At 62.7% G+C, this 57,671-nt stretch carries 46 protein-coding genes (1 of these 46 running past the window's edge); 23 read left to right on the top strand and 23 right to left on the bottom strand.

Annotated features, from left to right (window positions below; translation table 11 throughout):
* The 5 genes from HU767_RS20755 to HU767_RS20735 form a co-directional block, all read left to right on the top strand.
* A protein-coding gene (locus HU767_RS20755) for an alpha/beta hydrolase (protein ID WP_186730356.1) crosses the window boundary here: on the top strand, positions 1–242 show its end. The gene continues 2,194 nt to the left of window position 1, outside the view; 242 of the gene's 2,436 nt are visible here — the last part of the coding sequence; its start codon lies off the left edge, out of view; it ends in the stop codon at positions 240–242.
* A gap of 416 nt (positions 243–658) precedes the next feature.
* Positions 659–1,435 (top strand): efflux RND transporter periplasmic adaptor subunit, encoded by a 777-nt coding sequence (locus HU767_RS20750; RefSeq protein WP_186709463.1) that lies wholly within the window; start codon positions 659–661, stop codon positions 1,433–1,435.
* Positions 1,432–2,751 carry an HlyD family efflux transporter periplasmic adaptor subunit gene (locus HU767_RS20745; protein ID WP_186709461.1) on the top strand — a complete coding sequence of 440 codons (1,320 nt, stop codon included), beginning with the start codon at positions 1,432–1,434 and terminating at the stop codon, positions 2,749–2,751. Before HU767_RS20750 ends, HU767_RS20745 begins: the two co-directional genes overlap by 4 nt.
* A gap of 1 nt (position 2,752) precedes the next feature.
* Positions 2,753–4,849 carry a biotin/lipoyl-binding protein gene (locus HU767_RS20740; protein ID WP_186709459.1) on the top strand — a complete coding sequence of 699 codons (2,097 nt, stop codon included), beginning with the start codon at positions 2,753–2,755 and terminating at the stop codon, positions 4,847–4,849.
* A 9-nt stretch (positions 4,850–4,858) separates the two neighbouring features.
* Positions 4,859–5,350, top strand: coding sequence for a GNAT family N-acetyltransferase (locus HU767_RS20735; RefSeq protein WP_053180944.1), 492 nt, complete (start codon positions 4,859–4,861; stop codon positions 5,348–5,350).
* A 258-nt stretch (positions 5,351–5,608) separates the two neighbouring features.
* On the opposite strand, the gene HU767_RS20730 is transcribed toward HU767_RS20735, so the two are convergent.
* Positions 5,609–5,920, bottom strand: a complete 312-nt coding sequence (locus tag HU767_RS20730; protein WP_186730355.1) for a hypothetical protein — start codon at positions 5,918–5,920, stop codon at positions 5,609–5,611.
* A gap of 46 nt (positions 5,921–5,966) precedes the next feature.
* Positions 5,967–6,554, bottom strand: a complete 588-nt coding sequence (locus HU767_RS20725) for a tail fiber protein (protein ID WP_186709453.1) — start codon at positions 6,552–6,554, stop codon at positions 5,967–5,969.
* Positions 6,555–6,858: 304 nt separating this feature from the next.
* Here HU767_RS20725 and HU767_RS20720 point away from each other — a divergent pair, with 304 nt between their 5' ends.
* The 9 genes from HU767_RS20720 to HU767_RS20680 all read left to right on the top strand — a co-directional run bounded on the left by HU767_RS20720 (position 6,859) and on the right by HU767_RS20680 (position 21,559).
* A complete protein-coding gene (locus HU767_RS20720) occupies positions 6,859–7,704 on the top strand; it encodes a sulfotransferase (protein ID WP_053117203.1) in 846 nt (281 codons plus the stop codon).
* 52 nt (positions 7,705–7,756) lie between these two features.
* Positions 7,757–14,995 (top strand): Ig-like domain-containing protein, encoded by a 7,239-nt coding sequence (locus tag HU767_RS20715; protein WP_186730354.1) that lies wholly within the window; start codon positions 7,757–7,759, stop codon positions 14,993–14,995.
* 40 nt (positions 14,996–15,035) lie between these two features.
* Complete coding sequence (locus tag HU767_RS20710) at positions 15,036–16,550, top strand: TolC family protein (protein ID WP_186730353.1); 1,515 nt, start codon at positions 15,036–15,038, stop codon at positions 16,548–16,550.
* A gap of 15 nt (positions 16,551–16,565) precedes the next feature.
* Entirely contained in the window at positions 16,566–17,351 is a 786-nt protein-coding gene (locus tag HU767_RS20705) for an aspartyl/asparaginyl beta-hydroxylase domain-containing protein (RefSeq protein WP_186709508.1), read from the top strand.
* Positions 17,339–18,280: a sulfotransferase family protein gene (locus tag HU767_RS20700; protein WP_186709450.1), complete on the top strand. Its 942-nt coding sequence runs from the start codon at positions 17,339–17,341 to the stop codon at positions 18,278–18,280. The genes HU767_RS20705 and HU767_RS20700 overlap by 13 nt, the downstream gene beginning before the upstream one ends.
* Positions 18,281–18,478: 198 nt before the next feature.
* The gene (locus HU767_RS20695) at positions 18,479–18,724 is read left to right on the top strand and encodes a DUF2789 domain-containing protein (RefSeq protein ID WP_186709449.1); all 246 of its coding nucleotides are present in this window, start codon (positions 18,479–18,481) and stop codon (positions 18,722–18,724) included.
* A 209-nt stretch (positions 18,725–18,933) separates the two neighbouring features.
* On the top strand, positions 18,934–19,515 hold the full coding sequence (locus HU767_RS20690) for an alpha/beta hydrolase (protein ID WP_186709448.1): 582 nt from the start codon (positions 18,934–18,936) through the stop codon (positions 19,513–19,515).
* Between the two features lie 47 nt (positions 19,516–19,562).
* Positions 19,563–20,498: a sigma 54-interacting transcriptional regulator gene (locus HU767_RS20685; protein WP_186709447.1), complete on the top strand. Its 936-nt coding sequence runs from the start codon at positions 19,563–19,565 to the stop codon at positions 20,496–20,498.
* Between the two features lie 278 nt (positions 20,499–20,776).
* Positions 20,777–21,559, top strand: coding sequence for a MetQ/NlpA family ABC transporter substrate-binding protein (locus HU767_RS20680; RefSeq protein ID WP_186709445.1), 783 nt, complete (start codon positions 20,777–20,779; stop codon positions 21,557–21,559).
* Between the two features lie 501 nt (positions 21,560–22,060).
* Here HU767_RS20680 and HU767_RS20675 read toward each other — a convergent pair.
* Positions 22,061–23,221, bottom strand: coding sequence for an AAA family ATPase (locus HU767_RS20675; RefSeq protein WP_186730352.1), 1,161 nt, complete (start codon positions 23,219–23,221; stop codon positions 22,061–22,063).
* 240 nt (positions 23,222–23,461) lie between these two features.
* Between HU767_RS20675 and HU767_RS20670 the strand changes: the two genes are divergently transcribed.
* Genes HU767_RS20670 through HU767_RS20660 form a run of 3 tightly spaced genes read left to right on the top strand, consistent with a single transcriptional unit; the run spans position 23,462 to position 28,670 of the window.
* On the top strand, positions 23,462–24,565 hold the full coding sequence (locus HU767_RS20670; RefSeq protein ID WP_186709441.1) for an efflux RND transporter periplasmic adaptor subunit: 1,104 nt from the start codon (positions 23,462–23,464) through the stop codon (positions 24,563–24,565).
* Positions 24,562–25,626 (top strand): efflux RND transporter periplasmic adaptor subunit, encoded by a 1,065-nt coding sequence (locus HU767_RS20665; RefSeq protein ID WP_186709439.1) that lies wholly within the window; start codon positions 24,562–24,564, stop codon positions 25,624–25,626. The genes HU767_RS20670 and HU767_RS20665 overlap by 4 nt, the downstream gene beginning before the upstream one ends.
* Entirely contained in the window at positions 25,623–28,670 is a 3,048-nt protein-coding gene (locus HU767_RS20660) for an efflux RND transporter permease subunit (protein ID WP_186730351.1), read from the top strand. Before HU767_RS20665 ends, HU767_RS20660 begins: the two co-directional genes overlap by 4 nt.
* Before the next feature lie 357 nt (positions 28,671–29,027).
* On the opposite strand, the gene HU767_RS20655 is transcribed toward HU767_RS20660, so the two are convergent.
* Complete coding sequence (locus HU767_RS20655; RefSeq protein WP_186730350.1) at positions 29,028–31,247, bottom strand: heavy metal translocating P-type ATPase; 2,220 nt, start codon at positions 31,245–31,247, stop codon at positions 29,028–29,030.
* Between the two features lie 86 nt (positions 31,248–31,333).
* Here HU767_RS20655 and cadR point away from each other — a divergent pair, with 86 nt between their 5' ends.
* Positions 31,334–31,780 carry a Cd(II)/Pb(II)-responsive transcriptional regulator gene (gene cadR, locus HU767_RS20650; protein WP_186730349.1) on the top strand — a complete coding sequence of 149 codons (447 nt, stop codon included), beginning with the start codon at positions 31,334–31,336 and terminating at the stop codon, positions 31,778–31,780.
* A 134-nt stretch (positions 31,781–31,914) separates the two neighbouring features.
* Here cadR and HU767_RS20645 read toward each other — a convergent pair whose 3' ends face one another.
* From HU767_RS20645 to HU767_RS20635, 3 genes are all read right to left on the bottom strand, one after another.
* A complete protein-coding gene (locus HU767_RS20645; protein WP_186730348.1) occupies positions 31,915–32,886 on the bottom strand; it encodes a thymidylate synthase in 972 nt (323 codons plus the stop codon).
* 49 nt (positions 32,887–32,935) lie between these two features.
* The gene (gene lgt / locus HU767_RS20640; RefSeq protein ID WP_186730347.1) at positions 32,936–33,745 is read right to left on the bottom strand and encodes a prolipoprotein diacylglyceryl transferase; all 810 of its coding nucleotides are present in this window, start codon (positions 33,743–33,745) and stop codon (positions 32,936–32,938) included.
* 68 nt (positions 33,746–33,813) lie between these two features.
* Positions 33,814–34,596 (bottom strand): sulfite exporter TauE/SafE family protein, encoded by a 783-nt coding sequence (locus HU767_RS20635; protein ID WP_186709430.1) that lies wholly within the window; start codon positions 34,594–34,596, stop codon positions 33,814–33,816.
* Positions 34,597–34,923: 327 nt separating this feature from the next.
* Between HU767_RS20635 and HU767_RS20630 the strand changes: the two genes are divergently transcribed.
* Positions 34,924–35,670 (top strand): NRDE family protein, encoded by a 747-nt coding sequence (locus tag HU767_RS20630; protein WP_186709428.1) that lies wholly within the window; start codon positions 34,924–34,926, stop codon positions 35,668–35,670.
* A gap of 126 nt (positions 35,671–35,796) precedes the next feature.
* On the opposite strand, the gene ptsP is transcribed toward HU767_RS20630, so the two are convergent.
* Positions 35,797–38,076 carry a phosphoenolpyruvate--protein phosphotransferase gene (ptsP, locus tag HU767_RS20625; protein ID WP_186707334.1) on the bottom strand — a complete coding sequence of 760 codons (2,280 nt, stop codon included), beginning with the start codon at positions 38,074–38,076 and terminating at the stop codon, positions 35,797–35,799.
* 22 nt (positions 38,077–38,098) lie between these two features.
* Positions 38,099–38,578 carry an RNA pyrophosphohydrolase gene (locus HU767_RS20620; RefSeq protein WP_003186867.1) on the bottom strand — a complete coding sequence of 160 codons (480 nt, stop codon included), beginning with the start codon at positions 38,576–38,578 and terminating at the stop codon, positions 38,099–38,101.
* A 143-nt stretch (positions 38,579–38,721) separates the two neighbouring features.
* Here HU767_RS20620 and HU767_RS20615 point away from each other — a divergent pair, with 143 nt between their 5' ends.
* Entirely contained in the window at positions 38,722–39,378 is a 657-nt protein-coding gene (locus tag HU767_RS20615) for an HAD family hydrolase (RefSeq protein ID WP_186707333.1), read from the top strand.
* Between the two features lie 103 nt (positions 39,379–39,481).
* Here the strand turns inward: HU767_RS20615 and HU767_RS20610 are convergent, their stop codons facing one another.
* Together HU767_RS20610 and ilvA are read right to left on the bottom strand one after the other, a co-directional pair.
* Positions 39,482–39,907: a DUF2269 family protein gene (locus tag HU767_RS20610; protein ID WP_186707332.1), complete on the bottom strand. Its 426-nt coding sequence runs from the start codon at positions 39,905–39,907 to the stop codon at positions 39,482–39,484.
* A gap of 45 nt (positions 39,908–39,952) precedes the next feature.
* Positions 39,953–41,467 carry a threonine ammonia-lyase, biosynthetic gene (ilvA, locus tag HU767_RS20605; protein ID WP_186707331.1) on the bottom strand — a complete coding sequence of 505 codons (1,515 nt, stop codon included), beginning with the start codon at positions 41,465–41,467 and terminating at the stop codon, positions 39,953–39,955.
* 299 nt (positions 41,468–41,766) lie between these two features.
* On the opposite strand from ilvA, the gene rpiA reads away from it, so the two are divergent.
* Positions 41,767–42,441, top strand: coding sequence for a ribose-5-phosphate isomerase RpiA (gene rpiA / locus HU767_RS20600; RefSeq protein ID WP_186730346.1), 675 nt, complete (start codon positions 41,767–41,769; stop codon positions 42,439–42,441).
* A 141-nt stretch (positions 42,442–42,582) separates the two neighbouring features.
* Here rpiA and HU767_RS20595 read toward each other — a convergent pair whose 3' ends face one another.
* The 4 genes from HU767_RS20595 to HU767_RS20580 form a co-directional block, all read right to left on the bottom strand.
* Positions 42,583–43,497, bottom strand: a complete 915-nt coding sequence (locus HU767_RS20595; RefSeq protein ID WP_186730345.1) for an SdiA-regulated domain-containing protein — start codon at positions 43,495–43,497, stop codon at positions 42,583–42,585.
* 119 nt (positions 43,498–43,616) lie between these two features.
* Positions 43,617–44,549, bottom strand: a complete 933-nt coding sequence (locus tag HU767_RS20590; protein ID WP_186730344.1) for an SdiA-regulated domain-containing protein — start codon at positions 44,547–44,549, stop codon at positions 43,617–43,619.
* Positions 44,550–44,795: 246 nt separating this feature from the next.
* Positions 44,796–45,461, bottom strand: coding sequence for a fumarylacetoacetate hydrolase family protein (locus HU767_RS20585; RefSeq protein WP_186730343.1), 666 nt, complete (start codon positions 45,459–45,461; stop codon positions 44,796–44,798).
* A gap of 37 nt (positions 45,462–45,498) precedes the next feature.
* Positions 45,499–46,899, bottom strand: coding sequence for an FAD-binding oxidoreductase (locus HU767_RS20580; RefSeq protein ID WP_186707326.1), 1,401 nt, complete (start codon positions 46,897–46,899; stop codon positions 45,499–45,501).
* Positions 46,900–47,103: 204 nt separating this feature from the next.
* Here HU767_RS20580 and serA point away from each other — a divergent pair, with 204 nt between their 5' ends.
* On the top strand, positions 47,104–48,333 hold the full coding sequence (gene serA, locus HU767_RS20575; RefSeq protein ID WP_053117264.1) for a phosphoglycerate dehydrogenase: 1,230 nt from the start codon (positions 47,104–47,106) through the stop codon (positions 48,331–48,333).
* Positions 48,334–48,530: 197 nt separating this feature from the next.
* On the opposite strand, the gene HU767_RS20570 is transcribed toward serA, so the two are convergent.
* On the bottom strand, positions 48,531–48,956 hold the full coding sequence (locus HU767_RS20570) for a DUF4399 domain-containing protein (protein ID WP_186730342.1): 426 nt from the start codon (positions 48,954–48,956) through the stop codon (positions 48,531–48,533).
* Between the two features lie 132 nt (positions 48,957–49,088).
* Here HU767_RS20570 and HU767_RS20565 point away from each other — a divergent pair, with 132 nt between their 5' ends.
* Positions 49,089–49,655 (top strand): transporter substrate-binding domain-containing protein, encoded by a 567-nt coding sequence (locus HU767_RS20565; RefSeq protein ID WP_186730341.1) that lies wholly within the window; start codon positions 49,089–49,091, stop codon positions 49,653–49,655.
* A 166-nt stretch (positions 49,656–49,821) separates the two neighbouring features.
* Here HU767_RS20565 and HU767_RS20560 read toward each other — a convergent pair whose 3' ends face one another.
* The 7 genes from HU767_RS20560 to HU767_RS20530 all read right to left on the bottom strand — a co-directional run bounded on the left by HU767_RS20560 (position 49,822) and on the right by HU767_RS20530 (position 57,216).
* Positions 49,822–50,448: a class I SAM-dependent methyltransferase gene (locus HU767_RS20560; protein WP_186707323.1), complete on the bottom strand. Its 627-nt coding sequence runs from the start codon at positions 50,446–50,448 to the stop codon at positions 49,822–49,824.
* 220 nt (positions 50,449–50,668) lie between these two features.
* Positions 50,669–51,313: a methionine ABC transporter permease gene (locus HU767_RS20555; protein ID WP_186707322.1), complete on the bottom strand. Its 645-nt coding sequence runs from the start codon at positions 51,311–51,313 to the stop codon at positions 50,669–50,671.
* Positions 51,303–52,427: an ATP-binding cassette domain-containing protein gene (locus tag HU767_RS20550; RefSeq protein WP_186730340.1), complete on the bottom strand. Its 1,125-nt coding sequence runs from the start codon at positions 52,425–52,427 to the stop codon at positions 51,303–51,305. The genes HU767_RS20555 and HU767_RS20550 overlap by 11 nt, the downstream gene beginning before the upstream one ends.
* 1 nt (position 52,428) lies before the next feature.
* Positions 52,429–53,238, bottom strand: coding sequence for a MetQ/NlpA family ABC transporter substrate-binding protein (locus HU767_RS20545; RefSeq protein WP_186707320.1), 810 nt, complete (start codon positions 53,236–53,238; stop codon positions 52,429–52,431).
* A gap of 161 nt (positions 53,239–53,399) precedes the next feature.
* Complete coding sequence (locus HU767_RS20540; RefSeq protein ID WP_186730339.1) at positions 53,400–54,758, bottom strand: LLM class flavin-dependent oxidoreductase; 1,359 nt, start codon at positions 54,756–54,758, stop codon at positions 53,400–53,402.
* On the bottom strand, positions 54,758–55,951 hold the full coding sequence (locus HU767_RS20535; RefSeq protein ID WP_186707318.1) for an SfnB family sulfur acquisition oxidoreductase: 1,194 nt from the start codon (positions 55,949–55,951) through the stop codon (positions 54,758–54,760). The genes HU767_RS20540 and HU767_RS20535 overlap by 1 nt, the downstream gene beginning before the upstream one ends.
* Before the next feature lie 23 nt (positions 55,952–55,974).
* A complete protein-coding gene (locus tag HU767_RS20530; protein ID WP_186730338.1) occupies positions 55,975–57,216 on the bottom strand; it encodes an SfnB family sulfur acquisition oxidoreductase in 1,242 nt (413 codons plus the stop codon).
* Positions 57,217–57,671 lie beyond the last annotated feature (455 nt).

Raw genomic sequence — 57,671 nt, 5'->3', positions numbered from 1 at the left:
CGGGGCAGGCCCAAGGTATTTTGGGCGAGGACATCCTGTTGGAGGACACCCTGGACCCTGGTCGCCACGCCCACTATCAAAGCGCCCGTGCGGTGATCGCGCGCATGGGTGGCCGCCTGTCCCACGGCTCGACGCTGCTGCGTGAATTGCGCAAACCTTCGGCGGTATTGCCTCAGGTTGATGTGGGGTGGTTGGGGCGCGAGGTGGTGTATTGCGATGGGGTGTTGAGGTTGGTGGAGTAGGCAGCGCGATGATCCGTCGATCACAGAACCTGTGGCGAGGGAGCTTGCTCCCGCTGGGTTGCGCAGCAACCCCAAGCAATTTGAATGCGATCTGCCTGATACACCGAGGCGTTAGGGTTTGGGACTGCTGCGCAGTCCAGCGGGAGCAAGCTCCCTCGCCACAAGGAGTGCGTTCAACTCTGGAGCTGTTCTCAATCCCCAGAAACGAAAAAACCGGCCGAAGCCGGTGTTTTCACCTCAACGGCCAGAGAACTTAATCTCTGCGTACAGGGTTGAGCAGTGAGCGAATCCTAAGTTGAAGAAATCGCGAGATCAACACCACCGTTGCCACAGAGATTTCCCCCTCTTCACCGCTACTCCCTTGACGCCCCCCACCGCTGTCGTAGACTCCGCCCATCCGTCAGGGAGTAACGGTCATGCGACGTTTGAGCAGTTGGGTTGTGGGATTGACCTTCATAACGTGCGGGGTCCAGGCGCAAACGCCGGCTTCCGACGATCCGTTGCTGGAGAGCAACGTCTCGGCCAGTGTGTCGGGAAACGAGGCGCGTGGCGTGCTTCGGGCGCGGGACCAGGCAGTGTTGGCCAGCGAGTTGGCCGGGCGGATTGTCGAGTTGCCGTTCAGCGAGGGCGAGTCGTTCAAGAAGGGTGACACCCTGGCGCGTTTCGATTGTTCGGCCTATCAGGCCCAGCTCAATGCGGCCCAGGCGGCCAGTCGTGGTGCCGGTGAAGAGCTGGCCCATAACCGGCAGTTGGCGGCGTTGAAATCCGTTGGGCGTTTCGAGGTGTCGCGGGCCGAGGCGCGCCTCAGCGAGGCCCAGGCGCAATCCCAGGTCTACCAGGTGCAGGTCAAGCGTTGCAGCGTGATCGCGCCGTTCGATGGACAGGTGGTGGCGCGCAAGGTCCAGCGTTATGAAAGCGTCGCGGCCGGCGCGCCATTGCTGGATGTGGTCGATAACCGCACCCTGGAGATTCACCTGCTGGTGCCTTCACGCTGGATGGACCGGCTCAAGCCCGGCCAGCCCTTTACCTTCGTCCCCGATGAAACCGGCAAGCCGTTGCAAGCGACGGTCAAGCGCCTGGGCGCGCGCATCGACGAGGGCAGCCAGACGCTGCTGCTGGTGGCGAACGTGCCGGATGCCAGCGGCCTGCTGTCCGGCATGAGCGGCACGGCGCGTTTCTCGGAGTCGAAGTGAACGCGCCAGTGACGGGCAGTACCGAGCAGGTGTTCGCCCGCTTCCTCGATCTGGAGCGCCAGACGAGGGCCGCGCGTACACCGGAGCAACTGAGTTACAGCCTGGTCAACGACGGCCAGGCGCTGTTCGGCTTTCGCCACGCCGCGTTGTTGATCGCCGGCAAGGTCCAGGCCGTGACCGGGGTCAGTACCGTGGAACCGAACGCGCCGTTCGTGGCGTTTGTCGAGCAGGCGGTGGCGCAGTTGTTCAAGCTGGGCCTGTTGAACCAGGCCCGGGTGATTGCCGCCGATGGGGTGAGCGAATCCATCCGGGCAGACTGGCGCAGCCTGTCGGCCGGGCAAGTGTTCTGGCTGCCGTTGATCGATCATCAGGGCCAGGTGTTCGGCGGTTTGTGGTTGGCCCGCGACCTGCCATGGACGCCGCCGGAGCAAGTGCTGTTGTCGCAACTGGGCGACACCTACAGCCATGCGTGGTTGGCGTTGCAACCGCGCAAGCCATGGCGCCTGCGCTGGACACGCAAGCGCCAGGTGGCGCTGGTGGCGCTGTTGCTGCTGGGCTTGCTGATCCCGGTGCGCCAGTCCGTGTTGGCCCCGGCCGAAGTGGTGCCGCTGGGCGGGCAAGTGGTGGCGGCGCCGTTGGATGGGGTGATCGCCGAGTTCCTGGTCAAGCCCAACCAGAGCGTCAAGAACGGCGACCTGTTGTTGCGTTTCGAAAGTACCAGTCTCAAGGCCCAGGCCGATGTGGCCGAGCGGGCGTTGGGCGTGGCCGAGGCCGAACTCAAGGCCAATTCCCAGCGCTCGTTTGCCGACGCTGAATCCAGTTCCAAGATTGACCTGCTGGCTGCCCGCGTCGAGCAGAAGCGCGCCGAGCGCAACTACGCACTTGAACTGCTCAAGCGCAGCGAAGTGCGCGCCGAGCGCGACGGCATTGCGGTGTTCGCCGACGCCGAGCGCTGGCTCGGCAAGCCCGTGCAAACCGGCGAACGCCTGATGGAAATCGCCGATCCAAACCAGGCCGAGTTACGCATTGAATTGGCGGTGGGTGACGCGATTGCCTTGGAGCCCGGTGCGCAAGTGGCGTTGTTTCTCGACAGCGACCCGTTGCAGCGGCACCTGGCCCGGCTCGAACGTTCGGCCTATGAAGCGCAGCCTACCGCCGCCGGCCAACTGGCGTATCGATTGGATGCGCGTTTCGATGCCACGGCGCCGCGCATTGGCCTGCGAGGCACGGCGAAGGTCTTCGGCGACCGTGCCCCGCTGGCGTTGTACCTGCTGCGGCGGCCGCTGGCCGGCCTGCGCCAGAGCGTAGGCCTGTAGCATGGACCTGCCGAGCCTGCGGCCGGACCTGCAATTGTCCACGGCGGCCCCCGATCCGGATGGCTCGCCGCAATGGACGCTGGCCGATCCGGTGCGCGGACGCTATTTCAAGCTGGGCGCGGCGGCGATGCGCATGTTGCGGCACTGGTCCCTGGGCGATCCGGAACAGGTACTGCAGGCCGCGAACCGCGAGCCGGGCCTGCCGCTCAATGGCGAATCGCTGGAGCAGTTGCTGGGCTTCTTGCGTGGTCATGACCTGATCAGCGCGATGGACCCGCAACAGCGTGACAGTTATCTGTTCAAGACCGCCGCGCAACGCCAGAGCGTGTGGCAGATCCTGCTGCATCAATACCTGTTTTTTCGCATTCCGCTGTGGCGCCCGGACGCCTTTCTCAATCGGGCCTGGCCCTGGTTGGCGCGGTTCGGCCCCGGGATCCTGCGTTATGGCCTGCCGCTGACCCTGGGTCTCGGCATCTTCCTGGTGTCGCGGGACTGGCAGCGATTCGTCGCGACGTTTCCACACCTGTTCAGCCTGGGCGGTGCGCTGGCGTTCGGGGCGGCGTTGCTCTTCGCCAAGCTGTGCCACGAGTTCGGCCATGCCTTCATGGCCAAGCGCGCCGGTTGCCGGGTGCAGAGCATGGGCGTGGCGTTCATGGTGCTGTTGCCGATGTTCTATACCGACGTCAGCGACGCCTGGCGGATCAGGGATCGCCGCGCACGGTTGCTGATCGGTGCCGGTGGGGTCCTGGCCGAATTGCTGCTGGCGTGCATCGCGCTGCTGGCCTGGTCGCTGTTGCCCGATGGGCCGGCACGTACCGCGGCGTTCATGTTGGCCAGCGCCACCTGGATCACCACGTTGATCATCAACCTGAACCCCTTCATGCGCTTCGACGGGTATTTCCTGCTCAGTGATTTCTGGGCGGTGGATAACCTTCAGGGGCGTGCGTTTGCCCTGTGTCGCTGGCGCCTGCGCGAAGCCTTGTTCGGGTATGGCGCGGCGGCGCCGGAACCCTGGTCGCCGAAGATGCGTCGGCGTTTGTTGGTGTGGGGTTATGGCTCGTGGCTGTGGCGGGCATTGTTGTTTTTCGGGATTGCCTTGGCGGTCTATCACCTGTTCTTCAAGGTGCTGGGCATTTTTCTGATGATGGTGGAATTGGTGTGGTTCATTTTCATGCCCATCGTGAATGAGTGGCGGCAATGGTGGAGTCGTCGTGAGCAAGCCCACGGCGGGCGGATGCTCCTGAGTGGCCTGGTGTTGCTGGCGCTGCTGCTGGTGTTGCTGCTCCCCTGGCGCAGCGCGGTGGAAGTGCCGGCCATGCTCGAGGCCGGGCGCGCCAGCGCCTTGCATGCGCCGGTGGCGGCGCGGGTCAAGCGGGTGAATGTGCACGACGGCCAGACCGTGGCCCAGGGCGATGTGCTGATTGAGTTGGAGTCGCCGGACATGGCGTCGCGCCTGGCCATCGTGCGCCGGGAAATCGAGATTCAGCAGTTGCAGATGCGCCGTCAGGCCGGGCGCAGCGAAACCGCCGCCGATGCCGGCATCGTCGAACAGCAACTGGCCGAAGCGGTGGCCGAGTACCGCGGCCTGGTGGCCCAGCGCGAACGGCTGTTGTTGCGTGCGCCCCATGCCGGCCAGGTGCGCGATGTGTTGCCGCAACTGTCGATAGGGCGCTGGTTGTCACCCACACAGGCGCTGGCGCGGGTGGTGCAGACCGATTCGCGGTTGCGCGGCTACCTCACCGAAGCCGAGCTTTGGCGGGTCGGGCCGGGTGCCACGGGCCGGTTCATCGCTGACGATCCGATGCACACATCGATGGCCGTGCGGTTGAATGAAATCGACACCAACGGCGTGGCCTGGGTCGAACAGCAAGCGTTGACGTCCGACCATCACGGGCCGATTGCGGTGCGCCGCGACTCGCAACAACGGGCCGAGCCGGTGCAGGCGCAATACGGCGTGCGCCTGAGTACGGTGGACGCCACGTCCGCTCCGGTGCAGCCGCTGCGTGGCGTGGCGGTGTTGCAGGGCGAGGGCGAGTCGGTGTTGGGAGCGGCCTGGCGTCGGTTGGCGGCGTTGGGTGTCAGGGAAAGCGGGTTCTAAGGAGCAAGCATGGATTCAGTGGCGGCAGAGGGATTGGTGGTGCGTCCATCGCGGGTCAGCGATGGACCGTTTTTGCAGGGCCTGTACCAGGCGGCGCGACCGGACCTGCAATGGATCGACGGCGAACATGAACAGGTACAGCAGGTGATTGCCCAGCAGTTCCAAGTGCAGGAGCAAGGGTTGGGCGAAAATTTCCCCAACGCCATGCATTACGTCGTGGAAAAACTCGGCACTGCGATTGGCGCCTTGAGCACGGATTTCGGCCCCAATGAAATTCGCGTGCTGTACCTGGCCTTCATCCCCCAGGCCCGCGGCCAGGGCTATGGCCGGGCGGTGTTGCAAGGGGTGCAGAAAGCCGCGCAACAGATCCGCTGCCCGGTGGCGACCGTGGTCTGGGCGAGCAACCCTCATGCACGCCGGCACTACTTGGCGCTGGGCTTCGAAGTGCAAGAGCGCAACCCGGCGGCGGAGCGGTTGGTCTGGTATCCGAAAGGCAACTGAATGACGCCGTACCCCTGTGGGAGCGAGCTTGCTCGCGAAGGCGATCTTCCATCCATCCGGAACCCGTGGCGAGGGAGCTTGCTCCCGCTGGCCTGCGAAGCAGGCCCTCTGTCTTTCTCCAGTCGGACAGTTTTGTCAGGTTTTGCGACTGCTTCGCAGCCGAGCGGGAGCAAGCTCCCTCGCCACAGGTTCCGGGTCGTCTGGGCTGACGCCATCGCGAGCAAGCTCGCTCGCTACCACAGTTTGAAATGAGTCCAGTCAGTTAAACGCGATGTAGAAATACCCCAGCGTCGGATCCCGTCCCATGGGCGGTATCCGTGATACGAACACCCCCTCGATCTTGCCCAGTTCCGGCACTTCCAGAGCGCAGAGTCCGTCGACGAATTCAGTGCCTTCCAGGCTGTTGAATTCCACGCTGAACGGCATCCGCGCGGTGTTCGGCATCTTCGCCCGTGGGCTTTCTTCAAGGGTTTCGAAGTGCACCGGCAGGCAGCTGCCGTCGGGCAGGGTCAGGCTGCCGGTCCGGCCCAGCAGCGGTTGGAAATGGCGGCTATGAACCTGTTGCAGCATGTCGACACTCCAAAAGGCCGGAGGACCGCAGCCCTCCGGCGGTTCGTCAGTTACGGGACGGGAAGTAGCCTTGAAGGGCGATGCTGAAGTTGATCGCCAGGAACGGGTTCATGACCGCCATTGGCGTGTTGCCGCCCGTGGGGGCGACCGTGCCGTTGACCGTGGTGGTGACGCCTTGTAGCGGCACTGGCGAAGCGCCTATCTGGTCGGAATAGATCGCCGCCGAGCCCGGCCCGGTGCCCGAGGTGCCGATGAACGAGTTGGTGGCCGTGGGGGTATTCACCGGATTGCTGGCCGGGTTGGCCAACTGCAAAGTGGTCGAGGCGGTGATGCCGGTGAGGGCGTGGGTGTGGTTGGGCAAGTTGTTGATCGTTGCCGTGACGTTTTCGGTGCCGGAGATTTCACCGATGACCCGCGGGGTCAGGCCCAGGCCATTGCCTTGGCCCATGGGCAGGCGACCTTGCAGGTTGGGCAGCATGAAGGTGGTCTGGCCGTTGCCTCCGTACGTCACGCCGAGCAGGGCGAACAAGGTCTGGTATTGGGAAAGGGCAAGCGTCTGCCCGTTGCACAGCGCCCAATCCCTGGGTGCAAAGTTAAAGGCGAACGACTGGATAGTGCCGATGAATACTTCCATAGATTCCTCATCCTTCAGGTGATTGGTTCTTGCAGTGCCCGGACGTGAAGGACAAGAGTGCGATCAGCCCGACTCCTTGATTCCCTGGCCTGGTCACGCACGGCTGAGCGTAGACCGGGATGTTTGATTTTGCCGGGCGAAGCGGGCGGAAAAATGTCGCGACACGGCTTAATCGATTCAGGTTCCCGAGCGTCGCTACCGTCCATCTTCTTTTATGGCTTGGGATGAATCTGATATCAAAGTACTACTAGGCGAAGATTGTTTCCTCGGCTACGCTTCGGCTACAAAGGGACTACAAACAAAGGTGAATGGATTGCCGCAGTTTCACTTCATTTCCGGTTTACCGCGCTCAGGCTCGACCCTGCTTTCTGCCATTTTGTTGCAGAACCCGCGCTTTCATGCCGGCATGACCAGTCCCGTCGGCACGCTGTTCAGCAGCGTCCTGCAGCAATGCAGCGCCGGCAGTGAGTTCGGCTCGGTGATCGACACCGACCTGCGCCGCCGCCTCTTGCGCGGCCTCTTCGATTCCTACTACGCCGACAAAGCCGACAAGCCGGTCATCTTCGATACGAACCGCCAGTGGTGCGCACGCTTGCCTGCCCTGCAGGATCTGTTTCCCCAAGCCAAGACCATCGCCTGTGTGCGCAACGTCGCTTGGGTGCTCGACAGCCTGGAGCGGCTCTACCGTGCCAACCCGTTCGAGAACACCAAGCTGTTCAACGACGATGACGAGCGCAACACCGTCTACAGCCGCTGTGAAACCCTGGCCCAGCGCAACCGCCTGGTGGGGTTCGCCTGGACGGCGCTCAAAGAGGCTTACTACGGTGAGAACGCCGAGTCGCTGCTGATCGTCGACTACGACTTGTTGAGCCAGGCCCCGGAGCGGGTGATGCGCCTGGTCTACGAGTTCATCGGCGAGCCCTGGTTCGAACACGATTTCAATCACTTGACCTACGACGCGCCGGCCTTCGACCAGGCCCTGGGCGTTGCCGGCCTGCACAAGGTCAAGCCCAAGGTCGCACCGCAAGCCCGGCGGACCTTGCTGCCGCCGGATCTGTTTGAAAAGTATGCCGAGTTGTCGTTCTGGCGCGATGGGTCCGCAAGCGCCGCCAATGTCATTCGTATGAAAACCGACGCCGCCGTCAGCTGACTGCGGTTTTTTTCATTTGCGTGTTCAAGAAGTTCGAGTCCAGGTGATCGTCATGTGGTGGAGCAAAGGCAAATCGCGGGTAACCGAGGGCGCACAGGCCCTGGCATCGCCAATGATCATGTCCCTGGAGCCGCGAATGCTGTTCGACGGCGCGGTGGCGGCAACCGTGGCCGACGCCGCGCAACCGGACGCGCAGCCGACCGCTGATGCCGCGAAGGCGCCGACGGCCGACCAGCCTTCCGACAACCATGCGCCTCAAGGTCAGACTGACGCCACCGAGGCTGCCGTCCCAGGCAAGTCGGTGGTGTTCGTCGATTCCCGGGTCAAGGATGCCGCCAGCCTGCTCGAAGGCGTGGCGCCCGGTACCCAGGTGGTGCAACTGGATGCCACCAAGGACGGCTTGCAGCAGATTGCCGATTACCTGGACACCCACCAGGGTGTCAGCTCGGTGCAGATCATCGCCCACGGTAACGCCGGTGATTTGTGGCTGGGCGATAGCTACCTGTCGGCGGACAACGTCCAGGCCCGCAGCGAAGTGCTCGCGCAGATCGGCCAGGACATGAACGCTGGCGGCGATATCCTGATCTATGGCTGCTACACCGCCGAAGGCGAGCGTGGTTTGAGCCTAGTGGATTCACTGGCGCAGTTGACCGGCCGCGACGTGGCGGCGTCCAACGACCGCACGGGCCTGGGCGGCGACTGGGACCTGGAAATCGCCACCGGTAGCATCGAAAGCGCCAACGTGCTCTCGGCCAATGCCATGAGCGAGTATCAATGGGGCCTGGCCACCTGGACCGCTACAAACAACCTCAATAGCGGCGTGGGCTCTCTGCGCGCCGCCTTGTTGTCTGCACAGAGCGGCGACATCGTCACTTTCAATACCAGCATGACCGTCGCCCTGACCCAGGTGCTGGTGGTCGACGAGAACATCACCATCGATGGCGACCTCAATAACGACAACGTCGCCGACGTGACTCTCGACGGTCAGAACCGCACCCAGATACTGCAAGTGACGTCCGGCACCACGGCCACCCTCGATGGCCTGGTGATCACCCGGGGCATGGTGGCAGGCAACGGGGGTAACGGCGGCGACGATGCGCTGGTGTCCCAGGGCGGCGGCATCTACAACGCCGGCACCTTGACCCTGCGCAACGTTACGGTGACTGCGAACGCCGCGTCGGGCGGCGGTGGCGGCGGCGGTGTGACGCCGCAGTACGCCGGTGGCGGCGGCGGTGGCGGTGGCGCGGTCGGTAGCGGTATCGGCGGCAAGGGCGGCGACACGCTCAACTCCACAGGCTCCAATGGCTCGGCCGGGCAGGGCGGCGCCGGTGGCGGCTTCTTCAACATTGGTGGGCGTGGCGGTTCCACCACGGGTGGCGCCGGCGGTGCGGCTTACCCGGGATACAGCACCGGTTCGGCCGGCGGCACGGCCTCCAGCGGTGGCTTGTCCATCGGCGGTGGCGGCGGCGGTGACGGGTATGACAACTTCGGCGGCGACGGCGGTGGCGCGGTCGGTGGTATCTATAACGACACCGGCGCGACCCTGCGGATCATCGGCAACTCGACCATTTCCAACAACGTCGGCGCCGGCGGTGGCGGCGGTGGCGGCGGGGCGGGCGGTAGCTATCTCCAGGCAGGTGGTGCGGGCGGTGTCGGTGTCGGTGCCATCTGGAACAAAGGCTCGATCCTGATCACTGCCGCCAACTTCGCCGCCCTGGCCGGCAACGTCGGCGGCAGCGGCGTGGGTGGGACGAGTGCGGGCACCGCAGGTGTTTCGCCAGCGTCGGTGGCCAACGTCTACGGCGATGGCGGCACCATCAATACCAACTATGTGCCGGACGAGACGCCGCCCACCGCGACCGTCGTGGTGGCCAATACCAACCTGAACTCCGGCGGCACGTCGACGGTGACCATCACCTTCTCCGAAGCCGTGACCGGCCTCACCGCGGCGGACCTGACGGTGCAGAACGGCACCGTTGGCACCTTGACCAGTGGCGACGGCGGCATCACCTGGACCGGTACGTTGACCGCGGCCAGCAACATCGCCGACACCACCAACATCATCACCCTGAACAATACCGGCGTGGCCGACCTGGCCGGCAACGCCGGGGTGGGCACCACCGATTCGAACAATTACATCGTCAACGACACCGTGGCGCCGACGGCGTCCATCGTGGTGAGCGACACGGCCCTCAGGATTGGCGAGACCTCGACGGTTACCATCACGTTCTCCGAGGCCGTCTCCGGCTTCACCACGGCCGACCTGACCGTCGCCAACGGCTCGATCAGCGGCCTGAGCACCAGCGACGGCGGTATCACCTGGACGGCCACGCTGACGCCGGACGCGCCAGTCACCGATACGTCCAATCTCATTGTCCTGAACAACACGGGCGTGGCGGACCTCAATGGCAACGCCGGCGTGGGGACGACCAACTCCAACAACTACGCCATCGACACGCAACGCCCGACGGCCACCATCGTGGTAGCCGACACCGCGCTGCGTGCTGGGGAAACCTCCGTGGTGACCATCACCTTCAGCGAGGCCGTGAGTGGTTTTACCACCGCCGACCTGACGGTCGCCAATGGCACGGTCACCGGCCTGAGCAGCAGTGACGGCGGCATCACCTGGACCGGGACGCTGACCCCGAGCGCCAGCATCACTGACACCAGCAACCTGATCACCCTGGATAACACCGGCATTGCCGACCTGTCTGGAAACGCCGGCAGCGGTACCACCGACTCGAACAACTATGCCGTCGACACCCAGCGTCCGACCGCTTCCATCGTGGTGGCCGATAACGCGCTGAACATCGGCGAAACGTCCCTGGTCACGATCACCTTCAGCGAGGCCGTCACCGGTTTCACCCTGGCGGACCTGACCGTTGCCAACGGCTCCTTGAGCGGGCTGAGCAGCAGCGACGGCGGCATCACCTGGACCGCGACGCTCACCCCGAGCGCCAGCGTCACCGACGCCACCAACCTGATCATCCTGGCCAATACCGGCGTGGCCGATGCGGCAGGGAACAATGGCAGCGGCACAACCAGCTCCAACAACTACGCGGTCGACACGCAGCGGCCCACTGCTAGCATCGTTGTAGCCGACACCTCCCTGAGCGTCGGCGAAACCTCGCTGGTGACCATTACTTTCAACGAAGCGGTGACCGGCTTTACCGCCGCCGACCTGACGGTCGCCAACGGTACGGTCACCGGCCTGAGCAGCGGCGACGGCGGCATTACCTGGACCGGGACGCTCACGCCAAGCGCCAGCACCAGCGACACGAGCAACCTCATCACCCTGGATAACACCGGTGTGAGCGACGCGGCGGGCAATGCCGGCAGCGGCACCACCGACTCCAACAACTACGCCGTCGACACCGCGCGTCCGACCGCCACCGTCGTGGTCGCCGACACGGCCATCGCCGTGGGCGAAACCTCGGTGGTGACCATTACGTTCAGCGAGGCGGTGACCGGCTTCACCCTGGCGGACATGACCGTCGCCAACGGCAGCCTGAGCGGCCTGAGCACCAGCGACAACATTACCTACACCGCGACCTTCACGCCGAGTGCGGGCGTCAGCGATACCACCAATCTGATCACGCTCAATAACACGGGAGTCGTGGACGGCGCGGGCAATACCGGCAGCGGCACCACCGACTCCAACAACTACGCCGTCGATACCCAGCGTCCGACCGCTACCATCGTGGTGGCCGACACGGCGCTGAGCGTCGGCGAAACGTCGCTGGTGACCATTACCTTCAGCGAGGCGGTGAGCGGTTTCGACAATTCGGACCTGAGCGTAGCCAACGGCACGCTGAGTGCGGTCAGCAGCAGCGATGGCGGCATCACCTGGACCGCGACGTTCACGCCCAGCCTCGGGGTCACCGACGTCTCCAACCTCATTGTCCTGAACAACACCGGGATCAACGATGGGGCGGGCAACACCGGCACCGGCACGACCAGTTCCAACAACTACGCCATCGACACCAACGTGCCGACGGCGACCGTGGTGGTGGCCGATTCGTCCCTGAGCATCGGTGAAACCACCGTGGTCACCGTGACCTTCAACTCGGCGGTCAGCGGGTTCGACAATGCGGACCTGACCGTCAGCAACGGCACCCTGAGCACCATGAGCAGCACCGACGGCGGCGTCACCTGGACGGCCACGTTCACGCCGAGCGCGAGCATTTCCGATACCAGCAACGTCATTACCCTGGACAACACTGGCTTGATCAACGGCGCGGGCAATGCCGGTGTGGGGACTACCGACTCGAACAACTACGCGGTCGACACGGTGCGTCCAACCGCGACCATCGTCGTGGCCGACACGGCCGTTGCCGCTGGCGAGACTTCGCTGGTGACCATCACCTTCAGCGAGGCCGTGACGGCGTTCACCAGTGCCGACCTGACGGTCGCCAACGGCGTGATCTCAGGGTTGAGCAGCAGCGACGGCGGCATCACCTGGACCGCGACCTTCACGCCGACCGCTGGCGTCACGGACACCAGTAACGTCATTTCGCTCAACAGTGGCGGCATCGTCGACCTGGCCGGCAACGTCAACGTCGGCGGCACCGACTCCAACAACTACGCACTGGACACTGAACGTCCCACCGCAACGATCGTGCTGGCCGATTCCAACCTCAGTGTCGGTGAGACCTCGTTGGTGACCATCACCTTCTCCGAGGCGGTCAGCGGTTTCGACAATTCGGACCTGAGCGTTGCCAACGGCACACTCAGCGCTGTCAGCAGCAGCGATGGCGGCCTGACCTGGACCGCGACTTTCACGCCGACCCTCGGCGTGCGGGACGCGACCAACCTGATCGTCCTGAACAACACCGGGATAAGTGACGCGGCGGGCAACACCGGCACCGGCACGACCAACTCGGCCAACTACGCCATCGACACCCAGGTGCCGACGGCAACCATCGTAGTAGCCGATACGTCCCTGAGCATCGGTGAAACCAGCCAGGTAACCATCACCTTCAACGAAGCAGTGAGCGGTTTCGACAACAGCGACCTGACCATCAGCAACGGCACGCTGAGCAACGTGTCGTCCTCCGACGGCGGCGTTACCTGGACTGCCACGTTCACGCCGAGCGCGAGCATTGCCGACACCAGCAACCTGATCACCCTGGACAATACAGGTGTCGTCAACGTCTCGGGCAACGCCGGCGTTGGCACCACCGATTCGAACAACTACGCCATCGACACCGTGCGCCCGACGGCGACCATTGTCGTCGCCGACACCGCCATTGCCGCCGGCGAGACGTCGTTGGTGACCATCACCTTCAACGAGGCCGTGACGGGCTTCACCGATGCCGACCTGAGCGTCGCCAACGGTACGCTAAGCGGGTTGAGCAGCAGCGACGGCGGCATCACCTGGACCGCGACCTTCACGCCTGCCGCCGGCATCGCTGACACCAGCAATCTCATCACCCTCGCCAACAGCGGCGTCGCCGACCTGGCGGGCAACGCCGGCAGCGGCACCACCGATTCGAACAACTACAGCGTCGACAGCCAGCGTCCGACTGCCACCATTGTGCTGAGCGATTCGGTGTTGAAACCGGGCGAAACTGCCCAGGTGACCATCACCTTCAGCGAGGCGGTGACGGGTTTCAGCAACGCTGACCTGAGCGTGGCCAACGGCACCCTGAGCGCCGTCAGCAGCAGCGACGGCGGCCTGACCTGGACCGCGACGTTCACGCCGACCCTGGGCGTGACCGACGCCACCAACCTGATCACCCTGGACAATACCGGTGTGAGCGATGCGGCCGGCAACGCCGGGACAGGCACGACTGATTCGGCCAACTACGCGGTCGAGACACGCGTCCCGACGGCCACCATCGTGGTGGCCGACAGTGCGCTGCGGATAGGGGAAACCTCGCAGGTCACCATCACCTTCTCGGAAGCGGTCAGCGGTTTCGACAACAGCGACCTGACCATCAGCAACGGCACGCTGAGCAACGTCTCCTCTTCCGACGGCGGCGTCACCTGGACGGCCACCTTCACCCCGACCACCAGCATCACCGACACCAGCAACCTGATCAGCCTGGACACCAGCGGCGTGGTCAACGCCTCGGGCAACAGCGGTGTCGACGTGGTGAATTCCAACAACTACGCGATCGACACGGTTCGTCCAGGCGCGACCATCACCGTCGGCGATACCACCTTGGGCATTGGCCAGAGCACCACCGTGACCATCAGCTTCAGCGAGGCGGTGTCCGGTTTCGACCTGTCGGACCTCAGCGTCGCCAATGGCGTGCTGTCCAACCTCGCCAGCAGTGACGGCGGCCTGACCTGGACGGCGACACTGACGCCGACTGCGGGCGTCAACGATGCCACCAACCTGATTCTGCTCGACGCCAGCACTGTGCAGGACCTGGCCGGCAACGCCGGGGTGGGCATCGCGATTTCCAGCAACTATGCACTCGACGCCACCCGGCCGACGGCGACCATCGTCGTCGCCGATCCGGACCTGACGGTGGGCGAGACGACCCAAGTGACCTTCACCTTCAGCGAAGCGGTGACGGATTTTGACTTGTCGGACCTCAGCGTCACCAACGGTGAACTGACCAACCTGACCACCAGCGACGGCGGCAAGACCTGGACGGCGACATTCACGCCAACGGTGAACCTCACCGACCCGAGCAACTTCATCGCCCTGGACACCAGCAACGTCAGCGACCTGACGGGTAACGCCGGGGCCAGCGTGGCGGTGTCCAACAACTATGCGATCGACACCGTGGTGCCCAACGACGTGAAGCCGCCACCGGAGTTCCTGACGTCCGACCCGGTCACGGTGATCCCGCCGTCCGAGGTGCCGCTGCAACCGATCGTCTTTACCCCGCCGACCGGCAACCTGGGTTCGCCGCTGGGCTTCCCGCCGCTGTTCGAGCAACGGGACGTGGGTGGGGGCCTGCGGCCGATCGGGGATATTTTCATCAACCATGGCGCCCTGGCGCCGAGCTATATCGCCCAGGTGTTCAGCACTGACGCCGCCGGCGACGGTAGCGGCCAGGGGTTCCTGGGCTTTGGTGGGGGCGATGGCGGGGTGTTCGGCAGCAGTACGCTTTCGACCCTGTTCAACCAGGACTCTGGCTCCGAGGGCGAATCGATGGAGGCCTTCGGTAGCCAGTCGATGCAGGGCGGCGATGTGTCCCAAGGGGTGCGCGGGGTGTTCGGGGCGCCCACCCTGGGTCAGCAACTGCAACAGCTCAAGGACACTGAACAACATCAGGTCGACAGCCTGGCAACCGCGTTACGACAGGTCGGCATCAGCCAAGTGCAGGCCTGAATTCTAAAAAATATTGGGGCAGCCAGGGGCAATCCAGGGAATGAATAGAAGTCAGAAGTTATTCGGTATGAGTGTGCTGGCGTTGGTGGTGAGTGGCTGTGCGGTCACCAGCGATCCGATCGAGCGTAGCGTCAGCGAACAGCGCGCTCGAACCGACCTGCAGAACATGTACAAGGACCAGGAGCCGCTGAGCGGCCCACTGACCCTGCACCAGGCCATGGCCCGTGCGGTGAAGTACAACCTCGAAGGTCGCTTGAAGATCATGGAGGAAGCCCTGGCCAAGCGTCAGCTGGACCTGGCCAGTTTCGACATGCTGCCGCGCATGGCCCTGGACGCCGGGTACGTGGGCCGTAACAACGTCAGTGCCTCCAGCAGCCAGAGCGTGGAAACCGGTACCCAGTCCCTCGAACCGTCGACCTCCCAGGACCGTGACCGTGAGGTGGCCGACCTGACCATGGTTTGGAACGTGCTCGATTTCGGCGTGAGCTACATCAGCGCCAAGCAAGCCGGGGACCAGCGGCTGATCGTGCAGGAGCGCCGGCGCAAGGTGATCAACACCATCGTCCAGGACGTGCGTTCGGCCTACTGGCGCGCCATGGCCGCCGAGCGCCTGCTCAAGCAGATCGACAGCCTGATGGCCCGGGTCGAGGCGGCACGTGACAACAGCCAGAGCATGAGCGAACAGCGCATCGGCGACCCGGTGCAAGCCCTGGGTTACCAGCGTTCGCTGATCCAGGCCACCCGCCAACTGGAAGAGCAACGCCGGGCGCTGTCCCTGGCCAAGACCGAACTGGCGACGCTGATCAACTTGCCCCTGGGCACCGAGCTGACCCTGGCGACCCAGGATGAATACACCATCCCGGAACTCAAGGTCGACCTGGCCCGTCTCGAACAGGAAGCCCTGGCCAGTCGTCCGGAATTGCGCGAGCAGGATTACCAGACCCGCATCACCGCTGCCGAAACCCGCAAGGCCATGTTACGCCTGCTGCCGGGGCTGGAGTTTTCCGCCGGCGGGCACTACGACAGCAACTCGTTTTTGGTGGAGCAGGGCTGGGCCGACTATGGCGTGAAAGTCACCTGGAACCTGTTCAACGTGATCTCCGCCCCGGCGGCCATCGACGTGGCCAAGGCCGGTGAAGAAGTGGCGTCGGCGCGCCGCCAGGCGATGTCGATTGCCGTGCTGGCGCAGCTGTACGTGGCCAATGCCAACTATCGTGAAGCCCTGCGCCAGTTCAAGACCAGCCAGCAACTGTCGGACATCGATGGGCAGATTGTCGGTCAATTGCGTAGCCGTCACCAGGCTGCCGGCATTGGCGAGTTGGACCTGATCCAGGGTGAACTGAACACCTTGCAGGCCGACCTGCGTCGGGACTTGGCTTATGCCGACCTGCGCAACGCCTACGGGCAGATCTTTGCCAGCGCCGGCCTCGATCCACTGCCGAACGAAGTGCAATCGACCGAGGTCCAGTCGATTGCCACGGCGCTGGCCAACCGCGAAGCGGCCTGGGCCCAGGGTGATATCACGCTGCCGAAGCCTGCCACGGTGACTCAATAACCGGGCGCAGCCATGATGATGCGCCCGGCGTTTTCCCGGCTGCCGGTGGCGGTGAACCTGCCGTTGCTGTTGCACGCACTGGCGGCCATTGACGACGCACGTTGGCAGGGGCACTTCAACAGCGCCTATCACAGCGGCGACTGGAGCGGCGTGGCGCTGATATCGGCGGCCGATGCCGTTACCGAACTGTCGCCCGGGCACGGTCAGCCCGTGCATCGCGCGCCTTGGACAGCGGACAGTCGCTGGCAAGAGGCATTGCATGACTGGCCCCTGGAGATCGTCTCGGCCCGGCTGCTGCGGTTGGGCCCCGGTGGGCGCATCCACGAGCATCGCGACTATGATCTGGGCGGGCCGGATGCTGATCTGCGCCTGCACGTGCCGCTGCTCAGCCCACCTGACGTGGATTTTTTCCTGGATGGACACATTATTCCGATGACGGCCGGCGAGTGCTGGTTTCTCGACCTGGCGCGGCCCCATCGCGTTGTGAATCGAAGTGCTCATTCGCGGGTTCACCTGGTGCTCGATTGTCGCCCCGGGCCGTGGCTGGCCCAGCAGATTGCCGATGGGCTACCCACCACACCCGCCGCGGGCGTCGGGCCAAGCGACTTTGTCCGTTTTCAGCAGCGCGTGGGAACGGATCCTCATCTCGCGCGAACCTTGCAGAACTTGCATGAGCTGGACGCTTTTTTTGACTCTGCCCTGGCACTGGGGGCCGAACAAGGGCTTCACTTCACCCGGGAGGAATTGCGGGCTGCGATGCGCACCGGTCGCCAGCAGTGGAGAAACCAGTGGAAGACCTGAATCTGCACGGCTGGTTGCCGATCAGCGTATGGCAAGAGGCCGGGCAGTGGCGGGTCGATTGGTGCTGGTTCGGCGACATGCGACTGTCACAGCCGTTCTTTGGAGATGCGGTGGAAGACGCCCTGCGCCTGCCCTTCAACCAGGCGTTCCGCCGCCAGACACCTTTGGAGGTGCTCGGTCAGTGGCAACGACAAAGCCCGGGCCTGGCGCCCAATGCGTTCATTTTCCATGCCTCCCGTTGCGGCTCGACATTGATCAGCCAGATGCTTGCCCAATTGGACCATCACATCGTCATTTCGGAACCACCGCCCCTGGATACGCTGCTGCGCAGTGATTTGCCGTTGCCCGAGCGGTGCGTGGCGCTCAAGGGCTTGATGTCGGCCTATGGGCAGCGCCGCCGAGGCGTGGAGCAACGGCTGGTGGTCAAGCTCGACGCCTGGAACATCGGTGAACTGCCGTTGTTGCGTGAGTGCTTTCCCGACACGCCCTGGTTGTTCGTGTACCGCGACCCCTTGGAAATCTCGGTCTCCCACCTGCGCCGTCCCGGCATGCACATGGTGCCGGGGATGATCGGGGCGACGGTCCTGGATGATGGATTGCCGTTCGCCGGCCAGGAAGATTTCATCCCGCGCCGGGTGGGACGGTTATTGGCGACCGGCTTGGACCACTGCCAGGCATTGGCTGGGATGGCGGTCAACTACACCGAACTGCCTGAGGCGATGACGGGCAGGCTGGCGGCGTTTTTCGGCCTCGATGAAGGGCAGTACAAACAAGTGTTCGCAGCGGTCGGGCAACATGCCAAGCAGCCGGCGCAGGTGTTTGTTGGCGACAGCGAGGACAAGCGCCGGGAGGCTTCGGCGCTGTTGCGTGAGCGGGTCCTGCGCTGGGCGCAGGAGCCTTACGAGGCGTTGAAGTCACTCTCTCCGTAGCGGATTCAAACCCGCTTTTGTGGCGAGGGAGCTTGCTCCCGCTCGGTTGCGCAGCAACCGCAAAGTCGTGGGGCCGCTTCGCCCGAAGCGTCGGACCGGCCCAGCGGGAGCAAGCCCCCTCGCCACGGTGTGCTCGGCTCCCAGGGACTAGACTGCAGGAATAGCGCCCAGCCATCCATTCATGCCCAGGAGTCCCGCATGGAAACCCCGATCCATACACTTCCCGCCCTGTTCAAACAACTCGGCCTGCCTGACGACGCCGTCAGCATCGATCAATTCATTGCCAGTCATTCGCCGCTCAAACCCGACCTGCGGCTTGCCGATGCGTTTTTCTGGAGCGAGAGCCAGCGGCAACTCCTGCGCGACGAAATCCTCGAGGATGCGGACTGGGCCGTGGTGGTGGATCAACTCGACGTGCTGTTGCGCAAGGGCCGCAGTGAGTGATGCACGAACCTGTGGGAGCGGGCTTGCTCGCGAATGCGTCGTGTCAGGCAACATCAGCGTCAACTGACCCACCGCTTTCGCGAGCAAGCCCGCTCCCACAGAGATACACGATTATTCTTTATTGTTATTAACAAATAGCTTCTTATTCCTTAAGTAATATACCTCTCCTCCCTATACTCGTCCGGGAACAGACACGCAGGAGAGCACCCATGCGCAACGAATCGATTCGCTACCTGATTGTGCCGGGCTGGCAAGGATCGCCGGAAAATCATTGGCAAACCCACTGGCAGAACAGCCTGCCCAACAGCGCCCGGGTCGAGCAGGCCGACTGGGTCACGCCCCGGCGTGAGGACTGGGTCGCGGCGCTGGCCGAGGCCGTGGCCGCCGACAGCACGCCGGTGATCCTGATTGCCCATAGCCTGGGCTGCATCACGGTGGCCCATTGGGCCGCCACCGCACCGGTGCACTTCCTGCGGCAGGTGCGGGGGGCGTTGCTGGTGGCGCCGGCGGATGTCGAGCGGCCGGCCTGCGTCCCGGCGCTGCGCAACTTCGCGCCGATTCCCAATGATCTGCTGCCGTTCCCAAGCCAAGTGGTCAGCTCCGACAACGACGCCGCCGTGAGCGCCCCGCGCGCCTTGGAGCTGGCCCGCAACTGGGGTGCCGAGGCCGGGATCCTGTCAGGGGCGGGGCATATCAATGTGAAGTCTGGCCACCAGCGTTGGGAGCAGGGTTTCGCTTACCTCTACCGTCTGCAAAACCGCATGGAGCATCACGCCCTGCGTCGCGCCTGAATTTTTAGCGCCCCCCGTCTCCCGGCGGCCTGGGGCGGGAGCCTGCCATGAGTTTGCATGAAACCTTCGGTCAGCCCTTGCTGACCTTTCCCGATGCGGAAAAAAGCCCCCTGAGCATTCGCGCCAAGGCGCTGGTGTTCGTCGATCCCCGTTCACGGCAGTTGCGCCAGGAATTGGAGCAATTGGCGCCCCGGGCGATTTCAGTGCTGATACGCGGCGAAACCGGTAGCGGCAAGGAACTGCTGGCCCGGCATATCCATCGCGAAAGCGATCGCGGCGGATTGTTTGTATCGGTCAATTGCGGCGCCATCAGCCCGACCTACGCCGACGCTGAACTGTTCGGCTATGCCGCCGGTAGCTACAGTGGTTCGGCCAGCAGCCGGGCCGGCTGGTTTGGTTCGGCCAACGGCGGCACTCTTTACCTGGATGAAATCGGCGACTTGCCGCTGCCGATCCAGATCAAGCTGCTGGCGGCCCTGGAGAACCATGAAGTCACCCGTGTCGGCGCTCATCAGCCCAGTCCGGTGGATGTCCGCCTGGTCGCGGCCACCAGCATCGACTTGGCGCAAGCGGTGGCGGCCGGGAAATTCCACGAACGGCTCTACCACTATCTGGGCGAAGGCCGGCTCGAACTGCCGGCCCTGCGCGAACGGGTGGGCGATATCCTGTCCCTGGCCGAATACTTCCTGGGCATCTACAGCCAGCGACTCGGCCTGGCCGTGCCGCTGATCAGTGAAGCCGCGCAACATGCCCTCGAACAGCACAGTTGGCCGGGCAATACCCGCGAACTGGAAAACGTCATTCATTTTGCGTTGCTGGTGAGCACGGGGGAGGAGATTTTGCCGGAGCATTTGAATCTGCCGTCCCAACCATCGGCCCTGGAGCTGATCGATCAGCAAGTGGCGCAGGTCATTGCCCAGGGGTCGGACGCCGAGCGTACAGCCCTCAAGGCGCTGCTCAATCAATTGAGCCAAACGCTCTAGACCGGATACCCACCTGTGGCGAGGGAGCTTGCTCCCGCTCGGTTGCGCAGCGATCGCAAAAATCTAGGGTCCGCTACGCGGCCCAGCGGGAGCAAGCTCCCTCGCCACAAAAGCGTCGTCTTGTATATGAATAAAATGAATATGAACTTGAATAAAAGATATTGTTAAGGAATAAAAAATATCGGTATTGTCCGCATCACGCCAGCGATAGCACTTCACTGGCACATCCACATTTAGCCGTCGTCCATGACGACCGTGATTTTCGATAAGGACACTGCATGAAAAAGGTTCTGTTGTTCACCGCATTGGCGGCAGCCCTGGCCTCGGGCCTGGCCCAGGCCGCGGAGAAGCTGGTCGTGGCCGCCACGCCAGTACCCCACGCGGAAATCCTCGAGCTGATCAAGCCGGCCCTGGCTAAAGAAGGCGTGGATTTGCAGATCAAGGTTTTCACCGACTACGTCCAACCCAACGTACAAGTCGACCAGAAACGCCTGGACGCCAACTACTTCCAGACCTTGCCCTACCTCAAGAGCTTCAACGAAGGCAAAGGCACCCACCTGGTGACGGTCATCGGCGTGCACGTCGAACCGTTTGGCGGCTACTCGAAAAAGGTCAAGAGCCTGGCTGAGCTGAAGGACGGCGCAACCATCGCCATCCCTAACGAAGGCAGCAACAGCGGCCGTGCGCTGATCCTGCTGCAGAAGGCTGGCCTGATCACACTCAAGGATCCGAAAAACGCCCTGGCGACGCCGAAGGACATTGCCGAGAACCCTAAGAACTTCAAGTTCAAGGAACTGGAATCGGCCATGCTGCCGCGTGTGTTGGATCAGGTCGACCTGGACATGATCAACACCAATTACGCCTTGGAAGCAGGTCTTAACCCGGCCAAGGACGCCTTGGTGATCGAAGGTGCGGATTCGCCTTACGTGAACTTCCTGGTGGCCCGTCCGGACAACAAGGACAGCCCGGCCATCCAGAAACTGGCCAAGGCCCTGACCAGCCCTGAAGTGAAGGCGTTCATCGAGAAGAAATACAGCGGCGCGGTACTGCCGGCGTTCTGATTCGCGCGGTTAACCCTGTTACGGTTTCAAACGTCGACGGCTGATACAGCGTCGGCGTTTTTTATGCTCGAAAGATTGCTTGGGTCAGGGACCGGATTACCTGTGGCGAGGGAGCTTGCTCCCGCTCGGCTGCGCAGCAGTCGCAAAACCCGCTAATGCGATCTACGTGAAGGACTGCTGGGGGCCTGCTACGCATGCCAGCGGGAGCAAGCTCCCTCGCCACAAGATCAAACGCGCAAATCAGGCCACCCTGGTCTTCAACGCCCGGCGCAACGCCACCAATAATTTCACTATTTCCTGCGGTTCCAGTCGTTGCGGCACTTTCACGTCAGCCATTTTTTTCTTCCTTGTAATGGTGAGGGGATGTCGAAAAGATCCTCCCTGCGGCGCAAGGAAAATAGTCGTCTTTGTCCTAACCGGCAAATCCGGGAACAGTTCTGTGCTCGCTGAAGGCCTACGGTGGGAGCGAGCTTGCTCGCGATTCAGTTGATCAGGCGCCATTCAATCCGGCCAATGCCACGCCGGCTCATCCAACGCCCGCTGCCCGACAATCCCAGTCTGTCCAAGGTCTTTTTCCAACACGATGCAATTGCACTGTTCATCCTGTTCCAACGCGGCAATCAGGCGCGAGGCATGGGACACCACCCAGACCTGGCAATTGGCCGAGGCACGGATGATCAACCGCGCCAGGGCCGGCAACAGGTCGGGGTGCAGGCTGGTTTCCGGTTCGTTGAGCACCATCAGCGAGGGCGGTCTGGGGGTGAGCAGGGCGGCCACCAGCAACAGATAGCGCAAGGTCCCGTCCGACAGTTCGGCGGCGGACAGCGGTCGCAGCAGGCCGTGCTGCTGGAACGCGATGGCGAAACGTCCGCCTTGCAGCTTATCGATGTGCAGTCGGGCGCCGGGGAACGCGTCACCGATGGCCGCATGCAAGGCCTCGACGTCACCGATTTCAAGAATTGTCTGCAGCGCGGCGGCCAGATCCCGCCCATCGTGATGCAGCACCGGCGTGCGGGTGCCCAGTTGTGGTTGGCGCACCGGGGCGTCGGCGTCGCTGCGAAAGTGATCGTAGAAGCGCCAGCGACGAATGAACTCGCGCATCTGCAGGACCTCCGGCGAAGCGCGCAGGCTGCCGACCTGGTCGAACAGGCTGTCGAAGGTGGGCGTGTGCTGGGCCAGTACATCCCATGAACGGCCTTCGCGGGCACGGATCATCGGCCCGTTGCGGTCCACCAGCAGGCTGGCCGGTCGAAACACCGGGCCGGCCCAGATGCATTCACGCTTGATTTCCGGGTCCAGGGAAAACGCTGAGCGACTGGGTGCAGGCAGGCCGAGGGCGATGGAGTAGCTGAAGTCTTCAGCGGCGAAGCCCAGGCGCAGGCGCTTGGTGCCCTGGCGCACAACCGCCTGGACCGGCACCTCACCGTTACGCATGCGGCGGCTGATTTCCTCCGGCCCGGCCCAGAAGGTCGAGTCCAGTCCGCCTTCCCGGGCCAGGGCGTTGACCACCCCGCCCTGGGCCGTTTCCGACAGCAGCCGAAGGGCGCGATACAGATTGGATTTGCCACTGCCGTTGGGCCCGGTGATCAGGTTCAGCCGGCCCAGGGGGATGACCAGTTTATTGATCGATCGATAGTTGGCCACCGCCAATGTCTTGAGCATGGGCAGACTCCTGCTGCGTGGGTTCGTAGGAGCTGTCGAGCGCAGCGAGGCTGCGATCTTTCCAAACCCCGTTGAGTCCCAAGTGAAAGATCAAAAGATCGCAGCCTCGCTTCGCTCGGTAGCTCCTACAAGAGGCGATCAGTTTGCCTGATTTGCCGTACCCGTTGTATTCGTGGAACCCTGTTCTAAGCTCACAGTCGTATCGTCACTGGTACGTCCGTACAACGCAAAGGAGTCTGCATGGCTGGTCCCGGAATCAAATTGATTGTTGGCTTGGGCGTGTGTGCGTTGTTGGCGGGGTGTGGTGACAAGAAGCCCGAAGAAAAGGCCCTGCCACGGGTTTTCGTGCAGCAGGCCGTGCCCAGCGAATACGCGGCCTCGGTGACCCTGACCGGCGATGTCCAGGCGCGGGTGCAGGCCGACCTGTCGTTTCGCGTGGGTGGCAAGATCATCGAGCGCAAGGTGGATGTCGGCGACCGGGTCTCGGCCCGGCAAGTGCTGGCCCGGCTCGATCCCCGGGACCTGCAGACCAACGTCGACTCCGCCCAAGCCCAGGTGGCCGCCGAGCAGGCGCGGGTCAAGCAGAGTGCGGCGGCATTCGTGCGCCAACAGAAGCTCCTGCCCAAGGGCTATACCAGCCAGAGCGAATACGACGCGGCCCAGGCCCAACTGCGCAGCAGCCAGAGTGCGCTGACCGCTGCCCAGGCCCAACTGGCCAACGCTCGCGAACAACTGAGCTACACCGCGCTGATTGCCGAAGCGCCGGGCATCATCACCGCGCGCCAGGCGGAAGTCGGCCAAGTGGTGCAGGCCACGGAGCCGATCTTCAGCCTGGCCCGGGACGGCGAACGCGACGCGGTGTTCAACATCTACGAGTCACTGTTGAGCGAACCGCCGTCTGACCCTGCGATCACCATCAGCCTGTTGGATAACCCCACCATCAAGACCACCGGCACGGTGCGCGAGATCACCCCGGCGGTGTCCGCCCAGACCGGCACCGTGCAGGTCAAGGTGACCCTCGATGAATTGCCCGAAGGCATGCGCTTGGGGTCGGTGGTCAGCGCCACGGCCAAGTCCGCCGGCAAGACCGCCTTCGAGTTGCCTTGGTCGGCCCTGACCAAGAACCTCAGTGAGCCGGCCGTGTGGCTGGTGGACGGCGACGGCAAGGCGCAGTTGCAGACGGTGACGGTCGGCCGCTACCTGACCGGCAAGGTCATCATCAGTGCGGGCCTCAAGGGAGGAGAGAAAATCGTCACCGCCGGTGGGCAGTTGCTGCACCCCGGCGTACGCGTCGAGATCGCTGAAAACACTTATGAAAAATCCACGCCGGGAGCCCAGCCATGAAGCGTGTGTGGATGGTCGCGGCCGGCCTCTTGCTGGCGGCCTGCTCCAAGGAAGAAGCACCGCCCGAACCGGTACGCCCGGTGTTGTCCGTTGAAGTCCGGGCCCTCGACCAGCAGGCCCTCGGGCGTTTCGCCGGGAATATCCAGGCGCGTTACGAGAGCAACGTCGGTTTCCGCGTGCCCGGACGCATTGCCAGCCGCAACGTCGATGTTGGCGCCGAAGTGAAGAAGGGCGACCTGCTCGCCACGCTCGACCCCACCGACCAGCAGAACCAGCTCCGCGCCGCCCAGGGTGATCTGGCGCGGATCGAGGCGCAGTACATAAATGCCCAGGCCAATGCCCGTCGCCAGCAGCAATTGTTCGACCGTGGTGTCGGCGCCCAGGCGCAACTGGACGTCGCCCAGACTGACCTGAAAACCACCGGGGCGTCCCTCGAACAGGCCCGGGCTTCGGTGGAGCAGGCCCGCGACCAACTCAACTACAGCCAATTGCACACGGACCACGACGCCGTCGTCACCGCCTGGAACGCCGAAGCCGGGCAGGTGGTCACCGCCGGCCAGCAAGTGGTGACCCTGGCCCGCCCAGATATCAAGGAAGCAGTGATCGACCTGCCGGCCGGGCTGGTCGAACGCTTGCCCACGGACGTGGTATTCGAGGTCGCCGCGCAATTGGACCCGAGCATCCACACCACCGCCATCGTCCGCGAGATCGAGCCCCAGGCCCAGAGCGCGACCCGCACCCGCCGCGCGCGCCTGACGCTGACCGACACACCGCCAGGTTTTCGCCTGGGCACGGCCATCAGCGTGACCCTGAGCTCGACCATCGAACCGCGCATCGAACTGCCGCTCAGCGCGCTGCAAGAAATCGACGGCAAGGCGCGCATCTGGCTGATCGACCCGCAAACGCAGACCGTCTCACCCCGTGAGGTACGGATTCTCGAGCGTTCGGCCAACTCGGTGCTGGTGGCCAACGGCATAAAGGCCGGCGACCGCGTGGTCAGCGCCGGCGTGCACAGTCTCCAGCCAGGACAGAAAGTGAAACTCGACGAGGACGCACGATGAAAGGGCCTTTCAACTTATCCGAATGGGCCCTGCGGCATCAGTCGTTCGTCTGGTACCTGATGTTCGTGGCGCTGTTGATGGGCGTGTTTTCGTACATGAACCTGGGTCGCGAGGAAGACCCGTCGTTCACCATCAAGACCATGATCATCCAGACCCGCTGGCCTGGCGCGACCCAGGAAGAAACCCTCAGGCAGGTCACCGACCGCATCGAGAAGAAACTCGAAGAGCTCGACTCCCTCGACTACGTCAAGAGCTACACCCGCCCGGGAGAGTCGACGGTGTTCGTGTACCTGCGCGATACCACCGGGGCCAAGGAAATCCCCGAGATCTGGTACCAGGTGCGCAAGAAGATCAACGACATTCGCGGCGACTTCCCCGAAGGCTTGCAAGGGCCTGGGTTCAATGATGAGTTCGGCGATGTCTACGGTTCGGTGTACGCCTTCACCGGCGACGGCCTGTCGATGCGCCAGTTGCGCGACTACGTGGAACAGGTGCGTGCCGAGATCCGCGAGGTACCGGGCCTGGGCAAGGTCGAGATGGTGGGCGAGCAGGACGAAGTGCTGTACCTGAACTTCTCCACGCGCAAACTCGCCGCCCTGGGCATCGACCAGCGCCAGGTGGTGCAGAGCCTGCAATCGCAGAATGCCGTGACCCCGGCCGGGGTGATCGATGCGGGACCGGAGCGGATTTCCGTACGTACGTCCGGGCAGTTCCAATCGGAAAAAGACCTGGCCAACGTCAACCTGCGACTCAATGACCGCTTCTATCGACTGGCCGACATCGCCGACATCCGTCGCGGCTATGTCGACCCCGCCACACCGATGTTCCGTTTCAACGGTACGCCGGCCATCGGCCTTGCCATCGCGATGAAGAAGGGTGGCAACATCCAGGACTTCGGCAAGGCGCTGCATGCGCGCATGAACGAGCTGACCGCCGACCTGCCGGTGGGCGTTGGCGTGCACACCGTGTCGGACCAGGCCGAAGTGGTGGAGGAGGCGGTCGGCGGCTTCACCAGTGCCCTGTTCGAGGCGGTGATCATCGTCCTGCTCGTCAGCTTCGTCAGCCTCGGCGTACGGGCCGGGCTGGTGGTGGCCTGTTCGATTCCGCTGGTGCTGGCGATGGTCTTCTTGTTCATGGAATACAGCGGCATCACCATGCAGCGGATTTCCCTCGGCGCGTTGATCATCGCCCTTGGCCTGCTGGTGGACGACGCGATGATCACCGTGGAAATGATGGTCACGCGCCTGGAAAAAGGCGACAGCAAGGATCAGGCCGCGACGTTCGCCTACACCTCGACGGCGTTTCCCATGCTCACCGGGACCCTGGTGACCGTGGCCGGTTTCGTGCCCATCGGCTTGAACGCCAGCTCCGCCGGTGAATACACCTTCACCCTGTTCGCGGTCATCGCCGTGGCGATGCTGGTGTCATGGATCGTCGCGGTGCTGTTTGCCCCGGTGATCGGCGTGCATATCCTCAGCGCTGACGTGAAACCCCACAGCGCCGAGCCGGGGCGGATCGGCCGGGCATTCAACGGCGGCCTGTTGTGGGCGATGCGCAATCGCTGGTGGGCCATCGGCATCACCGTGCTGCTGTTCGTGCTGGCGGTGTTTTGCATGCGTTTTGTGCAGAACCAGTTCTTCCCGTCCTCGGACCGGCCAGAAATCCTGGTGGACCTCAACCTGCCGCAAAACGCTTCGATGGACGAAACCCGCAAAGCCGTCGACCGCCTGGAGGCGACCCTCAAGGGCGACCCGGACATTGAGCGCTGGAGCACCTACATCGGCGAAGGCGCGATTCGTTTCTACCTGCCGCTGGACCAGCAGTTGCAGAACCCGTACTACGCGCAATTGGTGATCGTCAGCAAAGGCCTGGAGTCGCGCACGGCGCTGACCGAACGCCTGCAAAAGCGTCTGCGTGAGGATTTCGTCGGGATTGGCAGCTACGTCCAGGCCTTGGAAATGGGCCCGCCGGTGGGCCGGCCGATCCAATATCGGGTCAGCGGCAAGGACATCGACCTGGTGCGCAAGCATGCGATCGAACTGGCCACCGAACTGGACAAGAACTCGCACATTGGCGAAATCATCTACGACTGGAACGAGCCGGGCAAAGTGCTGCGCATCGACATCGCCCAGGACAAGGCGCGGCAATTGGGCTTGTCGTCCGATGATGTGGCGAGGCTGATGAACAGCATTGTCAGCGGCTCGCCGGTGACCCAGGTCAACGATGATATTTACTTGATCAACGTGGTCGGCCGTGCCGAGGATGCCGAGCGCGGTTCGCCGGAAACCCTGCAGAACCTGCAGATCGTCACCCCGAGTGGCACGTCGATTCCGTTGCTGGCGTTTGCCACGGTGCGCTATGAACTGGAGCAACCGCTGGTGTGGCGTCGTGACCGCAAGCCGACCATCACCATCAAGGCCGCGGTGCGCGACGAGATCCAGCCCACCGACCTGGTCAAGCAGTTGCAACCGGACATCGACAAGTTCGCCGCCGGCCTGCCGGTGGGCTACAAGGTCGCCACGGGCGGTACGGTGGAAGAAAGCAGCAAGGCCCAGGGGCCGATCGCCAGCGTCGTGCCGCTGATGCTGTTTTTGATGGCGACTTTCCTGATGATCCAGTTGCACAGCGTGCAGAAACTGTTCCTCGTGGCGAGCGTCGCGCCCCTCGGATTGATCGGCGTGGTGCTGGCGCTGGTGCCGACGGGCACGCCCATGGGCTTCGTGGCGATCCTCGGGATTCTCGCGCTGATCGGCATCATTATCCGTAACTCGGTGATCCTGGTGACTCAGATCGATGAGTACGAGCGTGACGGCTACGAACCCTGGGACGCGGTGGTGGAGGCCACCGAACACCGCCGCCGGCCGATCCTGCTCACGGCCGCCGCGGCGAGCCTGGGGATGATCCCGATTGCCCGGGAAGTGTTCTGGGGGCCGATGGCCTACGCGATGATCGGCGGGATTATCATCGCCACGTTGCTGACGCTGCTGTTCCTGCCGGCGTTGTATGTGGCCTGGTACAAGATCCGCGAGCCGAAGCGTGATTGACGCGGCCGCCTTCGCTGCCCTTGTGGCGAGGGAGCTTGCTCCCGCTCGGCTGCGCAGCAGTCGTGAACCGGTGGACTCGGTCTGCCTGAAGTTACTCATTGTCTGGGTTTGGGGCTGCTTCGCAGCCCAGCGGGAGCAAGCTCCCTCGCCACAGGGATACGTCGCAAACTTGAACTCTGGGTTGCTGGAACAGGCTTTGCACCTGCTCCAGCACCCGCGTTGGCTGACATACCGCTATCGCGAGCAAGCTCGCTCCCACAGTGGTTCTCCGTTGCTCACAAAATATGTGTTCACTGAAGATCCCTGTGGGAGCGAGCCTGCTCGCGATGAGGCCAGCCCAGTCACCCTGGCCTTTACTTACTTGCGCAACAACCGCAACCCATTGAACACCACCAGCAAACTCACCCCCATGTCGGCAAACACCGCCATCCACATGGTGGCGAACCCGGCGAAGGTGACCCCGAGAAAGATCGCCTTGATCACCAACGCCAGGATAATGTTCTGTTTCAGGATGCTGGACGTCTGCCGCGACAGGCGAATGAAGGCCGGGATCTTGCGCAGGTCATCGTCCATCAAGGCGACGTCGGCGGTCTCGATGGCCGTGTCGGTGCCGGCCGCCGCCATGGCGAAACCGATTTCCGACCGGGCCAGGGCCGGGGCGTCGTTGATGCCGTCGCCGACCATGCCGACGCGGTGACCCTGGGCATACAGCGCTTCGATGGCTTGCAGCTTGTCTTCCGGCAACAGGTCGCCCCGCGCCTGGTCCATGCCCACTTGCGCGGCAATCGCTTCGGCGGTGTGGGCGTTGTCGCCGGTGAGCATCAGGGTCTTGATGCCCAGTTCATGCAGTTGCCGGATGGCCTCGCGGCTGGAATCCTTCACGGTGTCAGCCACGGCAAACAACGCCAAGGGGCCTGTAGCGTCGAGCAGCAGCACCACCGACTTGCCTTGTTTTTCCAGGGCGAAGAGTTTTTCTTCCAATTCGGGAGAGCACAGGCCGAGGTCTTCCACCAGGCGGTGGTTGCCCAAGTGATAGGTCCGGCCGTCGATGTCGCCGCGCACGCCGCGCCCGGCCAGCGCCGCGAAGTTATCCACAGCCTGCTGCACCACTTGCTTATCCACAGCCGCGTTGGCAATCGCCCGGGACACCGGGTGGTCGGAACGGGCGGCGAGGCTGGCGGCCAGGGCCGGGGCTGTGCTTTCCAGAGTAGGGTCCAAGGCTACATAGTCGGTTTGCACCGGTTTGCCGTGGGTGATCGTGCCGGTCTTGTCCAACGCCAGATAGTCGAGCTTGTAGCCGCCCTCCAAGTAAACGCCGCCCTTGACCAGGATGCCTTTGCGCGCGGCGGCGGCCAGGCCGCTGACGATGGTCACGGGGGTGGAAATCACCAGTGCGCAAGGGCAGGCGACTACCAGCAGCACCAGGGCCCGGTAGATCCAGTCGAACCACAAGGCGCCCATGAACAGCGGTGGAATGACTGCTACCGCCAGGGCCAGGGCAAACACCGCTGGGGTATAGATCGTCGAAAAGCGGTCGACGAAGCGCTGGGTCGGCGCCCGGGAGCCCTGTGCCTGTTCCACGGCGTGGATGATTCGCGCCAGGGTCGATTGATCGGCCGCCGCCGTCACCCGATATTCCAGTTCGCCAGCCTGGTTGATGGTGCCGGCGAACACCTTGTCACCGGCGATTTTTTCCACCGGCAGGCTTTCACCGGTAATCGGTGCCTGGTCGACGGTCGAGCGGCCGGTGATCACCTCACCGTCCAGGCCGACGCGCTCGCCGGGCCGCACCCGCACCCGCGCGCCGAGGGCAATGGCCTTGACCTCCTGGACATGCCAGGTGCCATCGGCCTGCTGCACGGTGGCCTGTTCCGGGGCCATCTGCATCAGGCCGCTGATGGCGTTGCGCGCCCGATCCAGGGATTTGGCTTCGATCAGTTCGGCCACGGTGAACAGGAACATCACCATCGCCGCTTCCGGCCATTGGCCAATCAGCACGGCGCCGGTCACGGCGATGCTCATCAGCGCGTTGATGTTCAGGTTGCGGTTCTTCAGGGCGATCCAGCCCTTCTTGTAGGTACCCAGGCCACCGCTGAGGATCGACACCAACGCCACCAGCGCGACCACCCAGTTTGGCGCGGCATTGGTGAAATGGATCACCTCGGCGCCCAGGGCCGTCACGCCGGACAGCGCCAACGGCCACCAAGGCTTGGCCGGGGCGGGCAGGTCGTGGCTTTGCGGTTTCTCGCCCGCAATCAGCGGGTCGGCCTGCATGCCTAGGGATTCGATGGCCTTGATGATCGGCGCGTCGCTGGGCAGATCGTGGGTCACGCCCAGGACGCGGTTGATCAGGTTGAACTCCAGTCGCTGCACGCCTTCGAGCTTGCCGAGCTTGTTCTGGATCAGCGTCTGTTCGGTGGGGCAGTCCATGGCTTCGATGCGGAAACTGCTCAGCCGCGCGCCGTCCGTCGGCGTTTTGCCGAGATTGACCACCGCCGGCGCCGCTTTCGAGGCGCAGCAGGAATGCCCGTGGTCATGGCCGTGGTCTGGTTTGTGGGTGTGAAGGGAATCGCTCATCGGGTGACGTCCGTGAAAAGTGCCTGTTGCGCAGTAAAGACCCTGTAGCCACTATAGGGTCAAGCACCTATTTGGGAGATCGCACCATGAAGATCGGAGAACTGGCGAAAATCACCGACTGCCAGGTCGAAACCATCCGCTACTACGAACGCGAAGGCCTGCTGCCGGAACCGGCCCGCAGCGACGGCAACTACCGCGTCTACACCCAGGCTCACGCCGAACGACTGACGTTCATCCGCAACTGCCGCACCCTGGACATGACCCTGGAAGAAATCCGCAGCCTCCTGGCCCTGCGCGACAGCCCCCAGGATCAATGTGAAAGCGTCAATGCGCTGATCGACGAACACATCCACCACGTCAAGGCCCGCATCGATGGCCTGCTGGCCTTGCAGGCGCAACTGATCGACCTGCGCCATCGCTGTGGCGAAGGGCCGGATCTGGATCAATGCGGGATCCTGCAGCGGTTGGAGGTGAGCGGGGCGGTGGCGCCGGAGGTGGAGCATTCACATGTGGGCAGGAGTCATGGGCATTGAGCCGATCTTGGAGCACATGCAGATCCAATGTGGGAGCGGGCTTGCTCGCGAATGCGGTGTGTCAGGCAAAGTAATGGTGTCTGACACACCGCATTCGCGAGCAAGCCCGCTCCCACAGGGCCGATGGGGTCCTTTCAGACCGCCATCGGCGCGGTCATCGGCGCGTGGTGCTGGTAGCCTTCGAGGGAGAAGTCGCTCGGTTCCACCAACTCCAGCCACTCAGGCTGGTACACGCCGGTCTTGGCAAACTCTGGCACGCGCTCGGAAATCACCAGCTTGGGCATCGGGAACGGCTCGCGGGTGAGCTGTTCGTTGAGCATGTCCAAGTGGTTTTCGTAGACGTGGGCGTCGCCGATGAAATAGGTGAACCAGCGCGGCGTGTAGCCGGTCAGGCGGCCGATCAGGCTCAGCAGCGCGGCGCCTTCGGTGAGGTTGAACGGCGTGCCCAGGCCCAGGTCGTTGGAGCGGATGTAGAGGGTCAGGGAAATCTCCCTGGTCTCGACATTCGGGTGGAACTGATAGAGCAGATGGCACGGCGGCAGGGCCATTTCATCGAGCTGGGCGCAGTTCCAGCCGTGGAACAGGATGCGCCGGCTGCCCGGGTCCTTGATGATGGTGTCGACGCACTGGCGAACCTGGTCGATGGCCTTGTACAGCACCACGTAAGCCTGGCCGTTTTCTTCGCCCTCGGCGATCTGCCGGTAACCCTGGGCCAGCGTCTGCTCGATGGCCGCCGGGTTGTTTACCGGGATCTGCTTATAGGCCGGCCACTTGCGCCACTGCACGCCGTAGATCTCACCCAGGTCGTCTTCGCCCTGGCGGAACGGGTTGGCCAGCCACTGGGCGTTTTCGTTGGCGTTCTGGTCCCAGACCTTGCAGCCCAGGGCGCGAAACTCAGCGGCATTGTTCACACCACGGAGAAAACCGCACATCTCGCCGATGGCCGATTTGAAGGCCATCTTGCGGGTGGTGATAGCGGGAAAGCCTTCCTTCAAGTCATAGCGCAGCATGGCGCCGGGGAAGCTGATGGTGTTCACACCGGTGCGGTTGGCTTGCTTGGTGCCGTTCTTGATGACGTGGGCCACCAGATCGAGATATTGCTTCATGGGTTACCTGTGTCCTTGAACCCGGGGCCTGCGCCCCGGGGTTCGAATTTTAAACCTTGGCCGCCGCAGCCGGCGCGCGATGATAAGCCAGCCAGATCAGCGCCAGGCCACCGATGATCATCGGCAGGCACAGCACCTGGCCCATGGTCAGCCAGTTCCACGCCAGGTAGCCGAGCTGGGCATCCGGCACGCGGACGAATTCGACAATGAAACGGAAGATGCCATAGAACAGCGCGAACATGCCCGACACCGCCATGGTGGGGCGCGGCTTGCGCGAGAACAGCCAGAGGATCAGGAACAGTGCCACACCCTCGAGGGCGAACTGGTACAGCTGCGACGGGTGGCGCGGCAACTGCGCCGGGTCGCTGAACGGCGGGAAGATCATCGCCCAGGGCACGTCGGTCGACTTGCCCCACAACTCGGCGTTGATGAAGTTGCCGATGCGCCCGGCACCCAGGCCGATCGGCACCATCGGCGCGACGAAGTCCATCAGCTCGAAAAACGACTTGTTGTTGCGCTTGCCGAACCACAGCGCCGCCAGCATCACACCGATGAACCCACCGTGGAACGACATGCCGCCCTTCCACACTTCGAAGATCAGCGTCGGGTTGGCCAGGTAGGCACTCAGGTCGTAGAACAGCACGTAGCCCAGGCGTCCGCCGACGATCACGCCCATGGACAGCCAGAACACCAGGTCGGAGAGCTTTTCCTTGTTCCAGGTCGGGTCGAAGCGGTTGAGCCGGCGCGACGCCAGCCACCAGGCGCCGCCGATGCCGATCAGGTACATCAGGCCGTACCAGTGGATTTTCAGCGGGCCGATGGCCAGGGCTACCGGATCGATCTGCGGGTAAGGCAGCATTGATATTCCTCGTAAACGTCAAAAATACCCGGGCGACGCTGCCACCACGGGATTAAGCCAGGATTGCGTCAGAGCAGAAAACTCACCCCCACGCAGAATAGCAAGGCGGCGAACAAGCGCTTGAGCAAGCGTGGCGACAGGCGATGGGCCAGCCGCGCACCAAAGCGGGCAAAGACCATACTGGTCAAGGCGATGCCCAGCAGCGCCGGCAAATACACAAAACCGAGACTATGGGCCGGCAGCAACGGATCGTGCCAGCCCAGAATCATGAAACTTAATGCACTGACCAGGGCGATCGGCAAGCCGCAGGCCGATGACGTCGCCACCGCTTGTTGCATCGGCACGCTGCGCCAGGTCAGGAACGGTACGGTCAGCGAACCACCACCGATGCCGAAAATCGCCGAGGCCCAGCCGATCACCGTGCCAGCCACGGTCAGCCCGGCCTTGCCCGGTACGGTGCGGCTGGCCTTGGGCTTGAAGTCCAGGGCCAGTTGCACGGCAACGATCAAGGCGAACACGCCAATGATCTTTTGCAGATGCGGGCCGGAAATCGCTTCGGCGGTGATCGCGCCGAAACCGGCACCGATCAGGATGCCGACGGTCATCCAGGCGAATACCGGCCAGCGCACCGCGCCTTTGCGCTGATGTTCGCGCACGGCATTGACCGAGGTAAAGATAATCGACGCCAGGGAGGTGCCGACGGCCAGGTGCGTCAACACCTGCGGGTCGAAGCCCTGCAGGGTGAAACTGAATACCAGCACCGGGACGATGATGATCCCGCCCCCTACGCCAAACAACCCGGCCAGCACGCCGGCGCAGGCGCCGAGTAGCAGATAGAGCACAAATTCCACCAGACTCTCCCCGCCCATCCCCGAAATAAGAGCGGCATGGTAACGGATCGAGGGGCTTGGGCTCTACTGAAGGCGATGGATGCCGGGGCGATGTGTGAGTAGAGTGGCTGGAAACACTCGGGTGTCTGCATCACGACACCGGATGGCGAACCGCTGTTGTGGCGAGGGAGCTTGCTCCCGCTGGAGTGCGAAGCACTCCCGAAAAAGCAGGGTGATAGGTCTGACAAGCCTGGCCCTTGGATTTGGGCTACTTCGTAGCCCAGCGGGAGCAAGCTCCCTCGCCACAAAAAGCGCTGCTCGGTTTTATTCCTATAACAGGACAACCTGATGTGCCTGATCGTATTTGCCTGGCGCCCTGGCCACGCCCAGCCGCTGGTCGTGGCGGCCAACCGCGACGAGTTCTACGCCCGGCCGACCTTGCCCCTGGCCCAATGGCCTGACGCGCCCCATGTCCATGCAGGGCGCGACCTCGAAGCCGGCGGTACTTGGCTCGGCATCGGCGCCGAGGGCCGTTTTGCCGCGCTGACCAACATCCGCGACCCAGGCCAATTGCCGGCCTTCAAGTCCCGCGGTGAACTGGTGGCGCGGTTCCTCACCGGGAATCTGTCGATTGCCGACTACCTGAGCGAAGTCGTGCCCCGTGCTGGCGAGTACGGTGGCTTCAACCTGCTGCTCGGCAATGGCGCCGAGCTCTGGCACTACAACGCCCGTGATACCCGGCCACAGCAGTTGGCCAAGGGCGTGTATGGCCTGTCGAACGCTGGGCTGAACACGCCATGGCCCAAGTTGCTCAAGGCCCGGTTGGCGCTGGAGGAGGTGCTGGACGATCCGCAACCCCAGGCCTTGTTGGCGTTGCTGAACGATCCACAACCCGCGCCGGTGGCCGAACTGCCCGACACCGGCGTCGGGCTGGCGACCGAGGCATTGTTGTCGAGTGTGTTCATCGCCAGCCCGGCTTATGGGACACGGGCGAGTACGGCGCTGATTGTCCATGCCGATGGGACGCGGCAGATGGTCGAGCGCAGTTTCGGGCCCCATGGGGGGCATTTGGGGGAGGTGGCGCTACACACTTGAATGAGAGTCACTTGTGGCGAGGGAGCTTGCTCCCGCTGGTGGGCGAAGCCCGCCCAAAAAAGCCTTGGGGCTACTTCGTAGCCCAGCGGGAGCAAGCTCCCTCGCCACAAATGCTCGCTGAACTGTCTAGAGGGTCTTGTTCGAAGCCGGATTGATCATCCGCGCCAACCCAAGGTTCTTCAGCGCCAGTTGCAAGGAGCTGTGGATCACTTGCGGGTTGTCGATGGTCATCACTTCCGCGAGCAATTCCTGGGCCTTGCTGAGGTTGATCTGGCGCAGCATCCACTTCACTTTCGGCAGGTTGGTGGCGTTCATCGACAAACTGTCGAACCCCATCGCCATCAGCAGCACCGCGGCGGCCGGGTCGCCGGCCATTTCGCCGCAGATACTGACCGGCTTGCCTTCGGCATGGGCGTCACGCACCACGTTCTGCAAGGCTTGCAGCACCGCCGGGTGCAGGTAGTCGTACAGGTCGGCGACCCGTGGGTTGTTACGGTCCACGGCCAGCAGGTATTGGGTCAGGTCGTTGGAACCCACCGACAGGAAGTCCACCTGCCGCGCCAGTTCCTTGGTCTGGTACACCGCGGCCGGAATCTCGATCATCACGCCGACCGGCGGCATCGGCACGTCGGTGCCTTCGTCGCGGACTTCGCCCCAGGCCCGGTGGATCAGGTGCAGGGCTTCTTCCAGTTCATGGGTGCCGGAGATCATCGGCAACAGGATGCGCAGGTTGTTCAGGCCTTCGCTGGCCTTGAGCATGGCGCGGGCCTGGACCAGGAAGATTTCCGGGTGGTCGAGTGTCACGCGGATGCCGCGCCAGCCGAGGAACGGGTTGTCTTCCTTGATCGGGAAGTAGGACAGGGACTTGTCGCCGCCGATGTCCAGGCTGCGCATGGTCACCGGTTGTGGGTGAAACGCGGCCAGTTGTTCGCGGTAGATCGCCAGCTGTTCTTTTTCGCTGGGGAAGCGCTGGTTGATCATGAACGGCACTTCGGTGCGGTACAGCCCCACACCTTCGGCGCCACGCTTCTGCGCTCGGGCGACGTCGGCCAGCAGGCCGGTGTTGACCCACAATGGCATGCGGTGGCCATCGAGGGTAATGCACGGCAGGTCCCGCAGCGCATCCAGGCCCAGGGACAGTTGCTTTTCTTCCTCCACCACATCGGCGAACTGCTTGCGCAGCACGTCGCTGGGGTTGGTGTAGACCTCGCCGTGGTAGCCGTCGACGATCATCTGGATGCCGTCGACCTTGGAGTACGGCAGGTCCACCAGGCCCATCACCGTCGGAATGCCCATCGCCCGGGCCAGGATCGCCACGTGGGAGTTGCCCGAACCCAGTACCGAGACCAGGCCCGCCAGCTTGCCTTCGGGCACTTCGCCGAGCATGGCCGGGGTCAGCTCTTCACTGACCAGGATGGTGTTGTCGGGGTAGACCAGGGTCTGCTGGCGCTCCTGCTGCAAGTACGCCAGCAAGCGACGGCCAAGGTCCTTGACGTCCGAGGCGCGTTCGCGCAGGTAGGCGTCGTCCATCAGTTCGAAACGGTTGACGTGGTCGGTCACCACCTGGCGCAGCGCACCCTGGGCCCACTGGCCGGTCTTGATGACGGTGGTCACTTCGCTGCCCAGGGAGGCATCGTCGAGCATCATCAGGTAGACGTCGAACAGTGCGCGTTCTTCGGGGCGCAACTGCGTCGCCAGCTTGGCCGACAGGGCCCGCATGTCGGCCCGCACGCCTTCGATGGCGGTCTTGAACAAGCCCAGCTCGGCATTGATGTCGGCGACGGTCTTGTCCGGCACCACGTCGAGGTCGGCGGGCGGCAACATGACCACCGCCGTGCCCACTGCCGCGCCCGGTGAGCCGGGCACACCGACGAACTTCGCTTCCTGGATACCCTTGCCCTGGCGACCCAGGCCGCTGATCGAGCCGGTGGCCTCGGCATGGGCGATAACCCCGGCCAGTTGCGCGCTCATGGTTACAAGGAAGGCTTCTTCACCTTCGTCGAACTGTCGGCGCTCTTTTTGCTGGATGACCAACACGCCGACGACGCGGCGGTGGTGGATGATCGGTGCGCCAAGGAACGAGGCGTAGCGTTCTTCACCCGTTTCGGCAAAGTAGCGGTAGCGCGGGTGATCCGCGGCGTTTTCGAGGTTCAGGGGTTCTTCGCGCGTGCCGACCAGACCGACCAGGCCTTCATTGGGCGCCATGCTCACCTTGCCGATGGAGCGCTTGTTCAAGCCCTCGGTGGCCATCAGCACGAAACGATTGGTCTCGGGGTCCAGCAGGTAGACCGAGCAGACCTGGCTGCCCATGGCCTCTTTGACGCGCAATACAATAATCCCCAACGCCGCCTTGAGATCCTTGGCGGAGTTAACTTCCTGGACGATCTTGCGCAGCGTATTGAGCATGGCTCGGGGTCGAACTCCGTCGTCAGTCGCGCGTCAGCAGGCGCGGGGCAAGCTCTTTGAGGGCGCGTCGGTACACCTCGCGCTTGAATGTCACCACCTGGCCCAACGGATACCAATAGCTGACCCAGCGCCAGCCATCGAACTCCGGTTTACCGGTCAAATCCATCCGCACCCGCTGCTCGTTGGAGATCAGGCGCAGGAGAAACCATTTCTGCTTCTGGCCGATGCACAGCGGTTGGCTGTGCGTCCTGACCAGGCGTTGCGGCAAACGATAGCGCAACCAGCCTCGGGTGCAGGCGAGTATTTCGACATCTTCGCGCTCAAGCCCCACTTCTTCATTCAACTCGCGGTACAAGGCCTCTTCCGGCGTCTCCTGGGGGTTGATCCCACCCTGGGGAAACTGCCAGGCGTCTTGATTGATACGGCGTGCCCATAGCACCTGCCCAGCATCATTCGTAAGAATGATCCCCACATTGGGACGGAAACCATCGGGATCGATCACGGCAACAACCTCGCAAACGCATGTCGCCGCATTGTTCCACAAAGGTTGTGAAAGCAGCAACGAGCGTCCCTAGCTTATGTGCACTCTTGTGAAAAGTCCGTATTCTGGACGCCTTTCTTTAGATTTTTCAGCGAGTAACTGCGATGCGGCTGGCTTTATTCGACTTGGACAACACATTGCTGGGTGGCGACAGCGACCACGCGTGGGGCGATTACCTGTGCGAGCGCGGTTTTCTGGACGCTGTCACCTATAAGGCACGCAACGACGCGTTCTACCAGGATTACCTGGCCGGCAAGCTCGACAATGCCGAGTACCTGAACTTTTGCCTGGAAATCCTTGGCCGTACCGAAATGCACATCCTGGCCCAATGGCACTTGGACTACATGCGCGACTGCATCGAGCCGATCGTGTTGCCCCAGGCCATCGAACTGCTGAAAAAGCACCGTGACGCCGGCGACAAGCTGGTAATCATCACCGCCACCAACCGCTTCGTTACCGCGCCAATTGCCGAGCGCCTGGGGGTCGAAACCCTGATTGCCACCGAGTGCGAGATGGTCGACGGGCGCTACAGCGGACGCAGCACCGACATCCCGTGTTTCCGCGAGGGCAAGGTGACCCGGTTGAACCGTTGGCTGGAAGAAACCGGGTACTCGCTCGACGATAGCTACTTTTATAGCGATTCGATGAACGATTTGCCGTTGCTGGAAGCGGTGACGCATCCGGTGGCGGTGGATCCGGATCCGAATCTTCGGGCTGAGGCCCAGAAGCGGGGTTGGCCGGTAATCAGTCTGCGTGGCTGAAACAGCTTTCGCGAGCAGGCTCGCTCCCACATGGACTGTGTTGTTCATACAATCCATGTGGGAGCGAGCCTGCTCGCGAAAGGGGCGATGCGGTCTCTAAGCCTTAAACCGGCTTGGCCCCCATCAACCCCGCGATGGCGACAAAGCAGACAACGCTGAACAGCGCCAGGGCAAAGGTAAACTTCCCGCTACCGCCTGGCGCTTTGCGCAATGTGTTCAGCCGCACCAGCAGCCAGAACCCCGCCAGCGCCGCCAAGGTGTAGAGCACGCTGGAAGCCAGCAGCCAGGTCTGTCCCAGTGGCCAGCCGATTTGATGAACCATCCACCAGCCGGTGAATGGCAGGCTAGCCAGCGCCAGGATCATGACCAGCCAGATGAACAACCGCGGACGTTGCAGTGTGCGCGCAGCCGCCGTGGCGTCGCCGTTGCGGCGCGTGCGCCAGACCCAGATGGCCAGCCCCAGTGCACCCGCCAGCAGTAATACAGTGGCGATGCCGTGGGCGATCTTCAGCGCGGTCAATGTTTCCATGGGGTCGATTTCCTTAAGTCTTGCTCTCAGCCTAGCCCGCCTTTATCAACCCAGGAACAACTGATAGGCCGGGTTATCGCTTTCATCCCAGTACGGGTAGCCGATTTCTTCCAGGGCGGCCGGGACCAGGTGGCGTTCATCGTGGGGCACTTGGAGCCCCGCGACCACACGGCCATCCGCCGCGCCATGGTTGCGGTAGTGGAACATCGAGATATTCCAGCGCCCACCCAGCTTGTTCAAGAAGTTGAACAGCGCCCCCGGACGTTCCGGGAATTCGAAGCGCAGCACCACTTCGTCGATGACATGGGCCGCATGCCCGCCGACCATGTGGCGAATGTGCAACTTGGCCAGTTCATTGTCGGTCAGGTCCAGCACCGGGAAGCCTTGTTCGGTCAGGCTGGCGATCAGCGCGCTGCGCGGGTCGTTTTCCGGGTGGGTCTGCACGCCGACGAAGATGTGCGCTTCGCTGCCGGTGTTGTAGCGATAGTTGAATTCGGTGATCTGGCGCTTGCCCACTGCTTCGCAGAACGCCTTGAAGCTGCCCGGCTTCTCGGGGATGGTCACGGCAATGATCGCTTCGCGGCCCTCGCCCAGCTCGGCGCGCTCGGCGACATGGCGCAAGCGGTCGAAGTTGACGTTGGCGCCGGAGTCGATCGCCACCAGGGTCTGGCCGCTGATGTGCCGTGACTCGACGTATTTCTTGATCCCAGCCACGCCCAATGCGCCGGCAGGTTCGGTGATCGAGCGGGTATCGTCGTAGATATCCTTGATGGCGGCGCAGATCTCGTCGGTGCTGACGGTGATCACTTCGTCCACGTGATGTTTGCAGATATCAAAGGTGTGCTGGCCGATCTGTGCCACGGCAACGCCGTCGGCGAACAGTCCCACGGTCGGCAGCACTACGCGCTCGCCTGCGGCCATGGCCGCTTGGAGGCAGTTGGAGTCGTCCGGCTCGACGCCGATGATCTTGATGTCCGGGCGCAGGTATTTCACGTAGGCCGCGATCCCGGCGATCAGCCCGCCACCGCCCACCGGGACGAAGATCGCATCGAGGCGCCCAGGATGCTGGCGCAGGATTTCCATCGCCACGGTGCCCTGCCCGGCAATGGTGTGGGGATCGTCATACGGGTGGATGTAGACGTAGCCCTTTTCGTCGACCAGTTTCAGCGAATAGGCCAGGGCTTCGGGGAACGAGTCACCGTGCAAGACCACTTTGCCGCCACGGGAACGCACGCCTTCGACCTTGATTTCCGGCGTGGTCTTGGGCATCACGATGGTGGCCTTGACCCCCAGCACCTTCGCCGCCAGGGCCAGGCCCTGGGCGTGGTTGCCCGCCGAAGCCGTGACCACGCCGCGTGCGCGTTCTTCGTCGCTGAGCTGGGTCAGCTTGTTGTAGGCCCCGCGAATCTTGAACGAGAACACTGGCTGCAAGTCTTCACGCTTGAGCAGGATGCTGTTGCCCAGCCGCTCGGAGAGCTGGCGAGCGGCCTGCAGCGGGGTTTCTACGGCAACGTCGTAAACGCGCGAGGTGAGGATCTTTTTGACGTACTGTTCAAGCATCGGAAAGCATCACTGAGCGGGTTGGGCAGGGCCAAGGAGTCTAACCCGGCTTTTGGCTGGGCGACCACACGATTAAGGCACTTTGAGCGCAGAAACCCCGTGGCGAGGGAGCTTGCTCCCGCTGGGTCGCGCAGCGGCCCCCTTCGATATGCGGTAGACATCAATCACGACTGCTTCGCAGCCGAGCGGGAGCAAGCTCCCTCGCCACACTGGCTCGGTGCCAATCAGGCAATGACCAGGGCCCTTTCGGCGCCTATAATGCCGGCCTTTCGTTCTCTCTCGGCACCTTCGGAGCCCGCATGACCCAGGATCAACTCAAACAGGCCGTGGCCCAGGCCGCCGTCGACCTCATCCTCCCGAAACTGGATGACAAGAGCGTCGTCGGGGTCGGCACCGGCTCCACGGCCAATTGCTTCATCGACGCGCTGGCGCAACACAAGGGTGCGTTCGATGGCGCCGTCGCCAGCTCCGAAGCGACCGCTGCGCGCCTCAAGGGCCACGGGATCCCGGTGTACGAACTCAACACCGTCAGCGACTTGGAGTTCTACATCGACGGCGCCGATGAAAGCGACGCGCACCTGAACCTGATCAAGGGCGGCGGCGCGGCCCTGACCCGCGAGAAGATCGTCGCGGCGGTGGCCAAGACCTTCATCTGCATTGCCGACGCCAGCAAACTGGTGCCGGTACTCGGCGCGTTCCCGTTGCCGGTGGAAGTTATCCCCATGGCCCGTAGCCATGTGGCCCGCCAACTGGTGAAACTGGGCGGCGACCCGGTGTATCGCGAAGGCGTGCTGACCGATAACGGCAACATCATCCTGGATGTGCACAACCTGCAGATCACTAACCCGGTGGAACTGGAAAGCCAGATCAACGCCATCGTCGGCGTGGTCACCAACGGTTTGTTCGCTGCTCGCCCGGCGGATGTGCTGTTGCTGGGGACTGCTGATGGGGTGAAGACCCTGCGGGCTGAGTAGGCCCAGGGGCTATTGATTTAAGCTCGAGTCCTGTGGGAGCGGGCTTGCTCGCGAATGCGGTGTGTCAGTTGGCATATATGTGTCTGATATACCGCATTCGCGAGCAAGCCCGCTCCCACATGGTTCTGCGTCAGGCCAAGATCAAGGCTGCGGCTTCTTGAACACATAAAACAGATTCGGCTCGCTCACCAGGTACAGGTTGCCATCGTCGTCCATGGCCAGGCCTTCGGCCTGGGGTACGGTTTGTTGCAGCCCCTGGCGGCCCTTGCTCAATGAGAGCGTGCTCAACGGTCGGCCGTCGATATCCAACTCGATAATCAACCGCGACTCATCGGACAGCGCCAGCAAATGGCCGCTGCGTTCATCGTATTGCAGGCTTGAAAGGTCGCGTACGAACAGCCCGGCATCGCGCTTGGGGTTGTTGATCACATGCACCGCGTAGGACTTTTCCAGATTGTGGTGGGGAAACCCGTGCACTTCGTAAATCAGCATCGGGTCGCGTTCCTTCGCCACGAACAGGCGTTTGCCCACCGAATCGTAGGCCAGTCCTTCGAACCCCTTGTTGCTCCTCATGTGCACGCCGAGGGATATCTGCTCGGCTTCGGCGGCGTCGAGGAATTGGGTGTTGTCTTCCAAGTGAATCTTGATCAGCCGTTGCTGGCGCTCGTCAGTGATGACGTAGGTGTCTTCGCTGATGAACTCCACCGCCTCCGGGTCGCCAAAGCCGATCAGGGCGATGCGCCGCAGAATCTTGCCATCCAGCGACAGCTCGATCAGCTCGGCGTTTTTATTGGTGACAGTGAACAGGCTCTTGCGGACCGGATCGAACGTCAGCGCGGAAACGTCATCATCCAGGCCTTCGATCACCCGCGCCTCGACGGTGACCCGGTATTGATCCAGGGCAATGGCCTGTTCGCTGGTATTTTTCCAGAGCGTATTCAGGTTGAACCAGGCACGTTCGAACAGGCGCAGGTGCTGGCCGACGGCGATCAGGCTGATCAGCACCAGCGTCAGCAGTATCAGGATCAAGGGTTTGGGGTGGGCGAGTCGACGCATGTTGGGGTGGGCTCGGATAAGAACAGGTGGGTGGAAATACCACGGCTGCCTGAACTGAAACTTAATGGCTGCGTGCCACACCCTACAGCGAAGCAGGACTTATCCTACAGAGTTAGTTGTCAGCGCTGTTTTTCGAAACGATAGAACAGGTTCGGCTCGCTGACCATGTACAGGTTACCGGCCTCATCGATCGTGACACCTTCGGCACGAGGGATCGTGTCTTTCAGGCCGTTGAAGCCGCCTAGCAAGGTCATGAAGCTGACCTGCTCGCCTTCTTCGTCCAACTCCAGCAATAGATGGGAGTCGGCTGACAGCACCAGCATGTGACCGGTGCGGGGGTCTACGGCCAATGCTGAAAGGTTGCGAAGGTCCAATTCGTTGCTGACATGGATCTGCTTATCGCCCTTGAGCAACTGGCTACCGTCACTTTTCCAGGTGAACAGCGCAGGTGGGCGCTCTTCGCCGAGGACCAGTCGCTGATTTTTCGGGTCCCAGACGATGGCTTCGAATCCCTTGTTCTGATTCTTCGACGTGCCCAGGTCATAGCGAGGAAAGTCATTGATGTTCAGCGCGCGGGTGTCGGCATCGACCTGAACGATCGATAGCAGGTGCTTTCGTTCATCGGTAATGGCCAGCAGACCGTTTTCCATAAACGCCACGCCTTCCGGATTGCCCCAGCCCACCAATGGCATCTTGCGCAATACATCGCCTTGCAGGGTCAGCTCCACCAGGAATGGGTTCTTGCCCATGACTGCGAACAGGGTCTTGGTCTGCGGGTTATAGGTCACATCGGACGCTTCGTCCTTCTCCATGCCCGGTAGCGGCTTGGCGTCGATCACGGCGCGATAGTCTGGCAACCAGATGCTTTCCTGGCGCTGGACCGGGCTCTGGAAGTGTTCCGACAGCCAAAGCAGGCCGCGGTCGTCCCAATGCATCGCAAACGCCAAGCCATAGGCTGCAGCCACCGTCAGCAGCGACCAGGCATACCAGGGCAGGGCGAAGCGAGAGCGGCGGGCAGGCTTGGCGGCAGGCAGTGTTTGGGTTTTGGCCATCAGGGAATGTGTTCCAGAAAGTTCGGCTAAGGGAGTGGCTGGCTCAGATGCCGCATTCCTCGGAATTATCCGGATGGCATGTGAAAAAAACGGTAAAACTTCGGTCTTCAGGAAAGCCTGGATCTCTAATGTGGGAGCGGGCTTGCTCGCGAATGCGGAGTGTCAGTCGACATATATGTTTCTGATACACCGCATTCGCGAGCAAGCCCGCTCCCACATTTGATCTGTAGTGGTCACAAAACCGAGTTAGCGAACGCTACTCTGGAAGCTGCTCGCCCCTGGCAGTTCCAGGATCAGTTCATCGCCCGCATTCAGCGGCCCGACGCCCGCCGGGGTGCCGGTGAGGATCACGTCGCCGGCCTGCAGCGAGAAACAACCGGCCATGTATTGGATCATCGGCACGATGGGGTTGAGCATCAGGCTGCTGTTGCCGTCCTGGCGCACTTCACCGTTGATGGTCAGGCGCACGGGAATGTCGGTCAGGTCGGCAAACGTATCCTTCGAGACAAATGGCGCGATCACTGCCGCGCCGTCGAAGGACTTGGCGACTTCCCACGGCAGGCCCTTGGCCTTGAGCTCGGCCTGTTTGTCCCGCAGGGTCAGGTCCAGGGCCGGGGCGAAGCCGGAGATCGCGTCCAGCACCTCTTCAACGCTGGGCTTGGTGGACAGCGGCTTGCCGATCAACACGGCGATTTCCGCCTCGTAGTGCACCGAGCCACGGTCGGCGGGAATGCTGAAACTGCCTTCCAGCGGCACCACGCAGCTGCCCGGCTTGATGAACAACAAGGGTTCGGTGGGCACCGGGTTATCCAGTTCCTTGGCATGTTCGGCGTAGTTGCGGCCAATGCACACCACTTTCCCTAACGGGAAATGAATACGTGTACCGTCGACATACTGGTGCTGATAGCTCATTTACCGACTCCTGCTCTAGGGTTCATCAGGTGTTTTTTTAGGCGTTAACCGCGAAAATCTTGCCTGGGTTCATGATGCCGTTCGGGTCGAATACGGCTTTCACGGCTTTCATGTATTCGATCTCCACTGGCGAACGACTATAAGTCAGGTAGTCGCGCTTGGTCATGCCCACGCCGTGTTCGGCGGAAATCGAGCCGTTGTACTTCTCGACGGTTTCAAAGACCCATTTGTTCACGGTCGCGCATTTGGCGAAGAATTCATCCTTGCTCAGGTTTTCTGGCTTGAGGATGTTCAAGTGAAGGTTGCCGTCGCCGATGTGACCGAACCAGACGATTTCGAAGTCCGGGTAATGTTCGCCAACGATCCCGTCGATTTCCTGCAAGAAGGCTGGGACTTTGGAGACGGTCACCGAAATGTCGTTTTTGTACGGCGTCCAGTGGGAGATGGTTTCGGAGATGTACTCGCGCAATTTCCACAGGTTTTGCAGTTGGGTTTCGCTCTGGCTCATCACACCGTCCAGCACCCAGCCCTGTTCCACGCAATGCTCGAAGGTTTCCAAGGCCTGGTTGGCGACCTCTTCGGTGGTGGCTTCGAATTCCAGCAGCGCGTAGAACGGGCACTCGGTTTCGAATGGCGCCGGTACGTCGCCACGACCGAGGACCTTGGCCAGGGCCTTGTCGGAGAAAAATTCGAAAGCGGTCAGGTCCAGCTTGCCCTGGAAGGCGTGCAGCACCGGCATGATGGAGTCGAAGTCCGAGGTGCCGAGCACCATGGCGGTGAGGTTCTTTGGCGTACGGTCCAGGCGCATGGTGGCCTCGACCACGAAGCCCAGGGTGCCTTCGGCGCCAATGAACAGCTGCCGCAAGTCGTAGCCGGTGGCGTTCTTGATCAGGTCCTTGTTCAGTTCCAGCAGGTCGCCCTTGCCGGTGACGACCTTCATGCCCGCCACCCAGTTGCGGGTCATGCCGTAGCGAATGACCTTGATTCCGCCGGCATTGGTGCCGATATTGCCGCCAATCTGGCTGGAACCTGCCGAAGCGAAGTCAACCGGGTAGTACAGCCCATGTTCTTTAGCCTTGTTCTGCAGTTGCTCGGTGACCACGCCCGGCTGGCACACGGCAGTGCGGTCTGTGAGGTTCACGTCGAGAATCTGGTTCATGTAGTCGAATGACACCACCACTTCGCCGTTGGCGGCCACGGCGGCGGCGGACAACCCGGTGCGCCCGCCCGACGGCACCAGCGCGACGTTGTGCGCATTGGCCCAGCGCACAATGGCCTGGACCTGTTCGGTGGTCTTGGGAAAGACGATGGCCGAAGGCGCCGGGGCGAAATGCTTGGTCCAATCCTTGCCGTAAGCGTTCAGGGAGTCGGCATCGGTCAAGACCTTGCCAGGCTCAACCAGGGTCTTCAGCTCATCTATCACGGCAGGATGGGTCATCGACAGAACTCTCGAACAATTCATGGTCATCCTGAGAACGCTTCACGTCGCAGGAATGAGTGTTTGCGGGGGGCGTATGCTAGCATACCGACCCCGCAGCGTAGTGCCCAACGGCTGTTCTGCGGCGACGGCTGTCACGCCGGTCGGGCCAGCATGCGCTGTCCGATTCCCTGCCATTTTTCTCCGGGACACAGGTTTACGCAGATGAGCAAGACTTCTCTCGATAAGAGCAAGATCAAGTTCCTTCTTCTCGAAGGCGTCCACCAATCGGCTGTCGACGTCCTCAAGTCGGCGGGCTACACCAGCATCGAGTACATCACCAGTTCTCTGCCGGAAGCCCAGCTCAAGGAAAAGATCGCCGATGCTCACTTCATCGGCATTCGCTCCCGTACTCAACTGACCGAAGAGATCTTCGACCACGCCAAGAAACTGGTCGCGGTCGGCTGCTTCTGCATCGGCACCAACCAGGTTGACCTCAACGCGGCGCGCGAGCGCGGTATCGCGGTGTTCAACGCACCGTACTCCAACACCCGTTCCGTTGCCGAACTGGTGCTGGCCGAAGCGATCCTGCTGCTGCGCGGCATCCCCGAGAAGAACGCTTCCTGCCACCGTGGCGGCTGGATCAAGAGCGCGGCCAACTCCTTCGAAATCCGCGGCAAGAAGCTGGGTATCGTCGGCTACGGCTCGATCGGCACGCAGTTGTCGGTACTGGCTGAAGGCCTTGGCATGCAGGTGTTCTTCTACGACACCGTGACCAAGCTGCCCCTGGGCAACGCCACCCAAGTCAACGACTTGCACGAGTTGTTGGGCATGTCCGACATCGTGACCCTGCATGTGCCGGAAACCGCTGCCACCCAGTGGATGATTGGCGAGAAGGAAATCCGCGCTATCAAGAAAGGCGGGATCCTGATCAACGCCGCGCGTGGCACCGTGGTCAAGCTCGACGCCCTGGCCGACGCGATCAAGGACAAGCACCTGATCGGCGCCGCCATCGACGTGTTCCCGGTGGAGCCGCGCTCCAACGACGACATCTTCGAGAGCCCGCTGCGTGGCCTGGACAACGTGATCCTGACCCCGCACATCGGCGGTTCCACCGCTGAAGCCCAAGCCAACATCGGCCTGGAAGTGGCGGAGAAACTGGTCAAGTACAGCGACAACGGTACCTCGGTATCGTCGGTGAACTTCCCGGAAGTGGCCCTGCCTGCCCACCCTGGCAAGCACCGCCTGCTGCACATCCACGAGAACATTCCGGGTGTGATGAGCGAGATCAACAAGGTCTTCGCCGAAAACGGCATCAACATTTCCGGTCAGTTCCTGCAGACCAACGAGAAAGTCGGCTACGTCGTGATCGACGTCGACGCCGAATACTCGGACCTGGCGCAAGAGAAGCTGCAGCACATCAATGGCACGATTCGTTGCCGCGTGTTGTTCTAAGCTAGCCTGGCTTTGCAATAAAAAAAACGGGAGCCCCGAAAGGGCTCCCGTTTTTTTTTGAAACACCATCAAACCCCTGTGGGAGCGGGCTTGCTCGCGAAGGCGGTGTGCCAGTCGATATATTGCCGGCTGATACACCGCCTTCGCGAGCAAGCCCGCTCCCACAAGGGATCTGCGTAGTGCCAGCCGGTGCTGTGTTACTTCACATTGACAGTGATTTTCTTGGACACAATCGACGGGTCGAACGGCATGTGGCCGCTGTCGCCCAGGATCAATTGCAAGGTGTGCTTGCCCGGGGCCAGTTTGATGGTGGCCTCGGTCTGTGCCTTGCCGAAGTGCATGTGGTGGGCGTCGGTCGGAATCGGCGCGCCTGCGGCCGGCAGCTTGTCGACATCGATCAGCAAATGATGGTGGCCGGTATTTTTGGTCACATCGCCCGCCGGGGCCAGGGCGATGTTCTTGACGCCGAACTTGACCTTGAATTCCTGGGCGACCGTGGCGCCGTCTTCCGGGGAAACGATGAACACTTCTGCACCTTTGGGCGCCGGCGTCGCGGCACTTGCCAGCATCGAAGCGCCCAATAACAGACCGGCCAACGCGGCACGAGACATAAAGCTTTTCATTTTTTTCTCCAGTTTTTCCATGAAATCCGCCTGGCCATCACAACTTCATGGCCAATCGTTGTCGAAGCCTGCAACAACCATAGCAAAGCGAGCCTGAAACGAGCGTCGCTTGTATAAATACTAGGAGTGACCATGCGTTTCCTGCCTGGCCTGATCTGCCTGCTACCCCTTTTGAGCCCCCTGGCTCATGCCGAACTGATCGACGACATCAATGACCGTGGCGAGCTGCGCATTGCTCTCGAAGCCAACACCGCGCCCTTCAACTTCAAGGAAGACGGCAAACTCACCGGTTTCGAAGTGGAGCTGGGTGAAATGCTCGCGGCCGAGCTCGATGTACGCCCCGACTTCGTCGTCACCGATGCCGCGGATCTGCTGCCCGGTGTGGAGAGTGGCAAGTACGACGTTGCCATCAACCACATAGCAATGACCCCGGAACTGGCGGAACGTTTCGACCTCAGTGCGGCGTATAGCCGTCCGGATGCGCAACTGCTGGCGAGCAAGGAAGAGCCGCAGCGTCCGTTGGTCATGGCGCAGTCGTTCCAGCCGGAAGAAAAGAGCGACCCGCCGCCGAGCCTGGTAATTCCGTTCCAGAAGGGCAACCCGGCGTTCAAGGCCAGCCTGGATAATGCCCTGGCGCGGATCAAGGATGATGGGAGGCTGGAGCAGTTGTCGCAGAAGTGGTTGAAAAGGCAGGAGTGACAGGCGATAAAGAATTGGACTCAAGCGCTGTTCTTTGTGGCGAGGGGATTTATCCCCGTTGGGGTGCGAAGCGCCCCCTGCACTCAATCAGGCACACCGGGGTAGCAAAAAATTTGGGGCTGCTTCGCACCCCAACGGGGATAAATCCCCTCGCCACAATGGAGGCTCAAGGTCTACGCCACACACTCGCCAGCCAAGGCTGTTGCTCCCGTGGCAGCCCCGCCGGTCGGTAGTAGTGCTCCAGTTCCACGAAGCCCGCTTCGCCAAGCAGCGTTTGCCAGGCCGCGAGGTCGTGGTAGGCGCCGAAGCGCTGGCCGTTCCAGCCTTCCTGGTTTTCGCCCCGGGGGTTGGAGCTGAACAGCACGCCGCCGGGCTTGAGCGTGGCGCGCAATTGCTTGAGCACCCGCGGCAGTTCCTGGACGGGGACATGAAACAGCACCGCGTTGGCGAAAATCCCGTCAAAGCGTTCGGCCGGCAGGTCGAGCTCCAGGAAGTCTTGTTGCCACACCTCGCAGCCGCTGTCCTGGCGCGCCATCCGGGCAAATTCTTCTGAGCCGTCGAGGCCGACCGCGACATGACCCATGGCCGTGAATGTGCGCAGGTCGCGCCCCGGGCCGCAGCCCAGATCCAGGATGTGCAGCGGTGCCTGGCCCTGGATATGGCGCAGTAAGGCGTCGATGTTCTGGCTGACATCGTGATCGCGGGTGCCTTCGCGGAAACTTTCCGCCACGGCATTGTAATGGCCCAGGGTCGTGGCGGTGATGGCGTGCAGGTCTTCGGTGGTGTGTTTCATGATCGCGGGCTTGGGTGAGGAGTGTCAGCCGACTATACCGCAAGCGCACGGAGCTGCCTGTGGGAGCAAAGCTTGCTCGCGATTGCCGTCGTCCAGCTGGCATCCATGTTGGATGGAATACTGCTATCGCGAGCAAGCTTTGCTCCCACAGGTTGGATTGCCCCCACAGGTCAACTGCCCACAGGTTGGATTGCCCCAACAGGTCAACTGCTTCCACAGCTCAGCGTTTGTTCAAGCCCCGTGCCAGGCGGTCACCACCCAATTGGATCACGGCCACCAACGCCACCAGCAACACGATCACCGTGAGCATGATCTGGCTGTCGAAACGCTGGTAGCCATAACGGTAGGCAATGTCGCCCAGGCCGCCGGCGCCGATCGCTCCGGCCATGGCCGAGGAGTTGATCATGGTCACCAGCGTAATGGTAAAACCACCGACGATGCCCGGCAGGGCTTCGGGCAGCAGCACATGCCAGACAATGTGCCAGCGTCTGCAACCCATGGCCTGGGCCGCTTCGATCAGGCCATGGTCGACTTCCCGCAGGCTGACTTCGGCGATGCGGGCGAAGAACGGCGTGGCGGCGATGGTCAGCGGTACGACCGCAGCCCACACGCCATAGGTGGTGCCGACGATCAGCCGGGTAAACGGAATCAGCGCCACCATCAGGATCAGGAACGGTATCGAGCGGAACAGGTTCACGAACGCGCCCAGGGCCTTGTTCAAGACTGGCGCCTCATAGATCCCACCCTTGCCGCTGGTGACCAGAATCACCGCCAGCGGTATGCCCGCCATCAATGCGATCAACGACGACACGCCGACCATCAGGAACGTGTCGATGAAACCCTGCAACAACCGATCAAACCACATAACCCAGTACCTCCACCCGTTGCGCCCAATTGCCCGCCCGTTGGCGCAGCTCCTCGGCACCCCACGACGAACCGCTCACGGCCAGCAGCAACTGCCCCAGCCCGTGGCCCTGAATCCGTTCGATGCCGCCGTGCAGCAAGCGCACCCGCCCACCGAGGGCGCTGAACAAGGCGGCAAGGTCTACTTCATCATGACCAGCGCCGGTGAATTGCAGGCGCAGCACCGTCGCCGCATCCGCCGACGCCGGCTGCACCTGCAAGCGACTTTGCAGTTCCTCCGGGATGGCGTGTTGCAACGGCGCCAGCAGCGTCCGGCTGACCTCGTGTCGCGGGTTGCCGAAAACTTCCCAGACCGGGCCCTGCTCGACGATTCGTCCTTGCTCGAGCACCACCACCCGGTCGCAGACTTCGCGAATCACCGCCATCTCGTGGGTGATCAAGACGATGGTCAGCCCCAGCCGCTGGTTGATCTCGCGCAGCAGGCCGAGGATCGATTGGGTGGTCTCCGGGTCCAGGGCTGAGGTGGCCTCGTCGCACAGCAATATCTGCGGGTCATGCACCAGCGCCCGGGCAATCCCGACCCGCTGCTTCTGCCCACCGGAAAGCTGCGCCGGATAGGCCAGATGCTTGCCTTGCAGGCCCACCAGTTCCAGCAGCTCGCGGACTTTGCGCTGGCGCTGCGCCTTGGGCACGCCGGCGACCTTCAAGGGCAATTCAACGTTCTGCCACACGGTCTTGGCCGACATCAGGTTGAAGTGCTGGAAGATCATGCCGATGCGTCGGCGCAGTTTCACCAGGCGGTCTTCATCGAGTTCGCCAATGTCCACCCGATCGATCAACACCCGGCCGCTGGTGGGTCGTTCGAGCCGGTTGATGGTGCGGATCAGTGAGGATTTGCCGGCGCCGCTGCGGCCGATGATGCCAAACACTTCGCCGCGTTGGATCGCCAGGTCGATGCCTTGCAACGCGGCCACCGGCCCCTGGGCGCCGTGGTAGGTCTTGCCCAGGCCGATGAAGCGCACGTGGGCGCGGTTCAGCTCCGGGTGCAGTTCGGTCTGGTCGGCGCTTTGCGGCGCGGGGCCTTCGTGGCGGAGTCGAGCGTTGACGGCGTTCATGTCAGCCTTCCCAGCCGGCTTGGTAGAGCTTGCCGTGGGCCTTGTCCAGGGCGGCGCGCACGGCGGGCGAGTGTTGGTAGATGTCGACGAACTTGATCAGCCGCGGGTCGTCCTTGCTCTTGGGCTGGATCACGAACTGAATCACGTATTCCTTGTGATCGAGGCCGTCGAACAGCAAGGCGGAACTGGCATCGAAAGTCTTGGCCAGGCGGATGTAGGCCGGATATCCCTGCACCAGGTCGGCGTCTTCATAAGCGCGTACCAGTTGCACGGCTTCGACTTGCAGGATCTTGAGTTGCTTCGGGTTGGCGACGATGTCGTCTTCGGTGGCCTTGTAGCCGACGCCCGGCTTGAGGCTGATCAGCCCGGCCTTGGCCAGCAATTGCAGGCCGCGACCGCTGTTGATCGGGTCGTTGGCGATGGCGACGCTGGCGCCTTTGGGCAGTTCGTCGAAGCTTTTGTATTTTTTCGAATAGAGGCCGACGTTGTTGATGATCCCCGGGGCGAAGGGCACCAGGTCGAATCCGGCGGCGGCCTTGGCATTTTCCAGGAACGGGATGTGCTGGAAGTAATTCACGTCGATATCACCGGAGGCCAGGCTGACATTGGGCGCGATCCAGTCGCTGAACTCCACCAGCTCGACTTTCAGTCCCTGCTTGTCGGCTTCTTCGACCGCCGCCTCCAGGGGAATGGCGAAGGCGGCGGTGGTGCCGATCTTCAACGGTGCGTCGGCGGCATACAGCGCCGAGCTGAACAGGCCGAGGGCCAGGGCCAGGGTTTTGACTGGCAGGGTGAGGAAGTGTTTGGTCATGTCGGTTATTCCAGTCATTGATGGATGAGTCTCAGGCCTTTGTGGCGAGGGAGCTTGCTCCCGCTGGGCTACGAAGTGGCCCCAAAGCCTTTTTGGGCGGGCTTCACCCACCAGCGGGAGCAAGCTCCCTCGCCACAGGATCAGTGTCGGTAGCCATAGGATCAGTGCCGGTAGGTCGAGCCAGTGTGTTGTTCGGGCAAATGAGCCCCTGCGTGAAACAGCTTCTCGCGCAGGGTGCCGCTGTCGTATTCGGTCTTGTACGAGCCGCGTCGCTGCAACTCGGGGATCACCAGGTCGATGAAATCCACGTAGCTTTGCGGCGTGACGATGCGGGTCAGGTTGAAGCCGTCGAGGCCGGTTTCGGCGATCCACGATTCCAGCTCATCGGCCACCTGTTCGGGTGAGCCAACCACCGTGATGTAGCGACCGCCCAGGGCGTGCTGTTCGAGCAATTTGCGCCGGGTCCAATCGTTGTTCTGCAAGGTCTTGGTGGCCGACTGGATCGCGTTGCTCTTGACGTACTGGATCGGCTCGTCCAGTTCGTACTGGGAAAAATCGATCCCCGTCGACGCGGAGAAATGCGCCACCCCGGCCTCGGCGCTGGCGTACCCCAAGTACTCGGCATGCTTGGCCCAGGCGGCGGCTTCAGTCTCGGCGACGATCACGTTCAGGCCCATGAACACCTTGATGTCTTCGGGGTTGCGCCCGGCCTCGGCGGCGCTGGCGCGGACCTTGTCCACCTGGACCTTGGTCGTCGGTTTGTTCTGGCCACTGATGAACACGCACTCGGCATGCTGCCCGGCGAACGTCAAGCCGCGCTCGGAACTGCCGGCCTGGAACAGCACCGGCGTGCGTTGGGGCGAGGGCTCGCAAAGGTGATAGCCCTCGACCTGGTAGAACTCGCCTTGGTGCCGGACCTTGTGTACTTTCTCCGGCCGGGCATAGATTCGCTGCTCGCGGTCGTTGATGACCGCGTCGTTTTCCCAACTGCCTTCCCATAATTTGTAGAGCACTTGCAGGTATTCGTCGGCCTGGTCGTAGCGGCGGTCATGCTCGACTTGCACCGTCAGGCCCATGGCTTTGGCGGCACTGTCCAGGTAGCCGGTGACGATGTTCCAGCCGACCCGGCCGCGACTCAGGTGATCGATGGTGCTCATGCGTCGGGCGAACAGGTAGGGCGGTTCGTAGGTCAGGTTGGCGGTGAGGCCGAACCCCAGGTTTTTCGTCACGGCGGCCATCGCGGAGACCAGCAGCAGCGGGTCATTGACCGGCAGTTGGATCGACTCCTTGAGGGTCACGTCCACTGACTGTTGATACACGTCGTAGACCCCGACGATGTCGGCGATGAACAGCCCGTCGAACAAGCCGCGCTCGAGCAATTGGGCCAGGGCGGTCCAGTATTCGATCGTGTTGTACTGGGTCGATGTGTCCTGTGGATGGGTCCACAGGCCATGATTGATGTGCCCGATGCAGTTCATGTTGAACGCATTGAGGAGGATTTTTTTCTTGCCGGCCGCCATCAGATCGTCCCCCGCAGCGGCGGTTTTTCATCGTTGAGGTAGAAGTTGCCCACCGCGTGGTATTTCCAGCGCACCGGGTCATGCAGGGTGTGCACTCGGGCGTTGCGCCAGTGGCGGTCGAGACCATGCTCGGCCAGGGTCGCCTGGCTGCCGGCCAGCTCGAACAGCGTGCTGCTGGCGGCGAGGGAAATCTCGGTGCTGATGGCGCGGGCTTCGGCCACGGCAATCGAGGCGGCGGCGACCGTGTCGGCCCGGGGGTCGGCCTGGGCCCGGTCGAGGAATTCACCGGCGCGTTCCAACAGGGCTTCGGCGGCGTGCAGGCGGATGCTCAGTTGGCCGAAACTCTTGAGGGTGTGCGGGTCTTCGGTGGCGACATCGCTGGTGGCATCGATCCAGGGACGGGTTTTGCTGCGGACAAAATGCAAAGCGTCTTCATAGGCGGCGCGGGCGATGCCGGTGTCGATGGCGGCGTGAAGAATCTGCGCCAGCGGCCCCACCGGTGTGGGCCGTTCGAAGGCGCTCTGGAAAGGCACGATGTCGTCGGCAGTGACGTACACGTCTTCGAACACCACCGAACCGCTGCCGGTGGTGCGCTGGCCAAAACCGCTCCAGTCATCGATCACCGTCAGGCCTTGGCTGTTGCGGGGGACGAACGCCAGTTGCTGCACGCCATTTTCATCCACCACCGACGTGGGGATGCGCTGGGCGTAGATCGCGCCGGTGGCGTAGAACTTGCGCCCGTTGATGCGATAACCCTCGCCGTCGCGGCGCAGTTGAGTGACGCGGTCGTGGGCGGTCTTGGTGCCAAGCTCGGCCAAGGCATTACCAAAGCGTTGGCCGGCCAGGACTTCGGCGTACAAACGTTGCTTCTGCGCTTCGTTGCCGTTCACCCGCAGCACTTCCAGGGCGTAGAAATGATTCTGGGGAATCTGCCCAAGAGAGCCGTCGGCCTGGGAAATCAGGGCGATCACTTTGGCCAGGGTGACGTTGGACACACCGGCGCCGCCGTAGGCCTTGGGCACGCTGATGCCCCACAGGCCGGAGCGGGAGAAAGCTTCCAGTTCCGGGTACGGCAAGCGACGCTCACGGTCGCGCAGTGCGCTGTCGCGCTTGAAGTCATCGGCCAGGTCACTGGCCACGATCAGGGCTTGTTCATCGCTGGTGATCACCGCGACGTGTTGGGAAAACGGCATGTGCTGCTCCAGAGGTCGGGTCGTCAGATCCAGGAATGTCGGGCCGGCAAGGTGCCGTTCAGGTGGTAGGCGCCTATCGCGTGATATTTCCAGCGCACCGGGTCGTGCAGGGTGTGGACCCGGGCGTTGCGCCAGTGGCGATCGAGGTTGAATTCAGCGAGGGTGGCGCGGCTGCCGGCCAGTTCGAACAATTTTTCGCTGGCCTGCAGGGCGATCTCGGTGGTGAGCGCCTTGGCTTCGGCCACGGCAATCGAGGCGCGGGCGGACGATTGCGCCGTGATGGGGGCGGCGCTGACCTGGTCCAGTACCTGTCCAGCCTTGCGCAGCAATGCTTCGGCGGCGTGCAGTTCGATTTTCAGCTTGCCGATGTCGGCGATCACGTAGAGGTCGTCACTGGCGCGGTCGACCTTGGCGTCGATCCAGGGCCGGGCGCGTTCGCGCACGAAGGCGATGGCATCGTCGATGGCGCCACGGGCGATGCCGGCATCGATGGCGGCCTGAATCAGTTGGGAAATCGCCCCTTGCACACCGGGCGTATCGTTGATGCGCCAGTTATCCAGGACCAACTCGGCATCCACCCGTACATTGTTCAGCAGCACGGTGCCACTGGCCGTGGTGCGCTGGCCGAAGCCCGACCAATCGTCGACGATCCGCAGGCCCGGGGTGCCGCGCCGCACGAACGCCAGCACCTGCCGACCTTCGTCATTCAGCGCCTTGACCGCGACCCAGTGGGCAAACAGCGCCCCAGTGGAATAGAACTTCTGGCCATTAATGACGAAGCCGTCACCGTCGGCGCTGATCCGGGCCTTGAGTTCAAGGGTATTGCGAGTGCCACGTTCGGGCCCGGCGTTACCGATGCGCCAGCCTTCGAGCACGCTTTGCAGCAGGATTTTCTTCTGCCGCTCGGTGCCGGTGCCGAGAATCAGTTGGAGCACGCCAAATTGGTTTTGCGGAATCTGTCCAAGGGCCGGGTCGGCGGCGGAAATGATCGCGAACACATCGGCCAGGGTGACGAACGAAACCTGCGGGCCGCCGTATGCCCGGGGAATGGCGATGCTGCCCAGGCCGCTGCGGGTGAATTGCTCGATTTCAGCCCAAGGCAGCTTGCGTTGCTGGTCACGACGCGCCGCTTGTTGACGGGCGACCTGTGCCAGTTCGTGGGCGGCCTTGATCGCTTCGGCATCGTTGCGCAGCACTTGTGCAGGCAACAGCAGGGGTGCGATGTCCAGGTCGCTCTGGACCTTTGCTTGCGCCAGATCCGACATTACAGCCACTCCGTGGCTGCGGGCAGTGCCTTGGCATACTGCACTGGGGTGATTGTGTTCCGTTCCATACCCACCTCACATCTCAAGAAACGCCGCGATGATTGCGGCGAGTAAAAATCAAGAATGTCCGGTGGTCCGGTCCATATACCCTAAGCGTGTATAAATTATTTTTGAACTAACTTTTAGGAATATGAATAGGTTGGTTTTAATTTGAAGGCCATACGCTCAGCGAGGGCTAGGCAGCTTTTGTGGCGAGGGAGCTTGCTCCCGCTATGTGGGAGCAAGGCTTGCCCGCGATGGACGCGATGCGGTCTTGCAGAATCGAGGCGCCTGTTTCGCGAGCAAGCTTTGCTCCCACAGCCCAAGCGGGAGCAAGCTCCCTCGCCACAAAAGCCTGTAGGCCGCAGGAAGGGTTGCATCAGGGCTCTCGGCGGCGCGTTTCAGCGACCATGAGC

Origin of the sequence: Pseudomonas sp. SWRI179 (assembly GCF_014268705.1) — a bacterium.
In the GTDB taxonomy this organism is placed as follows: domain Bacteria; phylum Pseudomonadota; class Gammaproteobacteria; order Pseudomonadales; family Pseudomonadaceae; genus Aquipseudomonas; species Aquipseudomonas zanjanensis.
Note: the sequence above shows the minus strand (reverse complement) of the source record. Positions and strands in the feature narration are given on the sequence as shown.

Coding starts and splice junctions, on each gene's coding strand:
- HU767_RS20750 (WP_186709463.1), top strand. CDS start 659: ATGCGACGTTTGAGCAGTTGGGTTGTGGGATTGACCTTCATAACGTGC.
- HU767_RS20740 (WP_186709459.1), top strand. CDS start 2,753: ATGGACCTGCCGAGCCTGCGGCCGGACCTGCAATTGTCCACGGCGGCC.
- HU767_RS20735 (WP_053180944.1), top strand. CDS start 4,859: ATGGATTCAGTGGCGGCAGAGGGATTGGTGGTGCGTCCATCGCGGGTC.
- HU767_RS20730 (WP_186730355.1), bottom strand. CDS start 5,920: ATGCTGCAACAGGTTCATAGCCGCCATTTCCAACCGCTGCTGGGCCGG.
- HU767_RS20725 (WP_186709453.1), bottom strand. CDS start 6,554: ATGGAAGTATTCATCGGCACTATCCAGTCGTTCGCCTTTAACTTTGCA.
- HU767_RS20715 (WP_186730354.1), top strand. CDS start 7,757: ATGTGGTGGAGCAAAGGCAAATCGCGGGTAACCGAGGGCGCACAGGCC.
- HU767_RS20710 (WP_186730353.1), top strand. CDS start 15,036: ATGAATAGAAGTCAGAAGTTATTCGGTATGAGTGTGCTGGCGTTGGTG.
- HU767_RS20705 (WP_186709508.1), top strand. CDS start 16,566: ATGATGCGCCCGGCGTTTTCCCGGCTGCCGGTGGCGGTGAACCTGCCG.
- HU767_RS20695 (WP_186709449.1), top strand. CDS start 18,479: ATGGAAACCCCGATCCATACACTTCCCGCCCTGTTCAAACAACTCGGC.
- HU767_RS20690 (WP_186709448.1), top strand. CDS start 18,934: ATGCGCAACGAATCGATTCGCTACCTGATTGTGCCGGGCTGGCAAGGA.
- HU767_RS20685 (WP_186709447.1), top strand. CDS start 19,563: ATGAGTTTGCATGAAACCTTCGGTCAGCCCTTGCTGACCTTTCCCGAT.
- HU767_RS20680 (WP_186709445.1), top strand. CDS start 20,777: ATGAAAAAGGTTCTGTTGTTCACCGCATTGGCGGCAGCCCTGGCCTCG.
- HU767_RS20675 (WP_186730352.1), bottom strand. CDS start 23,221: ATGCTCAAGACATTGGCGGTGGCCAACTATCGATCGATCAATAAACTG.
- HU767_RS20670 (WP_186709441.1), top strand. CDS start 23,462: ATGGCTGGTCCCGGAATCAAATTGATTGTTGGCTTGGGCGTGTGTGCG.
- HU767_RS20665 (WP_186709439.1), top strand. CDS start 24,562: ATGAAGCGTGTGTGGATGGTCGCGGCCGGCCTCTTGCTGGCGGCCTGC.
- HU767_RS20660 (WP_186730351.1), top strand. CDS start 25,623: ATGAAAGGGCCTTTCAACTTATCCGAATGGGCCCTGCGGCATCAGTCG.
- HU767_RS20655 (WP_186730350.1), bottom strand. CDS start 31,247: ATGAGCGATTCCCTTCACACCCACAAACCAGACCACGGCCATGACCAC.
- cadR (WP_186730349.1), top strand. CDS start 31,334: ATGAAGATCGGAGAACTGGCGAAAATCACCGACTGCCAGGTCGAAACC.
- HU767_RS20645 (WP_186730348.1), bottom strand. CDS start 32,886: ATGAAGCAATATCTCGATCTGGTGGCCCACGTCATCAAGAACGGCACC.
- lgt (WP_186730347.1), bottom strand. CDS start 33,745: ATGCTGCCTTACCCGCAGATCGATCCGGTAGCCCTGGCCATCGGCCCG.
- HU767_RS20630 (WP_186709428.1), top strand. CDS start 34,924: ATGTGCCTGATCGTATTTGCCTGGCGCCCTGGCCACGCCCAGCCGCTG.
- ptsP (WP_186707334.1), bottom strand. CDS start 38,076: ATGCTCAATACGCTGCGCAAGATCGTCCAGGAAGTTAACTCCGCCAAG.
- HU767_RS20615 (WP_186707333.1), top strand. CDS start 38,722: ATGCGGCTGGCTTTATTCGACTTGGACAACACATTGCTGGGTGGCGAC.
- HU767_RS20610 (WP_186707332.1), bottom strand. CDS start 39,907: ATGGAAACATTGACCGCGCTGAAGATCGCCCACGGCATCGCCACTGTA.
- ilvA (WP_186707331.1), bottom strand. CDS start 41,467: ATGCTTGAACAGTACGTCAAAAAGATCCTCACCTCGCGCGTTTACGAC.
- rpiA (WP_186730346.1), top strand. CDS start 41,767: ATGACCCAGGATCAACTCAAACAGGCCGTGGCCCAGGCCGCCGTCGAC.
- HU767_RS20595 (WP_186730345.1), bottom strand. CDS start 43,497: ATGCGTCGACTCGCCCACCCCAAACCCTTGATCCTGATACTGCTGACG.
- HU767_RS20590 (WP_186730344.1), bottom strand. CDS start 44,549: ATGGCCAAAACCCAAACACTGCCTGCCGCCAAGCCTGCCCGCCGCTCT.
- HU767_RS20585 (WP_186730343.1), bottom strand. CDS start 45,461: ATGAGCTATCAGCACCAGTATGTCGACGGTACACGTATTCATTTCCCG.
- HU767_RS20580 (WP_186707326.1), bottom strand. CDS start 46,899: ATGACCCATCCTGCCGTGATAGATGAGCTGAAGACCCTGGTTGAGCCT.
- serA (WP_053117264.1), top strand. CDS start 47,104: ATGAGCAAGACTTCTCTCGATAAGAGCAAGATCAAGTTCCTTCTTCTC.
- HU767_RS20570 (WP_186730342.1), bottom strand. CDS start 48,956: ATGAAAAGCTTTATGTCTCGTGCCGCGTTGGCCGGTCTGTTATTGGGC.
- HU767_RS20565 (WP_186730341.1), top strand. CDS start 49,089: ATGCGTTTCCTGCCTGGCCTGATCTGCCTGCTACCCCTTTTGAGCCCC.
- HU767_RS20560 (WP_186707323.1), bottom strand. CDS start 50,448: ATGAAACACACCACCGAAGACCTGCACGCCATCACCGCCACGACCCTG.
- HU767_RS20555 (WP_186707322.1), bottom strand. CDS start 51,313: ATGTGGTTTGATCGGTTGTTGCAGGGTTTCATCGACACGTTCCTGATG.
- HU767_RS20550 (WP_186730340.1), bottom strand. CDS start 52,427: ATGAACGCCGTCAACGCTCGACTCCGCCACGAAGGCCCCGCGCCGCAA.
- HU767_RS20545 (WP_186707320.1), bottom strand. CDS start 53,238: ATGACCAAACACTTCCTCACCCTGCCAGTCAAAACCCTGGCCCTGGCC.
- HU767_RS20540 (WP_186730339.1), bottom strand. CDS start 54,758: ATGGCGGCCGGCAAGAAAAAAATCCTCCTCAATGCGTTCAACATGAAC.
- HU767_RS20535 (WP_186707318.1), bottom strand. CDS start 55,951: ATGCCGTTTTCCCAACACGTCGCGGTGATCACCAGCGATGAACAAGCC.
- HU767_RS20530 (WP_186730338.1), bottom strand. CDS start 57,216: ATGTCGGATCTGGCGCAAGCAAAGGTCCAGAGCGACCTGGACATCGCA.